The sequence below is a fragment of the Bacilliculturomica massiliensis genome (assembly GCF_900605495.1).
Taxonomy (GTDB): Bacteria; Bacillota; Clostridia; order Peptostreptococcales; family Anaerovoracaceae; genus Bacilliculturomica; species Bacilliculturomica massiliensis.
On sequence record NZ_LR027601.1, the window covers coordinates 172,386 to 229,175 of the forward strand.

Here is a 56,790-nt window from a genome sequence, read left to right on the forward strand (position 1 = left end):
TTATTTAAGTTTCTGCAGCTGCATTTGTGTTTCTATTTTAATAATGCGGCAGCGTCTTATTTTATTGCATCAAAAAAATATTTTTTTCATTTCCAGCGGAAAAGACGCGGAAACACATCAGGAAGCAGGAGAAGGGGAAAAGAAGTTACCAGTGGTCCGGCCGCAGCAGATGTGGAGACAGTCTGGTGCTTCGGTCGCCTTTGGCGGAGGCTAGCTGTTCCGGCGTGAGGAAAAGACTGTCCCGGAGGTCGGCGCCGCGCAGGTCTGCATCCCGGAGATCCGCGCCCAGAAAGCTGACGCCCCGCAGGCTGCAGCCTGACAGATCAGAGGCGATCAGAAGCGCGGCGCTGAAGTCGCGTCCGTCCAGCTTTTTGCCCCGGAAGCGCTTCCCGATCAGATCGCGGTCCCGGGAGGAACCGGAAGCGCCGGAGCCTGCGGAGCCGGGGGATACGAACGCCGCCGTCAGGGCGATGGTCTCTTTCAGGACCCCGTTGACCCTGGCCCTCAATTCATCCGCCGCGCCCTCCTGAAGCCGGGCCAATATCGTCTGCGGCGGCATCATACAGCAAGCGTCTACTTCGCAGATGAGGGCGCCGGTCCGTGGCAGAAGGGAGGCTGCAGGCACGAGTGTGGAAGCCTCGATCAAATACCAGAGCATCTGGTGGAGAAGACGCATCTCGGGAAAGAGCCGGCACATTTCCGCCGCCGTCTCCCTGCTTTCGCTCCACGATCTGCCGCTGTAAAGGCTCCGGGTGATCCGCTGGCCTGCGCCCAGACAGTCAAAATGGATGCAGCCCTTCAGGCCCCGCTCCGCCAGCTCGCTGTGAACAGCGCAGCGGAAATCTGACTGCAGATTCCGGCAGGGCACTCCCGGCGCTTTGTCCTGGGGAAATCCGTCCAGCTTTGAAAAGTACAGTGCAAAGCAGCACAGACCGCAGCAGGATGTACAGTCGCTCTTCAGGTTTTTCATCAGATCCGTATACGGCGAGCTGCCGCGCAGTTGTTTCATCGTGTCCTCCATCATACTGTTGTTCCGCGCAGGGCGTCCGCCGCGCACAGAACCTGGATGCTATCTGTTCTTCAGATAGTATACCACAGCCTGCTTGCCGCGGTCCATCATGGCATTTTTACAGGAGTTTTAACAAAAATGACCGCTTCCGTATGAGTGAAAGGCGGCGGAGGCAAACTAGAGATGGACGTTTTTGCGGCGGAATACAGATCATGCCTGCACAGAATATGGTGCTGGGGCAGGCGTGGAAAAAGAACAGGAGTGAGTGAATGGCTAATTTATACACAAAGACGGGAGACAAGGGAAAGACCAGTCTGTACGGGGGAAGCCGGGTGGCGAAAAACAGTTTGAGGGTAGAGTGCTATGGGACGATAGACGAGGCAAACTCCATGCTGGGGCTGGCTTATGCCCTGTCTGAAAACCAGGCGGTGCGGAAACTGGTAAATCAGATCCAGATACGGCTGTTTTCCGTGGGCGCGGAGCTGGCCAGCGACGCCGGGGGAGCGGAAATGCTGAAAGCAAAGGTCACAGAGGAGGATGTGCGGAACCTGGAAAAAATCGTGGATGGCTGTACGGAGATCAATGGAAGGCAGACGGGATTCGTGGTCCCCGGTGTAAACAGAGCCTCCGCGGCGCTGCACTGTGCCCGGACGATCATCCGGCGGGCAGAGCGGCGGATCGTAGCCCTCGGCGACGAGGAAGGGGTGCGGCCGGAATTGATCCGCTACGTAAACCGTCTGTCGGATACGGTCTACGCGCTGGCCCGGCTGGAAGAGTCCTGTGAGGAGCTCTGCGCCGGCATACGGGCAGAGACGCTGAGCGGGATCAAGGGAGACGTGTTCGCCGCCTCCGAAGCTCTGGCCGCCCTGAAGGAGCGGTAGTCCGAAAAAAACGGCGTTTCGGTATAAAGATCGTACCGAAGCGCCGTTTTTGGATGGTTTTATTGCAGAAGGATCCCCAGGTCCAGCAGGGCATGTTCGATCCGGCGGAAGACGGCCTTGTCCCGGCAGCCGATGTGATGGATATGAATGCCGTCTGTGAGGGCGGAAAGGGGAGTGCCTTCCCCTCCTTTTACGCGGGCTGCAAATTGTTCCGCATCATAACGGGAGCTGATGTCCAGATTCCCGGAGATCTGCCCGTAGATAGGATGCTCGATGATCACGTCGATGAGACAGCCGCCGTAATCCACCACGCAGCAGAGCTCCGCCAGCAGTTTATCCGTTCCGTGCCTGCAGGGGACCATCCCCACATAACCGAAGGGTACTTTTTCCGATTCGTCGCGGTAGACGTAACCCCGGGCGGTGGATGAGATATCGGCTCCTGAAGCGCGGAGCAGAGCCACGTCGCCCACGATGATCTGTCTGCTGACGCCGAATCGTTTGGCGAGGCTGGTGGCGCTCAGCGGCTTCTCTTCCTGTTTCAGTATTTCTAAAATTTTCTCTCTTCGCTCTTTTGTTTCCATTTAAACCTCTCATCCATAGACTATAGATTGTTATATTTTATCACATTGGAATGCAGCGGTCAATTTTTTAGCGTTGACATGTGTCTTGACACATTGCCCGCGGTTTGGTACAATCAGACGGTATGAATGCGCGCCGGGATACACCGCCGGCGTGTACGGAAGGCCTGAGGACGATACGCATATGCGGGCCGGGACAAGAAAGGAAATGTGATGGCAAACGTAAAAGCATTTTTGAAACGGAAGGACATCGAGTTTTCCGCCAGGCGTTATTTTAACGACGCGCTGTCGGCTATGGCTCTGGGGCTGTTCGCCTCCCTTCTGATCGGACTTATTATCAAAACCATTGGAGAACAGACAGCGATCCTGTTTGGAGAAAACCCGTTCTCCGCCTTTTTCTTCGACAGCGGCAGCACGGCTATGGGCCTGATGGGACCGGCCATAGGCGCCGCGGTGGCCTTCGGACTGAAAGCGCCGCCCCTGGTACTGTTCGCCAGCATCATCACAGGCGGCATGGGCGCGGTGGGAGGCCCGGCAGGATCATTTCTCGCGGCGGCGGTGGGCGCTGAATTCGGAAAAGCCGTCTCAAAGGAAACGAAGGTAGACATTATCGTGACTCCGGCAGTCACCATCCTCATGGGCGCGCTGGCGGCCATGCTGTTCGGGCCCATGGTGGACGCGCTGATGACCGGACTGGGAGAGATCATCAAATCCGCCACGGTAATGCGCCCCTTCACCATGGGGATCATTGTTTCCGTCATCGTGGGACTGGTGCTGACCGCGCCCATATCCAGCGCCGCGCTGTGCATCATGCTCTCGCTGGACGGACTGGCCGGAGGCGCGGCCACGGCGGGCTGCTGCGCGCAGATGGTGGGCTTCGCCGTCATGACTTTCAGTGAAAACGGCGTGGGCGGGCTGTTCGCCCAGGGTATCGGCACCTCCATGCTGCAGGTGCCCAACATCATCAAAAATCCATGGATCCTGCTTCCGCCCACTCTGGCGGCGGCGATCACTGGACCCATCGCCACCAGCAGGCTGTTTTATATGGAAAATGTGGCGGCCGGCTCGGGGATGGGCACTTCCGGTCTTGTGGGACAGATCGGGACATTCACGGCCATGGGCTTCAGCGTAACAGTTCTGCTGAAGGTCCTGATCCTTCACTTCATCCTGCCCGCAGTTTTGTCCGTTATTTTCTATAAGCTGCTGGTGATGCGGGGCATGATCAAATCCGGCGACTGCAGGCTGGAGGTGTAAGACAGGGAGGAAGCGTCGTAGGGCTGCAGCGGCGGAGACGCCAAAAGACAACTGGAACGGCAGATCAGAAAAGCGGACAGTTACGTAGGGAAGGAAAAGCTTCCCTCCGGCTGTCCGCTGTTTTTATAAGATAGTACCTTCAGTTGATATTTTCGTATGTTTCAACGAAGCGGATCCTGTTTCTGAGGGAAACTTTTTTACGTTGTTAAGATTCGCCCCTTGTGCGGAACGAAAAGGAAAGTTTGCCTTTCGCCGGGGCGCTGTGTTACACTGGTAGACAGGAATATGGCCCTCGCGAAGACCGATGGGGCGGACGAATGGAAAAAGGCGGCCTGGGCCGGGGACGGCCGGGCTTGGAGAACATAAATGAAGCGATCTGTAGAAAAATTTATTGAAAGCAAAAAAATATTTCGCTGCCCCGTGTGCGGGGGCAAGCTCAGCGTGACGGAAAACGGCAGCTTTCTGTGCAAAAAAAAGCACTGCTTCGATCTGTCGGCAAAAGGCTATGTCAATTTGCTGAGCGGACAGGCGCTGCACAAAAACAAGTACGACAGGGAACTGTTTGAGTGCAGAAATCAGGTGTTTGGAGCGGGATTTTACGATCCGGTGCTGGAAGAGATCCGCCGGTGCATCGCGGAACATTTCGGCCCTGCAGAAGGGCAGGGACGGGAGAAGGCAGGCGCGGATCAGCCGGCGGACGCCGGTCCGCAGAAGGCTGGGATGCAGAAGGCCGGTCAAGATCCCATCCGCATTCTGGATGCCGGCTGCGGAGAAGGATTCTACTCGCTGTGGCTGGACGATCACATGGAACAGGCGGAGATATTTGGGCTGGATATCGTGAAGGAGGCCATCCGGATCGCGTGCAGAAGGCCGTCGGACGTGCGGTGGATGGTGGGAAATCTGGCTGATATCCCATTGTACAACAGCTCGTTTGATGTGGTGCTCAACGTGCTTACTCCGGCAAATTACAGGGAGTTCTGCCGCATATTAAAGCAGGACGGGCTCCTGATCAAGGTGGTGCCGGGAAGCGGCTATCTGAGAGAGGTGCGTCAGTGCGTATCGGAGCAGCTCTTGAACAAGGAGTACCGCAACGACTCCACCGTGGACTATTTTCAGGATAACATGGAGCTGATCCAGAGGCGGGAGGTGCGTTATACCCTGCCGGTGACAGAGGAACAGGCGGGACTGTTTCTGCGCATGACGCCCATGACCTTTCACGTGGACACGGACGGGCTGCCGGCGGAAAAGGTGGCGGGGATCAGGGAGATCACCATCCATCTGGAGCTGCTGGTGGGCAGGAGACCCTCGGGAACGGAAAAGACGAAGACGCCCCAGGGGCCCGCGCATACGGAGAGCCGCCGAAGACGGTGAAAACAATAAAAAACTGTGGTCCATGGGGCGCTGGACCACAGTCTTTTTATTATGCAGGAAATATCGCAAAGCGATATTGACGGAATAACAAAAAAGTTTACCCTGTGAAAATGAACCCGCAGGGCGAATCATATTTCCAGAGGAAACTTTTTTATTTGTCTGCGTTCTATTTCGTTATGATCGCCACGATGTCAGCAACCGATGCGCCTGCCGGGATGCTGAAGGTTCCCGCCTTCAGCTTTGTATCCGCTTTGGCGTTGGCCACCGCAGTGGTGAAATCCGACTTGGAGCTGACCACGCCTGCATCCACGAGGATCTGCGCGATCTTTTCCCCGGAGGATCCCGCAGGTATGGTGACGGTTACCGCGCTGTTGTTCTTCGGCGGATCGACCGCAGCCCCGGATCCGCTGCCGGAACCGCCGTTTGCCTGAGTGTTGGAGCCGTTTGCCGGGGCGCCGGAACCGCCGCTGCCGCCTGTGCCGCTGCCGGCGGGAGCCTGAACGTCTCCGTTCCCCTGGGGAGCGCCGGCGCTCTCCCTCTCCACGCCCGGGCCTTATCCCGACAGCGAGAAAAGCCTGGCCTCCGCCCTGGGCGGCGTGCGGCCTGTCTCTTACCCACATCGGGTTGGGTATAAGAGACGGCCCTGAACGTCTCCGTTCCCCTGGGGAGCGCCGGCGTCATTGCCTCCGCCGCTGTCCGTCCCGGCAGGATCTTCCCCGCCGGTCTGGTCTTCCCCGTCCGCGGTCAGAGCATCGCCCTGGCCTTCCTGCTGCTGCTGTTCCAGCTCGGCGGCCATCGCCTGAGGATAGTCCATGATAATATCCACGCGCCATGCGATGAGAAGTCCCGCCACGGCGATGATGATCAGCGCCACCACCAGATCGTTCTTATCGTAAAAAAAGTCCTTGATTTTTTCCATCGTCTAAAATCCCCCCTGTTTCCCTTCTAATTTATCACAATCGACAGGGAATCTCAAATAAAATGGACGCCAGTATTATTAAATTTCAATTACACAGAGGGATGCTTTGCCAAGCAAAGTGAAATGATGTATAATGTATAGGCGTATCGTCCGGGCAAACGGATGAGACACGGCGCGGCAGCGCGCCGCCAGAGAATGCGGCAGGGCGCGGGCCGCGGAGAAAGGGATGACATGATCAAACTGCAAATAACAGAAAACGACGACAGGCAGCGCCTGGATCGGTTTCTCAGAAAATATTTCAAAAATGCGCCGCTTTCCCGGATCTACAAAATGATCCGCAAGGATGTGAAGCTGAACGGCAAGCGGGCCGGCGAGGACACGATGCTGTGCGCCGGAGATGAGCTGACCGTTTACATCAGCGAGGAGGAGGCGGAGAGCCTGTGCCGGAGCAGGAGACCGGCGGGGGTGAAGAAGCAGTTTCGCATCGCCTACGAGGATGAAAATATTATCGTTGTGGAAAAGCCTTTTGGACTGCTTGTCCATGGGGATGAAAGGGAGAAAAAGAATACCCTGGCCAATCAGGTGGTGGATTATCTGATCGAAAAGGGCGATTACGTGCCGCGGAGGGAGAGGACTTTCGTGCCTTCGCCGGTAAACAGACTGGACAGAAATACCACGGGGCTGGTACTGTTCGGAAAGAACAGCAGAACGCTGCAGAGTCTGAACCGCATGATGCGGGAGAAAGGATATGTGGAGAAATATTATCTGACCATCGTATCCGGCAGGCTGCAGAAGCCGCTGACCCTCTCTGATTATCTGACGAAGGATCACGACAAAAACATTGTGAAGGTATGGCGGGATAAGGATCCGTCCGGTAATGAAGGCAAAGCTATCGAGACCATCGCCCGGCCTGTGGCCTGGGCCAAAGGGTTCACGCTGGTGGAGGTGGAGCTGGTCACGGGGCGCACCCACCAGATCCGCGCGCACATGCAGAAAGCGGGCTATCCGGTCATCGGAGATGAAAAGTACGGAGATCCTGCGGTGAATGCCAGGATCCGCAGAGAGTATGGTCTGAGCACCCAATTTCTGCACGCATACCGTCTGGCCTTCAGCAGCGCGCTTCCGCCGCTGGAATATCTGGCCGGCAAAACAGTTACGGCCCCGCTCACAGATTTTATGGAAACGATCCGGGCAGGGATTTTTCAAGGGGATTTCGACGAGATGATGAATAGGACAGGGATAGACAGGAGATGATGAAATTGAGCGAGAATACGAAAGAGTGGATCAAAGATATTGCCATCGCCGTGGCCGTGGGGCTGTTGATCATACAGTTCATCAAGCCGACGATCGTAAAGGAGCATTCCATGGAAGCCACTCTTCACGAAAATGACTATATTTTTCTGAGCAGGCAGGCGTATCTGTTCGGCGAGCCGGAAAGCGGCGATATCATCGTGTTTCACACCAATTTAAAAACAGCTGAGGGGAGAGAGAAGCTTCTTGTGAAGCGGATCATCGGCGTGCCGGGGGACACGATCAGCGTTTCCGACGGTTCCGTTTTCAGAAACGGCGTGGCTCTTGACGAGCCCTATACGCTGGAGGGGTATACCGGCGGCTATATGGAAGAAGTGACGGTGCCGGAGAATTCGCTGTTCGTCATGGGCGATAACCGGCAGAACAGCATCGACAGCAGAGATCCCAGCGTAGGCTGTATCTCGGAGGATCAGATCGTGGGCAAAGCGTTTTTCCGCCTGTACCCCTTCAACTCCATCGGAACGGTGAAGTAGGAAGAGGGCGGACCGGAAAGAGGGGCCACAGAACAAAAGGGGAGAGGATTTCAGCCGGAAATGGGGATTGCCGGCGGAGAGGAGAGGACAGATGAAAAACATGGGGAAAATGATATGGGATTTTGCAAAGACCATCGTACTGGCGCTGGTCATCGCTTTTTTAGTGACCAGTTTTGTGAAGCCGACGCTGGTCAGCGGCAATTCCATGTATCCGACCATCGAGTCAAACAGCTACATGATCATGAGCACGATCCCTTATGTAAAGGGAATGCCGGAATACGGCGACATTATCGTTTTCAACAGTCATGTGTATATGGAAAACGGCAAGGAAAAGGACTTTATCAAACGGGTGATCGGGCTGCCGGGAGATACCATCTCCATTCATGACGGCTACGTTTTCAGAAACGGCGATAAGCTGGAGGAAGACTACATCAACGGCGGCGTTACGGCGGGCAGCATGGATGAGGTCGTGATCCAGGAGGATCACGTGTTTGTTTTGGGAGACAACCGGGTCCAGGGCGGAAGCCGCGACAGCCGGGACCCAAGCATCGGACAGATCGCAATGGAGGATATTATTGGAAAGGCAGTGCTGCGGCTGTATCCCTTCGATCAGATCGGTCTGATGTAGCCCGCAGACCGCGTAAAAACGGGCGGCAAAGATTTTGATAAACAAATAACAGCAGCAAGTGTGGTGATATTATGGGTGAACGAAGATTACTGGCCAACAACAAAAAGGCGAGACACGATTACTTTATCGAAGAAGTGTACGAGGCGGGGCTGGTCCTCACCGGCACGGAGATCAAATCCATGCGTCAAGGCAAAGTTAATCTGAAGGAAAGCTACGCCAAGATCGATAACGGGGAAGTGATCATTTACAATATGCACGTAAGCCCTTATGAACAGGGCAACCGGTACAATGTGGATCCGCTGCGGCCCAGAAAGCTCCTGCTCCACAAGCAGGAGATCCGAAAGCTCATCGGCTATACGACCCAGAAGGGACTGACTCTTGTGCCCCTGCAGCTCTATCTCAACGGCCGGGGGCTGGTGAAAATAGAGCTGGCGGTAGCCAGAGGAAAGAAGCTCTACGACAAACGGGACGATATGGCGAAGAAGGACGCTGACCGGCGCATTGAAAAAGAAATGAAAAACAAATGGAGATAGCGGCGGCGGACCAATGACAGGAGGCGAGTGAGATGACGGAAGTTGTTCTGGGAAGGACCGGTATCCGGGCCAATAAAAACGGATTCGGAGCGCTGCCGATCCAGAGGGTCTCCTTTGATGAGGCGCGGGTCATCCTGCGGAAAGCGTATGACTGCGGGATCAATTTTTTCGATACGGCCAGGGCTTATTCCGACAGCGAGGAAAAGCTGGGCTTCGCCCTGAGCGACGTGCGGGACCAGATCTACATAGCGACCAAGACCGCCGCGCAGACCGGCGACGATCTGCGAAAGGATCTTGAGACCAGTCTGGGTCATCTGAAAACGGATCGCGTTGATATTCTGCAGTTTCACAATCCGTCCTTCTGCCCACGGCCAGGGGACGGAACCGGTCTTTACGAGGCGGCTGCGGAGGCGAAGACGCAGGGGAAAATAGGCTTTATCGGCATTACGAACCACAGGATCCATGTGGCGGAGGAGGCTGTGGGATCCGGCCTGTACGACACGGTGCAGTTCCCTTTTTCTTATCTGGCTGGAGACAGAGAACGGAGTCTGATCAAGGGGTGTCAGGAGAAAAACGTGGGCTTCATCGCCATGAAAGCCCTGTCCGGCGGTTTGATCTCCAACGGGGCGGCAGCCTGGGCGTTTATGGCGCAGTATGAGAACGTGCTGCCCATCTGGGGCGTTCAGAGCACAGTGGAACTGGATGAGTTTCTGGCCTGCCAGGCCGATCCGCCCAGCCTGACGGAACAGCTCTGCGCTGTCATCGAGAAAGACAGGACCGAACTGACTGGAGAATTCTGCCGGGGCTGCGGTTACTGCCTGCCCTGTCCGGCCGGGATCGACATACCCAACAGCGCCAGAATGTCGCTGATGCTGAGAAGGGCCCGGCCCCAGGATTATCTCACTGAAGACTGGAAAGAAAAGATGGGGCGGATTCCAGACTGCATTCACTGCGGCCACTGCAGGGACCACTGCCCATACGGGCTGGACACACCCCGGCTGCTGGCGGACAATTGGGCGGATTACCAGAAATTTATGAAATAGATCTGGAGAGACCGCCGGAGAAGAGTGTGAAATGGGATGGCAGGAATGAAAATATCGCAGATTTTTAATCAGATTGTAATGGTTAAAAATCTGCGATAGAGGTATAATGATAGTGAGTCCAGACGGCGGCGCGCATTGCGTCGCGGTCGGCGGACAAAATTTAACGAGGGGGCGTAAAGGTTTCGACGGGGGTGTAGAAGCAAGATAAGCGAGCCGCAGTTGTCCAGTCTGCGTTAAAAGGGACCGTTTAAATATAAACGCTAAAGAAAACAACAATTACGCATTCGCTGCATAGTTCAGCGGCCGCATAGCGGCGCGTCGTCGGCCCGGGTTCACCCGTAGGCCCGGTCACCGGCGTCAAACATACGGGAAAACTTCGTATGAGCTCCTGGTAGTACGAGGGACCAACAGGATAGCCAAGACTTCAGCCTGCCGATTGGCGGTTGTCGAGGCGAAACATTAAATAATCGGCTGCGCTCGGAGAAAGTTTTGTGGAAATGCTTTCGGACGTGAGTTCGACTCTCACCGCCTTCACCAAAAAAGTCAGGTCAGAACAGATGCGAAGTGCGTTTGCTTTGGCCTGATTTTTTGTTATATTGAACTTAGGATGAGTGGATCAGAAGCAGGATCGGAATATTGTGAAGGAAGTCTCACCGATTTCTATGGCAAAAAACGCTGAGAATCGCGGAGACCAATGCAGGGAATCGTTTTGATATGCGGAAATATGGGTCGTCTGCTGGACTTGACAGGATTTTTTCTTTTTGCCGGCCGAAAAGGAGCAAAAACGAAAAAAGAATGGTTAAGATATGTTTATAAATACAAAATATGTAAATTATTTTTTTTCTCGTTTAATACAAAAGTGCGTTCAAAAAGAAAAAAGCGACATAAATCGACAAGGCAGACAATAGAAATGCTTGTTACATCCTCTGTTTTTTTCTTTTTTGATGGTGAATACAAGGCAAAAAGAAAAAATGGATTCTCTCAAGTTTTCGATCAACTGCTGATCTGCATTATATTATATAGTATAGATTGGACGTGAACAAAAATCGGAAGTCAGGAATGGAGCGTTTATGAATAACAGGAATCAGTTCGTTACGGTATGTATGTTTGCAGGGATGCTGCTGGGGCTGGCCATCGGCTGCGCGATAGGGATCTTTCAAGGTAAAGTAGGAATATCAATGTGTTTTGGCCTTGTTTTAGGAATGATAGCGGGAATAGGTGCAGGAACTGCAATCAAGAAATTCAGAGATAAGGAATAAAGAAGTTTTCATATTGACATCTATCTATGTATTGTCTATAATAACAAATAGATAATGATCAATGTGAGGTGCGCGATATGAATACGATCGACGTTGCGTTGATCTGCAGGGCGTTGGGAGATTCCAACCGGCTGCAGATCGTACAAATGCTGTCTGACGGCGAGAAATGCGCTTGCAAGCTGTTAGAACGGTTTGAAATTACACAGCCGACCCTTTCCCACCACATGAAGATTCTATGTGAGTGCGGACTGGTGGAGGTGCGGAAAGAGGGCAAATGGAGTCATTACTCTTTAAATTGCGAAACGCTGGCCGCATTTAAAGGATTTATTGACGGCCTTTTCTGCTCCGGAGAGAGCGGAGGGTGCGGTCAATGATCTGGGATTTTATTCAAGACCAAGTTCTCGGTATGAAATGGCTCAATGAGCTGATCGGTATGGGTCTTTCTGCCGCAGGGCTGGATGTGGGCGGCCGCGTAGGCGGCAGCGTCCAATTCTTCCTTTATGACACGGCGAAGATCACGATCCTGCTCTGTTTTCTGATCTTCCTGATCAGTTACATTCAAAGTTACTTCCCTCCGGAGAGGAGCAAGAAGATCCTCGGGCGCTTTCACGGCATTTGGGCAAACTGTATATCCGCTCTGCTGGGTACGGTAACGCCCTTCTGTTCCTGTTCGTCCATTCCGCTGTTTATCGGTTTTAGCAGCGCAGGTCTGCCGCTGGGCGTAACCTTCTCGTTTTTGATCTCATCTCCGATGGTGGATCTGGGAAGCCTTGTACTGCTCATGAGCATTTTTGGGGCAAAGGTCGCGGTCATCTATGTGGCGGTAGGGCTTGTCATTGCGGTGGCGGGCGGCATGATCATCGAAAAGCTGCACATGGAAAAATATGTGGAGAGCTTCATTCTCACGGCGGGCAGCGTGAATATCGAATCCCCTGACCTGACGAGAAAAGACCGGATCCTTTATGCGAGAGAGCAAATGCTTTCCACCTTTAAGAAAGTGTTTCCCTATATTCTGGTGGGCGTCGGCATTGGCGCTCTCATCCACAACTGGATCCCGGAACATTGGATCGAGACTGCGCTGGGCAGCAGCAACCCCTTTGGCGTCGTTCTTGCCACGCTGGTGGGGATCCCAATGTATGCCGACATCTTTGGCACGATCCCCATTGCAGAAGCGCTGCTCTATAAGGGCGCGCAGCTGGGCACGATCCTGTCCTTTATGATGGCCGTTACGACGCTCAGTCTGCCTTCTATGGTCATGCTGAAAAAGGCTGTCAAGCCAAAGCTGTTGGGCCTGTTCATCGGTATTTGTGCCGTCGGCATTATTCTAGTAGGATATTTCTTCAACGCAATTCAGGCGTTTATTATTTAGGAGATATGGCTGGGCGGAAACGATCCGGCATAAGGCCGTGGGCGTTTGCGGCTGCGGCGGGAACTGTCCATGGGGAAAGGAGAATTTTACAATGGGTCTGTTTGGTAGGAAGAAGAAAGAAGCCGTCACCTCCTGTTGCTGCGGGGATGATCGTAAGCCTGAAAACACGGAGAAGACGGAAGCGGCTGAGACCGGCGGTGCGTCTGTAAAAATTCTGGGTTCCGGCTGTGCGAAGTGCGATCAGCTGGAAGCCGCCGCCCGCGAGGCCCTCGCTCAGCTGGGCATGGAGGACACCGTGGAGCATGTGAAGGACTTTGCGCAGATTGCCGCCTATGGCGTGATGAGCACTCCGGCCCTTATGGTGGACGGCAAGGTGGCGTCCTGTGGAAAAGTCCTCAAGACCGGAGAAGTGGTGAAGATCCTGCAGGCGGCGCGGGGATAACCGGGCAGCCGGGAAGCCTTCAGAAGGCCTTCCGACCACTGTGAGACAGTTGTGAGACAGTGGCGCAAAGGAACATCATTTTACAATGCAGCGGCCGCGAACGGGCCTGTGTTTCATCGAGAGATGAAACACAGGCCCTTCTCTATTTTTGAAAAGCCGCGGCCGCGCGTCAGGACGGAAGGGGGCTTGGGGTCAAAACGGACGGGCGGGGGGCGCGATGGGCAGCATGACCTGTTCTTCGAGGAAATCACAGGGGGAAGGAGAGCAGAATAATATGGAGACAGCAGACTTTGAAACCTCCGGCCGTTGTGGTAAAATAGCCACAGGGCGTCTATTTTACAGATTCTGTGCGCGGCAGACGCCACGCGCGGATTTTACCATGATGGCCTGCGGCCAGTCATGGTAAAATAGCCACAGGGCGTCTATTTTACAGATTCTGTGCGCGGCAGACGCCATGCGCGGATTTTACCATAAGACCTCCGGCCGTTATGGTAAAATAGAATGCAAAGGTTTAAGATACAGGAAGGAGGGCGGGCCTGTGATACGATACACGAAAAAGCGGGATGACGGAAAGGGATATCAGCTGGAGAAAAATTTGATACAGGACTGTGGCGGAAGCTATGGGGGACCTGCGGCGGATCGTCTGGCACGATTTGAAAATTTATATGAACAGCTGCTGACCCGCCAGGATGAGATCGCGGTCAGGCTGGAGGAGCTGCGCGCCGCGGATAAGAAAAGCTCTGTGAAATTTAAAGAACTTCTCGGCGAAAAACTCATGAATAACAACACGCTTATACTGTTTAAGACTTTTGTTGAAGATTGACCGCAGGCGGACTGCGGTGAACGGCATATAAACCGGCGGCCGGTCGCAGAGGGCAGCCTGAAGAGGGCCGCCTGAAGAGGGCCGTCTGCAGAGGGAGGGGGAACAGGAGGTAAAATGAAGATCATTGACGCGCATCTTCACTTTGTCAGGGAAGATGAATATTTTGACGGCATCGCCGCTGCGGCAGGGCATATCAACAGCGAGGAACATCTTCGGGAGCAGTTTGACAGTCTTGACGTGGTCTGCGGCATCGTCATGGGAAATCGGGGGCTGGAGTTGGAGGATCACCGGTATCCGGAATTTCTGCGCTACTGCATCGGTCTGGACAGCGGATATCTGGCGGATAAGAGCGTGACGGAATCCCTGGACCTGATCGAAAAACATCTTAGGAAGGATCAATGCGTGGGGATCAAGCTGTACCCCGGATACTGCCCGGCCTTTATCACCGATCCGGCTTATGAGCCGGTCTACGAGCTGGCGGAGCAGTACGGAAAGGCGGTGGCCGTGCACACAGGCGCTACGGCCGGATCCAACGCCCTGCTGAAATACAGCCATCCGCTGACGTTGGATGAGGCGGCGGTCCTGCATCCCCGCGTACAGTTCGTTATGTGTCATTTCGGAAATCCATGGCTTATGGACGCGGCGGCGGTGTTGGAGAAAAATGAAAACGTGGCGGCGGATCTGTCCGGCCTGCTGGAAGGACGCGTGGATGTGGACGCTTTTTTTCTGGAGAAATCCGGTTATACGCAGCAGCTGAGCGCCTGGCTGGGCTATCTGCACGAATACGACAGAGTCATGTTCGGCACCGATTGGCCGCTGGTGAATCTCAGTGAATACCAACGATTCATCCGGCGGATCGTACCGGAAAAATATTACGAGAAAGTATTTTTTGAGAATGCGAAGAAGATATATAAATTGAATGCCTGAGAATCAAACCTGACAGGCATGCTGCGCGCGGTCCGGCGGGATGCGATCACCCGGGCCGGCGCGGGGCATGCGGGGAAGTTGCAGCGGGCAAGATCACATAAGAAGAGGAGGAAACAGGCTGTGAGATCCTATAGAAAAGAACTGCATTTCAATCTGCCGGCCAGACGCGGACTGGTGAATATCACGGAAGATGTGCGGCAGGCGCTGAGGGAGAGCGGGGTAAAAGAAGGACTGGTGCTGGTCAACGCCATGAACATAACCGCCAGCGTTTTCATCAATGACGATGAGAATGGACTGCATCAGGATTATGAACGCTGGCTGGAAGAGCTGGCGCCCGAGAAGCCTTACAGCCAGTATAAGCACAACGGCTATGAGGATAATGCCGACGCCCATCTGAAGCGGACAGTGATGGGCCGCGAGACAGTGGTGGCCGTCACTGACGGACGGCTGGATTTTGGAACCTGGGAGCAGATATTTTACTATGAATTCGATGGCAGGCGGGATAAACGCGTGCTGATCAAAATAATCGGAGAATAGACGGTCCCGCGGGAACCGGATCTGACGGGGGAAGTCCTGCGCCCGAAACTGGGGCGTGGGTCGGAGCGCAGTCAGGCAGAACGCACAGAGACAGGGAACAGAAAACAGGGAACAGAAGGCAAGAAACAGAAAGCGCAGAGCGCAGAGAAGCAGAAAGCGATAGGAGGAGAAAAGAATGGCAGTACGAAATCTCAGATATGACGGCGATGAGATACTCAGAAAAAAGTGCAAGGAAGTGACGGAAGTGGACGACCGGGTGCGGCAGCTTTTGGACGATATGATGGACACGCTGCACGAGACGGAAAACGGGGCGGCGCTGGCCGCCAACCAGGTGGGGATCCTCAGAAGGCTGGTGGTCATAGACTATGAAGACCAGTATCTGAAGCTGGTAAATCCCAGGATCGTGGAGAGCAGCGGTACACAGGACTGCGTGGAGGGCTGCCTGAGTTTCCCTGATCAATTCGGCAGGACGGTGCGGCCGGAGAGGGTCACAGTCAAGGCCCTTGATGAAAATGGAAAGGAATTGACGCTTACAGGAGAGGGCGAGATGGCAAAATGTTTCTGCCATGAGATCGACCATCTGGATGGAAAAGTGTTCATCGATATAGTGACGGAATTCATTGAAGAATAGTCCGTCTGTAATAAAGGTGGTGGATCGCAATGTATCAGCAATCTTTTTTTGACGACAGAGACAGAAATAATCCGCTGGCCAGCCGTCTCCGACCGGAAACGCTGGATGAGTTTGCGGGACAGCGTCATCTGTTGGGGGAGGGGAAGGTACTGCGCCAGCTCATAGATAAGGATCAGGTATCTTCCATGATCTTCTGGGGACCGCCCGGCGTGGGAAAGACGACGCTGGCGCGGATCATCGCTGGAAAGACAAAGTCCAATTTTATCGATTTCAGCGCGGTGACCAGCGGGATCAAGGAGATCAAGGAAGTGATGAACCGGGCGGAGGGAAACCGCATCATGGGAGAAAAGACGATCCTCTTCGTGGATGAGATCCATCGCTTCAACAAGGCGCAGCAGGACGCGTTTCTTCCCTTTGTGGAGAAGGGGAGCATCATTCTGATCGGAGCGACCACGGAGAATCCTTCTTTTGAGATCAATTCCGCGCTTCTCTCAAGGTGCAAAGTGTTTGTGCTGCAGGCGCTGTCCGCCGAGGAGCTGGCCTGGCTGCTGCGCCGGGCGGTGGACAGTCCGAAGGGCTTTGGCGGCCAGAATGTGGAGATCAGCGACGATATGCTCTCTGTGATCGCCAATTTTGCCAACGGAGACGCCCGCACGGCGCTGAACACGCTGGAAATGGTCGTGCTGAACGGGGAAAGCGACGGAAAAAGGATCCGGGTGACCATGGAGACGCTGGAGCAGTGCACCAGCAGGAAGTCGCTGCTGTACGACAAGAAAGGGGAAGAACATTACAACCTTATTTCCGCTCTGCACAAATCGATGAGAAACAGCGACGTGCAGGCGGCCATATATTGGCTGGCCAGGATGCTGGAAGCGGGAGAGGATCCCCTGTACGTGGCGCGCCGGGTGGTGCGCTTTGCCAGCGAGGACGTGGGCATGGCGGACAGCAGGGCGCTGGAGATCGCCGTGGCAGCCTATCAGGCCTGCCATTTTATCGGGATGCCGGAATGCAGCGTGCATTTGACCCACGCGGTGACTTATCTGGCTCTGGCGCCCAAGTCCAACGCTCTCTATATGGCATATGAGTCGGCGAAAGCGGATGCGCAGAAGATGATCGCCGAGCCGGTGCCGCTCCAGATCCGAAATGCGCCCACGAAATTGATGAAGGAGCTGAACTACGGAGCCGGCTATCAGTACGCTCACGATACGGAAGATAAACTGACAAACATGAAATGCCTTCCGGAGTCTCTGGGGGACAGGAAATATTACGTCCCTGGGGTGCAGGGCACGGAGGCAAAGGTGAAGGAACGGATGGAGCAGATCGAGAAGTGGCACCGCAGGAACGACTGAGCCCGCCGGTGTAGAGACGGAAATGGGGACCGGCGGAAATAGGCATAACGGGCCGCCGTTTCCATCAGAGAAAAAAGAAGTGAAGAAAAGGGGTGGCAAGTTGATCGAAGAAATTTTAGAGTATAACAAAGCTTTTGTATCGGGAAAAAAATATGAGCAGTATATAACGAGTAAGTATCCGGATAAGAAGACGGCGATCCTTTCCTGTATGGACACGCGGCTCGTGGAATTGCTGCCGGCTGCCCTGGGCCTGAAAAACGGGGATGTGAAAATCATAAAAAATGCAGGGGGCGTGATCTCTCATCCCTTTGGGAGCGTAGTTCGCAGTCTGCTGATCGCCATATACGAGCTGGGCGTGGAAGAAATTCTCGTGGTGGGACATACGGACTGCGGAGTACAGGGTACCAACAGCGCGGAAATGATCAGCCGTATGAAAGAGCGGGGCGTATCGGAAAAAATGCTGCAGATGATCAGCTACTGCGGCGTGGATTTTGAATCGTGGCTGGCGGGCTTCGACGATGTGTACGCTTCTGTGGAACAGACTGCGGAGCTGCTGCGCAAACATCCGCTGATCCCGGGGGATGTGAAGATCTACGGGTTTGTCATGGATTCTGTAACAGGGGAACTGGATCCGGTATAGAGGATGGTCTGCCAGAGGGTCCGTATTTTGCAGAACAAAAAAGGGGGCGGCTACGCCCTCTTTTTTATGTGATAATATCGCTGGTTTATGTGAGATCGATATTTCTGCTTATATTTCTACCTTTCGGAAGGAGCGTATTCCCAGAAAAAGTTCCATGGCCCACCCTTTGTCTTCCGGCTGTTCATAGGAGGCGGTCAGCAGAGTCACCTGCCTGGCGCAGATGATCTGTGCGATGGACTGATAATAGACCGAATCGTCTTCATCGTCGCAGAGTTTTCCGGCAAAGGCCGCCTTGCCTCTGCCGTCGCCGGCCTTAAACTCCGTGGGATCCTCCGGAAGTCCCTGAAAGAGACGTTCTGAAAATTCCGCTTCCCCCTCGCTGATGCGGAACGCGCTGGCCCGCAGGCTGTGCCACCCTCCCTGGGCGTCGTCGTACCACACGATGTCGCTGTCTTCCTCATCCCGGAGGAAGTGCCCGGGAATGGTAATATCCGTGTTGCCCAGCCGGTGGACCACAGGCCTCCGCCGATAGCCGATGGGATAATCGGACAGATAATCCGGGAATGCGGTGAGATCCATGGGGGTGCGGCCGTCGAGACGGCAGACCAATTCGTACTCCGCCTTCGGCATGGGAAGAGAAACGTCCATGGAAGCGGCACGCTCCAGATAGGAGAGGAAGGTCTGGTTGGCTGTCCTGTCTCGCTCGCTGCGGTCGGAAGGCATAAAACAGCAGTCCTCCCACAGAATGGACATGGCGGTATTCAGGAAAAAGCGTCCGTTCTGTTCCCGCTCGTTCCATATGAAAAATTCTCTGGCGAATACTTCGATCCCTTCGTTCTGGACCTGATCCACCAGCTGGGCGATGTGATAACGGCCGAAGGGGGTCACCACTGTGCCGGGGATATCTTCGGGGACATATTGATCCAGGTCCCAGCAGACGCAGAAGTTGCTGAGAGCAGAGTTTTCGCCCTCCTGTCTGCAGAGGTCTACCAGAGTGGTGAGCCAGGGATAAAAATGTTCCTGTCTCAAGCGCTGAAAATTTCGGTGCTCATAGTATTCGGTCTCATCGTCCATGTCGATCTGGATGCCGGTCTCCCTCACCACCAGATCGGTAAAATCTATGGCGGCCGCGTGGAACCCGGCGCCCGCCAGGCTGGTAACGCATTCGGCTGTCAGGATCAGATCGCCTTCCGGATTATCTTCCTCAGGCTCGAAGGAAAATTCCAGTTCGCCCATGCGGCAGAAATTCACGCGGGCCCAGTCGTCGCCGCGGGTATATGTATAACCGGATTGTCGGGCCAGGTCCTTCAGGGTGTAAAGAAAAGTTTCACAGTCGCTGATGTCGGAAGTAAAAAGAAATCCCACACTCATAAGTCAAGTCCTTTCTGATCTGCGGAGATCCGGGGATAAACCGTGGAGAGATGAAATGATCAAATAAACGGGATCTGTGTGACTCGCATTTACTGGATTCACATATTCAGTATACTCAGCAATATTATATAGCGGCGTTCGCCGCTGTGCAAGAGGGACTGTGTCTCTGAGCGGATCATCTTCGCCCCTCGTCTTCACCGCTTCTGCGGTATGGCGCGCACCATCCCGATTTTTCCGGGAGCCGTCACATAAAAAAACCGACCGACGTCTTTTTTACATCGGCCGGGAAAGCGCCAAAATCTACGTTTCCTTTTTTCATGGGTGACGGCAGCATTCAGGACGGTCGGTCTATGAACGGACGTTCAGTTTTTCAGCAGGACGTTTTCCATCCTCTCCGCGGGATCCCATGGCAAAAAACTGAGACGGCACATCCAGTTCGCTGAAAAAACGGCTCACATCCTGCGGAGTGGTCCCGGTGAAACGCAGGGCCATGCCGCAGCTGGCGCTGATCTCTCTGGGAGTTGGAATAATGTGGACGTTAAAATCCTCCCGCGCCTTTTTTTCCGTCTCGATACAGTGACTGGCAGAGGAAAAGGTAATGAGCAGGAACTCCGGTTCAAAAGGTATTCTGTTTTCTGTTTTGGTCTGCAGCATCGTTTTCACCTCTCGTTGGGATCTTCCAACTATCCAACTGAACACATCTACAGTTTGATCACATTTCCAGAGCTGTTCATGAGCTCTACTACGCTGTACATATTGGTTACCTCGCCCACGGCCAGCTTTGCTTCCAGCCCGTGATAGTTCAGGCAGGCGCCGCAGGTGTAGATCGTTACGCCGGATCCGGCAAGGGCCTGCAGGTGTTCAAGCACCGGAGAATCCTCGACGGTGAGCAGAACGCCGTTATTGATAAAGATCATGGTGTGTGGTTTTACATCCGCCTCCGTCATGGAATACAGATAAGTCTTCATCAGATTTTTTCCCAGTTCCTCTGAGCCGCTTCCAAAGGCGTCGGAACCGACGACCACGACCAGATCGTCCCGGATACCGCGTTCATCTATAATATATTCTGTCATCTTATCCTCCGTTCTCATTCTGAAAATTTCTCTTCTATTTCTATCGTAAATCCTTTTGCACAAAATGTATAATTCATTTCGTCAATAAAAGAACGAGACTCTATCGATGTTTTCTATATCGCGGAAGGGAAGATTCCACAGAGCAGTTGAATTCGACATCATTCTGTGATAAAACGAATATATCCGCATTCGACAAAAAGAGAAGCAGTATACGCGGTCAGAGGTGAGAAATGGGTGTTATCAGCCAGTTTCGGGGGCTGCCCCGGCAGATCTATTTACTGTCATTTGTGAGGACCATCATGGCGATGGGTACCTTCGTGTTTGCGTTCATATCGCTCATGGCCTCCAGTACGCTGGGATTCAATGAATTTCAGATCGGAAACGTCATGTTTTTCGTGGCCGTGGCGGCGGTGATCGGTTCTCTGTCCGGCGGAAAGCTGGCGGACGCCTTTGGACGAAAAAAAATGTTTTTGCTGGCGGACGGCTTGGCGGTGCTCACGATCATACTGGCAGGTTTTTTTTGTAAAACGGCTGTGGCGCTGGTTTTCATGGTCCTGTCGTATGCGTTCAGCAACATGGCCACTCCCATCATCGCGGCGATGATCACGGATTATTCAGATGAGAAGAACCGAGCGGAGTGTTTTTCCATTCTCTATCTATCTCAGAATATTGGGTTTGCTATCGGCCCGTCGATCGGCGGGCTGCTTTTTCACAATTATATGCAGTGGGCGTTTTTCGGACAGGGAATATTGTTTGCTCTGTCGGGTGTGTGGATGTGCCTGTTCGTCAAAGAAAGTTATGTGCCGGCAAAAAGACAGGGAAATGCTGGATCGGAGAGGGAATACGGAAACAGGGCCGCAGGGCAGGAACGTTTGAAGGGGGCCGATGAGAGCCTTCTCCGCTCTCTCTGGCATCGTCCGGTGGTCTTCGCCTTCGTGCTCTGTCTCATTGCCCTGACGGCCTGTTATCAGGAGATCAGTTTCATGCTGCCGCTGCAGTTTGCAGAGCTTTTTGGAATCGAAGCAGGGTCGCGTTATTCCGGATTTATATGGAGCGTCAACGCCCTGGTATGCGTCACTGGTACGCCGCTGATCATCTCGGCGTCAAAGAAGAACAATCAGCTTCTGAACATTGCGCTGGCTTCGCTGCTGTATGCGGCAGGGTTCGCCGTCAACGGTTTTGTAGGCCGCATCGGTCTGTTTTACGCCGCAGTGGTGATCTGGACCACCGGCGAGATTCTGGTCTCAACAGGAGCGGGGGTGTTTATCGCCAATTACGCGCCGGAGACTCATCGTGCGCGCTATCAGTCGCTGTATGAGGTGGCCAGGGGATTTGGGAGAGGGATCGGACCCAATCTGTTCGGCTTTTATCTGCTGACCCACAGCTTCCGCCAGGCATGGACATTGACGTCCTTCGCGTGCGTGGCGGCGGGAGGCTGCGTGCTGGCGCTGTATTTTGCGGAACGCAGGATCAAGGCCCGCGGCAAAGAAACGCCGGACTGCAGTGAGGGATCGGCCCGTAACGCAGGCTGAACAGCAGCCGTGAGGCATGTACGGCCATGTTCGGAAAATTGATTTTAAAGAAAAACGCAGGCTTATTTTAACGGCCAGGCGGGCGTATTTTTATGAGAGACGGCGGGAGGAGAATTGCATGGCGGAGACAAAGAAAAAGAAACTGGCGCTGGAGATCATTGAGCGTCTGAAGAAAGAATATCCTGACGTGGCGTGCAGCCTGGATTATAACCAGGCGTGGAAGCTGCTGGTCAGCGTGCGTCTGGCGGCTCAGTGCACTGACGCCAGAGTAAATGTGGTGGTGCAGGAATTGTATGCAAAATATCCGGACGTCAAATCGCTGGCGGCGGCGGACGTAGCAGATATCGAACAGATCGTCAGGCCCTGCGGTCTGGGGCACAGCAAGGCGAAGGATATCAGCGCCTGTATGAAGATCCTTGACGAACAGTACGGCGGCGAGGTGCCGTCGGACTTTGACGCGTTGATGAAGCTGCCGGGGGTCGGGCGCAAAAGCGCGAACCTGATCGTGGGGGACGTCTTCGGAAAACCGGCCATCGTCACCGATACCCACTGCATACGGCTGGTCAACCGCATGGGGCTGGTGGACGGGGTAAAAGAACCGAAAAAGGTGGAAATGGAACTGTGGAAGCTCATACCGCCCCAGGAAGGAAACGATTTCTGCCACCGTCTTGTGATCCACGGCAGAGACGTCTGCACCGCCAGGACCAAGCCCCGCTGCCATAAGTGCTGTCTGGAACAGGTGTGCGGAAAAATAGGGATATGACCGGCACGAAGGAGACAGGTCCATGAAACTTTTGCCAGATCAGAAGCCATATGTTATAATTGACTGGGATATATAATCGTGTGTGACGTGTGTGCAGGGGAAGTGAAAGATAGTGGAGATAGGGCCGGGTGGGGCGGAGAAGCTCCGTCAGGTAACGTTCGCAAAAGAGAGGAACAAACCATGATTACTTTTAAAAATGTAGACAGAGAAAACTTCACGGCCGTGATCAGCATGGAAGTCAACGACGCCCAGAAAGGCTTCATGGAGGACAACCTCTATTCTCTGGCAGAATGCGCGTTTGAAGAATCTTTCGTCGCCAAGGCGATCTACAGCGACGATCGGCCGGTGGGTTTTATGTTATATTACTTTGTGGAAGACGATCCCGACTATGTCTTTCTTCACAGGCTGATGATCGACAGATCACAGCAGGGAAAAGGGCTCGGACGGGCGGCGCTGCTTGCGGCTATGGATCTCTTTAAAGAAGAATTTCCTTCCATTGCCTGCGTTGAACTGATGCATTATCCAGACAATAAAATCGGGGCGGCCATGTATGACGCTCTGGGTTTTCTGCCTACGGGGGAGCACAGAGAAAGCGAACCGTGCCGCTGTGAAAAAGACACGAAGGATGAAAACCGTTACGTAGAGATCGTGAGAAGAAAGTATTACGGCAGCTGATCGGGAGCCCGCTGTATTCTCTTCGGTCATTCTCATAGGGCCCAGGCAGGCACGATAAAACTTTCACACAGGAAATCAGCCGGATGTAAAGGCGCAAGGGCGGACTCGTTCCGCCCTTTTCTTTTTTTAAGGATAGAGCAGACCGGCCGGGACGATGCTTTGACCCGTCTTCAAGCCAATCAAACTTAGATCGTGATCCTGCAAAGGGGGACGGATAGAAGCCTTGGAGTTGATATTTCTTCAGAAAGGTAGTATGTTGTTATAGAGAATGATTTGATTTTGCAGATGTAATGCGGAACGGAAGAAAACGCGCCTGGGCGGCAGCCAATGCAGTGGGCAAAAGGAGATCGGGCATGAATAAATACTTTGAGAAAAATCTGAGACTTGTAGACTATATCGACGGGCTGATGGTGGTTGATAAGGATTTTATTATAAGACATTTTTACACTGCATATCCGGATATAGTAAAGCTGGGGAGAGAAGAACCGATCAACCGCAGCCTTTTTGAAATATATCCGGGCCTGAAGCAAGAAGACAGCTATATTTGCAGAGCGCTGAAATACGGAGAAAGCTTTATTAATTATGAGCAGACCTATGAGGATTACAAGGGCAATAAAATGGACTCCATATCCAGCGCCGTTCCCATCAAGGAGCAGGGGGAGATCATCGGCGTGATCGATATGGTCATATACAAATGCGCCCATGTGGATGCGAGACGATTGTCCTTCGATACCAGCCTGATCGCCACGCTTAAGAAAAGCTATAACTCTTCCAACGAGTCCCTGGACGACATTATTTCCCAGGATGCTTCCATACAGGGGATAAAGGAAAGGATCGTGGACATGGCGGACAGTGACGCCCATGTGCTGGTATATGGAAAAACCGGGACGGGCAAGGAACTTGTGGTGAATGCGATCCAGAAAATGAGCAGGCGAAAGGATGCGCCCTTTATCAAACAGAACTGTGCGGCTATCCCCAGTTCCCTGCTTGAAAGCATACTCTTCGGGACCACCAGGGGGAGCTATACCGGCGCTCAGGATACCCCCGGGCTGTTTGAGCTGGCCGACGGCGGGACCCTGTTTCTGGACGAGATGAATTCCATGGAGCTGGACGCCCAGGCCAAGCTGCTGCGCGTGCTGGAGGAAAACAAGATCAGACGGATCGGCGGGAAGGAAGAGAAGAAGGTAAATGTCAGGATCATTGCCGCTATGAACGAAGAGCCGGAGATGTGCGTGGAAAAGAAAAAGATCCGGGCGGATATCTTTTACAGGCTGTGCGTCCTTCGATATGACATTCCGGAGCTCCGTGACCGGAGAGGGGATATTCCTTTATTGATGGAATATTTTAGAAAGCAACTCAATAAGAAAATGAACAAACAGATCATCGCTTATACCGAAGAGGTGCAGGATATTTTTTATAGGTATGATTGGCCGGGGAATGTGCGCGAACTGAAAAATGTGATCGAATCCGCTTTCCACAACAACCATGAGGCGATCATCACACGCAACGACATACCGAATTATATCATAGGCAGACTGGAACTGGACAATATATGTAAGGAAGAGGGAAGCCGCATGTCCCTGAGCGACATGCTGAGCAAATATGAGATCCTCTTGATTCGGGAGGCCTATGAGCGAAATGGCTGCAGGCTGACACAGACGGCAAAGGAGCTGCAGATCAGTAAACAGAATCTGGCGTACAAGATGAAAAAGTATGGGATCAAGTGAAGAGTCAAAAATATTTGACGAAAGTACAGAGTATCCTGAAATACCATCTCTGCGGCCAAACCGCAGGGATTGTCGGCGGCAGGTTTATAGAGGGATCATTCTTCATCGTACAGGCAGGATGTCATAATTTTTTTACGATAAATTTGGCGGGGAAGGAGAACTGTCAAATATATTTGACAGAAAAGCATATTTCTCTCGATAAACTTTGAAAAATGCCGTATTTCAACGGCATCTGACATCTGGCATGACCTTTGCAATAAATAATAGACGAAATTTATTACTTGTATTGCGAAGGGAGAGCAAGATGTTTGAAACATTATTAGCAATCGTACCACCGCTGCTAGCCATTCTGCTGGCCATTTTGACACGGCAGGTAGTTCTGTCGCTGTTTATCGCTGTTTACGTAGGCGCAGTGATGCTGACCGGCGGTAATTTATGGGAAGGGCTTTACAGCACATTTTTTGATTTTATTTTGCCGGGCTTTGAGGATACCGACCACCAGAGAATCCTCTGCCTGACCACGCTCTGCGGCGGCCTGTCCCTCCTTCTGGAGAGAAACGGCGGAGCCCAGGCCTTTGCCAACGTGGTAAACAAGGGCGTCGGGAAGACAAAGAGAGGAGCCCAGATCATAACATGGCTGGGAGGCATTTTCGTCTGGTTTTCCGATTCGACAAATCCGGTGCTGGTAGGACCCGTTTGCAGAGGAATTACGGACAAGGTGCAGGTTTCCAGAGAGAAGCTGGCCTACATTGTGGACTCCACCACATCCTCCGTTCCCACCCTGTTTCCGATTTCGGCCTGGGGCGCGTATATCATAGGTCTCCTCGCCACCTTCTACGCGGACTATTCGTACAACGGGAATCCGCAGACTGATTTTATCGCGGGAATCCCGTTCCAGTTCTATACGATCGGCTCCATCGCCATGGTATGCATCATCGCCGTTACCGGTTGGGATTACGGCCCGATGAAAAAGGCGGAGGACAGAGCGGCAACCACCGGACAGCTCGTCAGAGCGGGCGCGGATATCAGGAAAAAAATCGAGACGGAAGAGCTTCCGGAAGGAGCAAGACCCACGGTTTGGAACATGATCATACCGGTCTTCGTACTGCTTTTCTTCATCTTTGCGGGACTGTTCTACACGGGCGACATCAAGGCCAATGGAATTCTGGGCGCCCTGGCCAACGGAAGCTCATTGCGGGCGCTTGATACGGCATTTCTGCTGGCCACTATTTCCGCTATCATAATAGGAATGATCACGAAGGTATTCACTTTTAAAAAGTCCCTCAGAATTTTTATGGACGGCTGCTCAGGCATGATGGAAGTTCTCATGATCCTCATGCTGGCATGGGGCATCGGAAGCGTCTGCGCTGCCTGCGGTACCGCAGACTGGATCGTAAACGCCTGCCAGGGCTTCCTGACGCCCACGACCATGTGCGTGATCGTCTTCCTCGCCGCCTGCCTGACCTCCTTCTCTACAGGAAGCTCGTGGAGCGTATTTGCTATCTTCATCCCCATCGCGTGCTCGCTGGCGGTGTCCATCGACGCTCCGATCGGAATGGCCATAGGCGTCGTTCTTTCCGGCGGTATCTTCGGAGACCACTGTTCGCCTATTTCGGATACGACAGTTATGTCTTCCATGGGATCCTCCTGCGATCACATTGACCACGTCAGCACCCAGCTGCCCTATGCGCTGACCGTTGCAGGCAGTTCCTTAGTCGGTTATATTGTATGCGGACTCCTTCAGGGAGGCGCGTTTGTGGGTCTGGCGATCACCCTCGTTCTGATCTGCGTCGTGTCGTTCCTGCTCAACAAACATGTAGGAAGAGGAAGGGACGCCAAAACCACCGCTTAAAAGAAAATGAAGCGGCTGAGAAAGGAAACCCTTTCTTTGCAGCATGTAACTGTGCGCCGGTTTCGGCGCACAGTTTAATCAATTATCAGGAGTAAATCAATGAACTATTCAAAAATTAAAAACACGGACGAAATCACTTCCCATGGATATGCGGAAGCAAAAAGAAATCTCCTTGCGCTGACAGACGGCGTACTGCAGAAGCTGGACGCCAGAAAGAGACTGCATGAGATGATGCATCGGGAAGGAAATCGACTGATCATAGGGAAGCGTTCTTTTGATCTGGATCAATTCGAAAATATCTATGCTTTTTCATCCGGAAAAGCAGGAAATCACATCGCCCGCGCATTTGAGGATATCCTGGGCGATTATTTGACGTTAGGCATTACCATTATAAAAATAAAAGACGAAGAAGATGTTTATCAAAAAACAGAAATATATGTCGGCGGACATCCGCTTCCCAATGAAGAGGGGATCCGGGGCTGTCAGCGCATGATCGATGTTGCGGAGCAAATGGGTCCCAAGGATCTGCTTCTGCTGGGATTGACAGGGGGCTGTTCTGCACTCATGGGGTATCCGGTCAAGGGTACGACGCTGGACGATCTTCAGGAGGCCACGGACGTTATGCTGAAGGCCGGCATGTGGGTAATGGACATCAATGACATCAGAGGTCACCTTTCCAGAATGAGCAGAGGCCGGCTGGGCCAGCACATCAAGGGGGCCAAGATCCTCTGCTTTGAGATATGGGACGCCGTAGGACTGGATACGATCACAGATTACACTGAGCCCGTTCCCATTATGGGTACCCCTGTGGGATACGATACGATCACCTTCGAGGACATTAAAAAGATCATACATAAATATGGAATTCAAGATAAATTGCCTAAGAATATCGCCAACTATCTGCTGAATTACGATCCGGCGGAGGAAACGCCTCAGGAAATGACTAATGATGTGGATTACTATATTGTAAACACCCTCCCCGATTCAGGCAAGGCGGCTCTTGAAGTTGCCGAAGAGATGGGGATCAACGCCTATGTGCTTACCACCTACACAGAAGGGGAAAGCAAGGATTATGGGACGTTCATGGGATCGCTGGCGAAAGAGATCGTCAAAAATGACAGACCCTTCAAAGCGCCTTGTTTTGTGATCTCCGCAGGCGAGACGACCACGTCGATCGAAGACAATTCTACCATCAAAGGACACGGGGGTCCTTCGCAGGAAATGGCCGTTGCCTTTGCCATCGCGGCGGACGGTTTGAAAAATACCTGTCTTCTGTCCATAGACAGCGAGGGTACCGACGGTACGACGCCCGTGGCCGGAGGCATTACAGACGGAACCAGCATGGAGACGGCCCTGAAGAATGGGATCGATCTGCGGGAGGCTCTGTCGGCTCATGCAGCCTATGAGGCCCTGAGCAGGATGGGAGACACGGTGCTTACGGGAAATACAGGCACGAATCTGTGCGATTTTAACGTTCTGTATGTAGGAAAGCAGGACTGAACAGAAACTATTAGGAGGGATAAAACAAATGAAATCTTTAATTAAAGAGGTCACCGCCCGGGCTCTGATCGACTGCAAAGGGAAGCCGTTGCTGGAAGTGGATGTGATCACGGAGGACGGCGTGATGGGCAGGGGAGCTTCCCCTTCGGGAATATCCGCAGGGGATCACGAGGCCTTTGTCTTAAGAGACGGGGATAAGAACTGGTACGAAGGCAACGGCGTCTTTAAAGCCGTGGAGATGGTAAAGGAGACGGTAGGACCTAAGATCAAGGGCATGGACGCGCTGGATCAGAAGGCCCTGGACGAAGCTCTGATCGACATGGACGGAACGAAAAATAAGTCCCGTCTGGGCGGAAATGTTACATACAGCACTTCGCTGGCGGTCATGCGGGCCGCGTGCAGCACGCTGCACGTATCCCAGTACAGATATTTAAATCCGGGTGAGATCAAAACCATTCCGCTGCCCACGTCGGATATGTTTGCCGGAGGCAGCTATGAGGACGATACCATGCCGGTGCAGGAGACCACCATCGTGCCTTATAAAGCGTCTTCTATCGCTGAGGCCACAGAGATCCTCTGCAGAATTTACAAGGAGCTTCCCAATGTGATCCGGGAGTTTCAGGGCGGGAGAAGGCCTGAGATCGGAGCGATGTCGGAATACATGGCGCCCAGCACCGATTTTATGGACTGCCTGGACATTCTCTATGAGACAGCGACCCGCTGCGGCAGTCAGGACAAAATTGCCTTTCACATGGACTGTGCCTTCAGCGAGATCTATGATCCGAACCGGAAGACATACCGTTACTGCGGCAGAGAGGTAGAGCTGGATGAGATCATCGCGATCCTGAAAGCAGCGACGGAAAAATATGATTTTCTGTATATCGAAGACCCTGTGGACGAGGACGACTGGGAAGGCTGGGCGAAGGCAGCCAGGGAACTGAACAGAACCACGCTCTGCGGAGACGACCTGACAGTGACCAATATCGACTACCTGAAGAAGGCGATGGAGATGAAAGCCTGCGGCGCCTTTGTGTTTAAACCCAACCAGGTGGGCACTGTGACGGAGGCCATGAATGCGCAGAAATATGCTGTGGAGCATGGCATGTTCTCTATTCCGTCCATACGCGCAGGCGGCGTCAGCGACGACCCCGTTGCGGATATGGGCGTCGCCGGCGGAGCGGCCGCCGTCAAACTGGGACCGCCCAAATTCGGCCATGCCATTCATATTATCAATTCGCTTTTGCGGGCAGAGGATGAATTGAAAGGGGCGAAACCCTTTGATTTTACACCGTTCATCAAGTTCAACGATTAGAAAACGGAGGTGAAGGCTGTGCCAATATTGTTGCCAGAGGACAGAAATATAAAGCTTCCCCAAATGCTTAAGGTCAGACAAAATTTTAAGGATGACAGCATTGACGACGTTGCCGCCCGAATCACTGAGATCGTCGCTCAGGAAAAATTTTCATCCCTGATCCGTCCGGGACAGAAAGTGGCCGTGGCCGTAGGCAGCAGAATGATCGACCGAATCCAGATCATGGTAAAGCAGCTGGTGGCCGAACTGAAACGATACGGCGCAGAGCCGTTTATCGTGACGGCTATGGGAAGCCACGGAGGAGGGACTGCCGAAGGCTGCAGGGGGATCCTGGAGGATTTTGGGATCAATGAAAAATCGGTGGACGCCCCGATAAAATCGGACATGGATGTAGTCAAATTGGGCGCTACAGAAGGCGGAATCGATGTTTATATGGATAAGAACGCCTACGAGGCGGATATGACCATTCTGGTCAACCGCATCAAGCCGCATACGGAATTCACAGGAAGGTACGAGAGCGGCATATGCAAATTGTCCACCATCGGCCTTGGAAGGCACGTAGGATGCACCAGCCTGCACAAGGGAGGAACGCTGAACTTTTCGACGATCATCCCCCAGGCTGCAGAGGTGGTATTTGACAAGGGAAATATCGGTTTTGCCATAGGGATCGTGGAGAACGCCTTTGACAAGGTCAAACTTATCGAAGGAATGACAAAAGATGAGATCTTTGACAGGGAACCGGAGCTGCTGAAGATCGCGAAGGCATCCATGCCGTCCATCGGGATACCGGAAATCGATATTCTCGTGATCGAGGAGATCGGAAAGGATATTTCCGGTTTTGGCATGGATCCTAATATTGTAGGACTGATAGGACCGAAGAAAGAGGAGCCGAATGTGCCGAAGATCGGGAAGGTGATCGTTCTTCGGCTCTCCGAAAAGAGCCACGGCAACGCCTGCGGGATAGGGCTGGCCGATCTGACGACCAGAGCGGTGTACGACAATATTGATTTTGAATCCACCTATGCCAACAGCTTTGCCTGCGACGGGAGCTTCGGGTATTGGACAGAATATATTCCCATCGTCATGAGCGATGAGCAGGAGGCCGTGGCGGGAGCAGTCAAAATGCTGCGAATGAAAGAACCGGGAGCATGCAGGATCGTCAAGATCAAAAATACTTTGAATCTCAGGGAAATAGAAATATCAGAAACATTAAAGCCCTATATTGAGAAGGATCCGGAGCGCTTTACACTGCTGTAGGGCTGCCTGGGGATTTGCGATCACGCCATGCCGCACAGAATGGGTACGGACGTAGAAGCAAAGGACGCGTTGCAGAGTAAAACAACGCGTCCTTTTTTATGGAAAATTGAGCTGCTTCCTATGCTGGACAATGCCGCCGAACTGCAATGCGGAATGCGCAAACTCAGGTTATCAATTGGAGATAAGATATTGGATTTTTTCTTTTTGCTCAAAAAAGCAGCTCAAAAACGAAAAGAAAATGATAATCATTGAAAAGTATAAATAAAACGGGTTATATCAAACCGATTTTGACGATAATTTTGCCTATAAAATCAATAATTTATATATAATTACAATATGTTGGGCCCAAATGCCTATAATACAAGCGTTTTTTTCTTTTGCGGGTGATTCAAGATGGCAAAAAGAAAAAATCAAGCGTCTTAGATTTTGATCCATTATGCAATCCGGCCATATAAGACCTTTTTCACCTCATATCGCCCAGACGGGCACGATATAATTCTCACTGTCAAAAGCAGACAGCCGATCGCTGGTACAGAGCACCGCGCCGGTTCCCCGGTTCAGCGTCGCTTTCTCAATCACGCGAAAGACACGGGTGAGACGCTTGTCAGGCGTAAAGTACAGAATGACTAAAAATAGAGCCCCGTGCCGAAGCCTGAACAAAAGAAAAGAACCGTTGAAATCTCAACGGTTCTCATGGCGGAGGGCATGGGACTCGAACCCACGGGGCTGTTACACCTTACTCGCTTTCCAGGCGAGCTCCTTAGCCACTCGGTCAACCCTCCAAATCGCTTTCGCACCGTATATCCCTTAATTATTGGACAAACGCGCTTTATTATATTACCCTATCCGGGGCTGAAAATCAATAGGATTTGTGAAAATTGTTGAAAAATATTTCACAAATTATTCTGCGCCGTTTCAGAGCGTTTTTATCTGTGCTATAATAACGCGTGGTGGAACCGGCGCGGCCGGCGGCGATGACTGCCTGGGACGTCCGCGGGCGGTCCAGCATACGGAGGAGGATGTCTGATGACGGAGAGAAGTACAAGGCAAACGGGGAAAAACAGGGATCCGGAACGGATCGCTCACACCTTTGGCCCGTGCTGCGACAGCCGATGCCGAATTTTGATATTAGGGACCATGCCGTCGCCTAAGTCGAGGGAACAGGGGTTTTATTACGGTCATCCTCAGAATCTGTTCTGGAAGACGCTGTCCGACGTACTGGGACAGGAGGAGCCGGAACCTTCAGTGGAGGCCCGGAGGGCTTTCGCGCTGAAAAATCACGTGGCGCTGTGGGATGTGCTGGAAAGCTGCCAGATACAGGGGGCGGATGACAGCAGCATACGGGAAGCGGTGCCCGTGGATCTGTGGAAGATATTTGAGACGGCGCCGGAAATTCGGGCTGTCTTTACCACCGGGAAAAAAGCGAAGGAATTGTACGATAAATATAAGGAAGAGATGTATCGGAACTGTCCCGGCCGTGAACGGCTGGAGGCTGTCTATCTGCCTTCCACCAGTCCGGCCAACCGGGGGGTGCAGAAGACGGACCGTTACCGGGAATTGTGGGCGCAGGTGGCTGACGCGCTGAAGGACGGCTGACGCGGCGCGGGCAGAGGAAAACGTAATAAAATTCAAAGAGATGGAGAGACGATAAGATGGTAGAACAGAAAGAGAAAGAAGAACAGGGACAGACCGGGCGGAATATAAAAGAAGAAGGAAGCAGCGCGCCGTTGGGCGGCGCCGGAATATTGGATGAGCTTTACGGGAGACTGGCCGACCTGATCCCGGAAGCGCTGGCGGAAGACTTCGTGGGCAGAGGATTTGCAAAAGGAAGGTACTATGACGGCGCGGAGAAACGTATTCTGGTAGTGGAGAAGATCCCGCGGCCGGAGAGAGTTTCCGGCGCGGCCTGCGCGCACGCTGGAGGTCATGTAGGCGGGCACGGGGAGGATGATAAGGATTTCACGCCTGTGATCGCCCGCGTGGCTGCAAACCTTCTGGGCATCAAAAGCACGGAGTGGACAGATTATGTTGCCTGGACGTATCTGTATAAACTGGCGCCGCGGATAGGAAAGCCCGACAGCACAGTTTACAGTAAACAGAAGGCGCTCTGCCAGGAGATCATAAGAGAAGAGATCCGAACGCTGTCGCCCACTCTTGTACTGTTTCTCACGGGCTGGGGCGGCGTTTGGGATTTTGATCTGCCGCTGTCTTCCCTTCTGAAGGGCGAGGCTGTGGAGGGCTGGGGCCGTATGGAGAACGGGACGGATCTCATCGTCACCCGTTATGCGGTGCGCCGGCCGGAGGAGAAATTCGCGTCGGATATTCTGGAAAAAATACAGCAGCTGGAAGAGTTAGAAATGGGAGAAACGGGTATATAAAAAAACAGTATTGTGCAGCCGGGAGGGACCGGCAGGCGGTCTCAACAGAAATATATGAAAAGAGGTTAGAGTAAAATGCAGTATTCGTATCATACGAGGGGAACTTGTTCTACGCAGATCTTTTTTGATCTGGAGGAAGGCAGAGTTCACAACGTACATTTTTTAAATGGATGTGACGGAAATCTTCAGGCCATCGGAAAACTGGTGGAGGGGATGCCGGCTGAAGCGGTCATCGAGCGCTGCGGCGGGATCTCCTGTGGAAATAAACCGACCTCCTGCGGCGATCAGCTGGCCACGGCGCTGAAGCTGGCCATGCAGGAAGAAGAACGGGCCGCCGTTTCCGAAGCGGTGGAAGAGCAGCTGAAAGAAGCGTAGCGTTTCAGATGTACTCATGTACTTAAACGAACGGAGGCGAAGCCTGAGAAAGGCTTCGCCTCCGTTTTGTTCTGCGGACATGGTGCAGGCTAGAGCCAGTTATCGGAAGCGTAGTCCAGCAGATCGGGACAGCCCGGAGCGCTCAGACTGATGCCGGTATATCCGATGGAAGTCACCAGGTGGCGGGTGGAATATCCTTTTCGCAGCTCCGCCAGATCGTTGGCCAGAATATAGTCCATGTTGTTTTTTATACACAGTTTTCTGGCAACGTCGATGAGATGTTCCTTCGTCACATTTTCAAGCAGCTTGCAGCCGATGAGAGTGGCGGAGGGGAACCATCCGCGCAGATTGGAGATCAGCTTTGTAGTCAGCGTCAGCTTTACGGTGAGATTGGGTTCGTAACTGCTGATCTTCGTACTGTCGTTTACTTTGCACCGGGGCGAAGTGAGCACGGAGAGGATGAGCGTTTCCATGTCCGCAGGCCCCAGAGAACCGGGTCCCGCCTGCTGAAGGACGCGGGTAAGTTCGGCGGCAAGATCTTCCATGCGAAAGCTGAATTGGGGCTTGTAATCCCCCACGGCAGAGGCGTGAATGACCGTATCGTAAGGTTTTAGGGTGCGCGTTTCGGCCTGAGATTCCAGAGCGGCGTACATATCTGCGGTGGTCTCGATGGGGATGACCAGAAGATCGTCCGCCTCCGCCATTTTATATCGCTCAAACAGGTTGCTGCGGGTGACGCTTTCCGTCACGATAAGGCAGACAAAGTCGCCGTTCTGCAAAGCTCGCCGGGCCAGATTCAAACTAAGCGATCCGGTGGACATATTGGTGATCTTCATGACTTCGTCGATGGGTTCGTTGGTGGGTCCTCCTGTAATGAGAATACGCTTCATGTGAAATGCTCCTTTCCTGTGGGCTGCGTAACCGCGGCCTCTGAACAGCCCGCGCCTGCCGGCGGCTTTGATCCTGAAATGACGCCAGGGCGAAAATGTGAATCGATACGTGTGTTCCGGGCCTGCTGCAATGGCATAATTATACTCTTTTTATTTTGCCCTGGGAAGCGGGTAGTTTGGGTTTCGCAAAATAAATGAAAGGCATGTCGCACTTCGTCGAATTTCTGCGTTTTTCGCTGAATGACAGTCGTTGAAGATGATAAAAACGCTGTGATAAAATAAATGTCGGAACATATTTTAAAAAAGCGGACGAAGGAGAAACGAATGACTATTTCACTGGGGGAATTTCTGCGGCAGATCATCGAAAATCCAGCGCTGCTTATCACGGTGATCCTCACTCTCGGCGTCGTTCTGGTAAACGGCTGGACGGATGCGCCAAACGCCATCGCCACATGTGTATCCACGCGCAGCATCGAGCCGCGGGCGGCGATCATCATGGCGGCGATTTTTAATTTTCTGGGAGTTCTCGTCATGACCACGGTGAACGCTACGGTAGCTCAGACCATTTACAATATGGTGGACTTTGGAGGAAATGTTCACAGCGCGCTGGTAGCCCTGTGCGCGGCGCTGTTCGCCATCGTGCTCTGGGCGACGGCGGCCTGGTACTTCGGTATTCCTACAAGTGAAAGTCACGCGCTGATCGCCGGACTTTCCGGGGCGGCCATCGCTCTGCAGGGCGGACTTTCCGGCGTTGATCCCACAGAGTGGATCAAGGTGATATACGGGCTCGTGCTCTCCACCTTCCTCGGTTTCGGTATGGGAAATCTGACGGTGAGGATCGTGGAACTTGCATTTCGCAGGACGGAACGGAAAAAAGCCCATGCATTTTTCCAGAAAGCCCAGGTGGCGGGAGGAGCAGCCACGGCTTTTATGCACGGAGCCCAGGATGGACAGAAGTTTATGGGCGTTTTTATGCTGGGACTGTTTCTCGCCGGGGGCAGGGGAGATGTGGACCATTTTGTCATCCCTGTGTGGCTGATGATATTGTGCTCTCTGGTCATGGCGCTGGGAACGTCCATCGGGGGATATCGGATCATCAAGGCGGTGGGCATGGACATGGTGAGGCTGGACAAACATCAGGGGTTTTCCGCAGATGTAGCGGCAGTGGGCTGTCTGTTCCTTTCTTCGCTGACGGGAATTCCAGTGAGCACGACGCATACCAAGACTACGGCCATCATGGGAGTGGGAGCGGCGAAACGGCTGAGTTCAGTGAATTGGGGCGTGGTAAACGAGATGGTGCTCACCTGGGTGCTGACGTTTCCAGGCTGCGGCCTGATCGGCTTTCTCATGGCCCAGCTGTTTATGCGGCTTTTCTGACGGCGGTCTGGGGCTGTACAAAAAAAGGAGAGCGTGCCGGCGCAGTCTGTGGTAGAATAGGTACGGGAATCTGAGCCGGCGGATGCGGACGGCTGACGGGGATTCGCGGAAGAATGGGACCGGCGGATGACAGTGGATCGGCCGGTGAGAAATGTGGAGGATAACAAATGGCCAGAAAAAGGGACATGGATTATTTTGACGGTTTTGTGAGCCTGGTAAACTACTCCTGCGAGGCGGCCGCCTTTTTGGAGAATATCGTGGAGCATTACGATCCGGGCTGCCTGAATGAAAAGATGAAAGAGATACATGCCATCGAACATCAGGCGGATATCGAAAAGCATCTGATGATGCAGAAACTGGCGAAGGAATTTATCACTCCCATCGAGCGGGAGGATATCATGTCCATGGCCCACGAGATCGACAACGTGACAGACGCCATCGAGGATGTGGTCATGCAGATGTACATGTTCAATATCCGCAGCATACGGAAAGAAGCGGAGGCCATGACGCGTATCATCATCAATTGCTGCGATGCGCTGCGGTCTGCGCTGAAAGAATTTCACAACTTCCGTAAATCTGAAAGCATCCACAAGCTGATCATCGAGGTGAACCGGCTGGAGGAAGAGGGCGACAGGACGTACACGGAGGCGGTGCGGCAGCTGTATCAGGAAAAGACGGACGTGCTGGAGATCATGGGCTGGACCAGGATATTTGAGTGTATGGAAAAGTGCTGTGACGTGTGTGAGAACGTATCGGACGTCATAGAAAGCGTCATCATGAAAAATTCGTAGCAGTGCAGGGACAGAAAAGCGGAGGCGGAAATGGACGGAGCAAGAGTGGACGGCAGGGCGGCGGACCAGCTGCGGCCCTTCAAAATAACAAATGATTACCTGATGTATCCGGCGGGTTCGGTGCTGGTGGAAGCTGGAAATACAAAGGTGATCTGTACGGCCTGCGTGGAAGAAAAAACCGCCAAGCATCTCACCGGCACGGGGCAGGGCTGGGTGACGGCAGAGTATGGCATGCTCCCCGGATCCACGGGCAGCAGGAAGGCGCGGGACGCGTCCCGGGGAAAGGTCGACGGCAGGAGCACGGAGATCCAGCGTCTCATTGGCCGCTCGCTGCGCTCTGTGGTCGATATGGATAAGCTGGGAGAGCGTACCATCCGCATCGACTGCGATGTCATTCAGGCGGACGGCGGAACGCGGACGGCGTCCGTCACGGGAGCCTTCGTGGCCATGGTGGAGGCGATGAAAAAGATGAAGGAGCAGGGACTGATCGGAGAGATCCCAGTCCGTTCCTTTGTATCGGCAGTGAGCGTGGGAAAGGCAGGCGGACGTGCGCTGCTGGACCTGTGTTACGAGGAAGACTCTCAGGCTCAGGTGGATATGAATGTTATCATGACCGACAGGGGAGAATATATTGAAGTACAGGGAACGGGGGAGCAAAGCCCGTTTTCCGAGCAGGAGCTCATGGAGCTGCTGGCTCTGGCCAAAAAGGGATGCGGGGAGCTGCACCGGCTGCAGGCAGAGATCATCGGCGATCTGACGCCGGCAGAAGAGAAGCGGGTCACCGTGGTGGCGGCTACTCAAAATAAACATAAGATCGAGGAGATCTCAGCCATCACCGGGGAGTTCGGCATGGACATCGTGTCGCGCAGAGATGCGGGCGTGCCGGATTTTGAGGTGGTGGAAGACGGCGATACCTTTGAATACAATTCGGAAAAAAAGGCCAGAGAGATCATGGAAGTGTGTCAAAAGATCACCATAGCCGACGATTCCGGTCTGATGGTGGACGCGCTGGACGGGGCGCCGGGCGTGTACTCCGCCCGCTTTGCGGGAGACGGCTGCGACGATGAGGCAAACAACGATAAGCTGCTGGAGCTGCTGCGGGATGTTCCCATGGAGAAGCGTACCGCCAAATTCGTCTCTGTTATCACTATGGTGTTTCCCGGCGGAGAGACGCTGACTGCCCGGGGAGAGTGTCCGGGGCATGTTGCGTTTGAACGCCGCGGCGACAACGGATTCGGATACGATCCGCTATTTGTGCCGGAAGGGTACGAACAGAGCTTTGCGGAGCTTTCCGGACCGGAGAAAAATAAGATCAGCCACCGGGCCAGGGCGCTGCAGAAGTTGAGGGAGCTTCTGACAGAACGCAGCGGAAGGTAAGAGTGGATATGGGAGCGGAGAGGGATGGAGCGGCAGTGGATTTGGGGGAATGAGGATGACGAAGAAGCGGACGACGGATATTCTGATGCAGGTGATCAAGTGCCTGCAGGATCCGTATTATCAGGGGAGAGCGGCGGAGCTGGCGTTCTATTTCATTATGTCCATGGTTCCCATCGCGATCCTGCTGGGCGAAGCGCTGAACATCTTTTCCATCTCCATCAACGTGGTGCGGGACCTGATCGGTCAGTATGTATCAGGTGATATGGCGGATGCTCTGCTTGAATATCTGACGTATTCGCCAACGGGCACTTTCAGTCTGGTCTTCATCGTGTTTGCCCTCTGGGGAGCCTCGAAGGTCCAGTTTTCTCTGGTGTGCATCTCCAATTACGCTTATACTGGGGAGACTCTTGTGAAGGGGTATATCAGAGAGCGTCTGCGGGCTATCAAGAACATCGTGCTGACGATCTTCATGCTGGTCTTCAGTCTCATCGTCATGGTCTACGGGGAAGTGATCCTTGATCTGGTGGGACTTTACATGGAAAAATTTCTTCACATTACGTTCAATATCAGCGATATATGGTATCTGCTCCGCTGGCCGGCGGCTATCGCCGTGTACTTTTTGACGGTGAGCTACAACTATTATTCGCTGCCGGCGAGAAAAAAACCTTACAGGAAGTTCCTGCCCGGGAGCGCGGTAGCCGCGGCGGGAATGCTGATCGCTACCTGGGTCTATTCCTATTACGCCAGGGTGTTCGCCAACTTCGATCTGCTGTATGGAGGCCTGGCTTCCATCGTGGCTCTGCTGTTCTGGTTCTATATCCTTGGAATGATCCTTATTGTAGGCATTCTCACCAACGTGGCCTGGGAAGCCTATCCGAATCCGAAGCGCAGGTAAGCCGCTGAAACAAATGCCAATTGAAAACAGCCTGAAACAATAAAGAAGCGTACCGCTGACCGGAACAGATCCGGTGCGGTACGCTTTTCTGGTGAACGTCCTGTTTTTTCGGTATGGTCCCCGCCTTTTCCTCAGCGGTTCTGAATGACGCGTACGCTGATGATGCCTTCCTCGGCGTCCAGGGCTCTGCGCAGCGCGTCCTCATCCACCTGGGAATCCACGTCGATAAGGGTGCAGGCCAGATCGTTTTTGCTGCGGTTGATCAGATCGCTGATATTGATGTTCATGTCAGCGAAGATACCGGTGATCTTGCCCAGCATGGCTGGTACGTTTTTGTTCAGTACGCAGACGCGGCCCATAGTGGTGACAGGTCCCAGACTGCAGGCCGGGAAGTTGACGGAGTTTGTGATATTTCCGTTTTCCAGATAATCCATGAGCTGATCCACTGCCATCATGGCGCAGTTGTCCTCCGCTTCCTGAGAGGAAGCGCCCAGATGAGGAATGCAGACCACGCCGGAGTGATGGAGCACCGTATCGTTGGGGAAATCGGTCACATACTTGCGGAGCAGCCCGTTTTTCAGCGCGTCCAGCAGATCCTTTTCCACCACCAGAGAGTCGCGGGAGAAGTTCAGCAGGCAGGCGCTGTTCTTCATCTGTGCAAAGCGGGTAGCGTCGAACATGCCTTTGGTGCTTTCCATGGCGGGCACGTGGATCGTCACGTAATCGCATTTGGGAAGCATCACGTCAAGACTCTGTGCCACGGGGATCGTATTGGAGAGTGCGTGGGCCGCGTGCAGAGTAATGTAGGGATCGAAGCCTACGACCTTCATGCCCAGCTGTTCGGCGGCGTTTGCCACGAGAACGCCGATGGCGCCCAGGCCCACCACGCCCAGAGTCTTGCCCATGATCTCGCGTCCGGCGAACTGAGATTTCCCTTTCTCGACCGCTTTGGCCGCATCCTCTTTCAGGCCGTTGGCCCAGAGGATCGCTTCGGGGATATTTCTGGCCGACATGAGAATGCCTGCCAGGACCAGTTCTTTTACAGCATTGGCGTTGGCGCCGGGCGTGTTGAAGACCACGATGCCCTTTTCAGAGCAGCGGTCGACGGGAATGTTGTTTACGCCGGCTCCGGCCCGGGCGATGGCCAGCAGACCTTCACCCAGTTCCATCGAGTGCATATCCTGACTGCGCACGAGAACTCCGTTGGACTGGTCGATCTCAGCGCCTACTTCGTAAGCCTCGCTGAACCGGTTCAGTCCTTTCTTGGAAATTTTATTTAAAGTCGCTATCTTGTACATGACACTGTTCTCCTTTTTATAGTTTACGCGTTTTCCTCTTCGAATTTTTTCATGAAGGCGATGAGAGCTTCCACGCCTTCCACGGGCATGGCGTTGTAGATGCTGGCTCTCATGCCGCCGATGCTTCTGTGTCCGCCCAGATTGACCAGCCCCTGCTCTTTTGCCTGGGCCACGAACTTCTTGTCGAGATCCGGATTGCCGGTGACGAACACCACGTTCATGAGAGAACGGTCCTCTTTTGCCACGGGAGCGGTGTACAGCCTGCTGCTGTCAATGTAATCATAGAGCATGGAAGCTTTTTTGATATTGCGTTCTTCCATGGCTTTGACGCCGCCCATCCTCTTCAGATACTGGAAGGTGAGACCCGCCATATAGATCCCGTAGGTAGGCGGAGTGTTGTACATGGAATCGTTGTCCGCGGCCACCTTGTAATCCAGCATGGTGGGAACGCTGTCGTCAGCAAAGCCCAGCAGGTCCTCCCGGATGATGACGATGACCACGCCGGCGGGACCGATGTTCTTCTGCGCGCCCGCCCAGATGATGCCGAATTTGGTGACGTCGATCTCCTGAGAAAGGATGCTGGAAGAGAAGTCGCCTACCAGAGGAATATCTCCTGTATCCGGGAATTCGGGATAACGGCTTCCGTAGATGGTATTGTTGCCCGTGATATATACATAGTCTGCGTCGGATCTGAACTCTTCTTTTTTAACTTTGGGAATATAAGTGAAAGTTTTGTCCTCGGAGGAGGCTACGATCTTGATGTCGCCGAATTTCTGGGCTTCCTTGGCCGCTTTTTTCGCCCAGGTGCCGGTCACGATGTAATCGGCTTTTTTCGATCTGCGCAGCAGGTTCAGAGGGACCATGGCAAACTGCAGCGAACCGCCTCCCTGGAGGAAAAGAACCTTATAATTGTCCGGAATATTCATCAGCTCCCGCAGATCGGCCTCAGCCCGCTGGATGATCGCCTCGAAATCGGCGGAACGATGGCTCATTTCCATGACGGACATGCCGCTGCCTGCGCAGTTGGTCATCTCCGCGGCCGCCTGCTCCAAAACTTCCAGCGGCAGCATGGAAGGTCCTGCGGAAAAGTTGTAAACACGATTTTCATACTTCATAATCTTTCGCCTCCTGGTTACTTTGCTCTGATATCCAATAATATTTATGCGCCTGTTTTGGCGTCGGGGTATCGCCTGTCTGATGGTCCCCACGATGATCGCCTGTCTGATGGTCCCCACGATGATCGCCTGCCTGAAGAACTAATGAAATGATTTTAATACAGATAAAAATCGAAATCAATATCTATGTTAAAAACGGTTATTATTTCTCTGAAAACAAAATCGACCGGATATTATTGCGGGAAAAGTTTCTTGTTTTTTTCGTAAATTAATAAGAAAATAGCGACAAAAAAATAATGTGTGACACGAAAAAATTCAAAGATACAGATTATAAAACATTGAAATATTAATATTTAATATAAAAATCTATAGATTGTATACAAAAATATAACCGTATATAATTTTGAGTGTTATTTGATTTTTTTATCGCCTTAAAAGTGTATGACCGTGAGAAAAATAATGTGAATAAATAAGGAGAAATATTCGAGATAAAATAGAGCGACAGCTGGTTTTTGCATCAAAAAAAATCTGATCTGTGGTCTGCACGAGAAAAAAGCGGATCAATTTGCGGCAAGATGGTTTTATAAATATTTCAAATGTGTTACAATAAACCAGTGTATGTCTGATCTTATCAAAAAAAGAAGGGGACGTTTTTTTATGGTCATCATTTAAAAGCGTCCGTTATAAAGTTATAAAAAAGTTTCCTTAGGAGACACGATTCGCCCTGCGGGCTCACTTTCACAGGGTAAACTTTTTTGTTATTCCGTCAATATCGCTTTGCGATATTTCCTGCATAATAAAAAAGTTTCCTTAGGAAACATGATTCGCCCTGCGGGCTCACTTTTACAGGGTAAACTTTTTTGTTATTCCGTCAATATCGCTTTGCGATATTTCCTGCATAATAAAAAAGTTTCCTTAGGAAACACGATTCGCCCTGCGGGCTTACGTTACAAGAATAATAGAAGATGAACGAAAAAGGAATGACTCCGCGGCGAAGGCGGCAGCCTGCCGGCAGGGTATGGATGAGAGCCGCCGTCCGCAGGCGGGCCGGGAATGAAAAAACGGAAAGGGGAACGTATAATGAAGTATTTGATATTAGTCGCCGACGGGGCGGCAGACGAAAAGATCGAGGCGCTGGGCGGAAAGACTCCGCTGGAGACCGCCTGTATGCCGAATATAAACGGGCTTGCAAAGAAGGGACTCGTAGGCATGGTGAGCACGGTGCCCGAGGGGATCGCGCCTGGAAGCGACGCGGCCAATCTGTCGGTCATGGGGTATGATCCGCGCGTATATCTGACGGGACGTTCTCCGCTGGAGGCTGCAAGCATCGGCATCGACATGTCGGACACGGATGTGGCGTTTCGCTGCAATATCGTCACGCTGGCCGGCGACGGACCGTATGAAGATAAAATCGTACTGGATCACAGTTCCGGGGACATTACCACAGAGGAAGCGGATGAACTGATCAGGGCGGTCAACGAGAAGTTCGGGAACGAGACGGTTCAGTTTTACACCGGCGTCAGCTACCGCCACTGCATGATCGTAAAGAACGGAGAGACGAATTACGATCTGACGCCTCCCCATGACATACTGACAAAACGCGCGGGAGATCACATGCCGAAAGGAGAAGGTTCACAGTTCATCGCCGATATGATGCGGGAGAGCTACGAGCTGCTCTCCGGGCATCCTGTCAACCTCAGGCGGATGGAGAAGGGGCTGAACCCTGCAAACTCGCTGTGGATCTGGGGCCAGGGAAAGAAACCGGCGCTGTCTTCCTTCTATGATAAATACAAGATCAGCGGAGCTACGATCTCCGCGGTGGATCTGATCAAGGGCATCGGCATCTGCGCCGGTCTGAAGTCCGTGGATGTGCCGGGAGCCACAGGCACGATCCATACGAATTTCGACGGCAAGGGAAAAGCGGCCATACAGCAGTTTAAAGAGGGCATGGATTTTGTCTATCTCCACCTGGAGGCGCCGGACGAGTGCTCTCATCAGGGCGATATGGAAGGTAAGATCAGATCTCTGGAACTGATCGACGAGAAGGTCATGGGACAGGTGATCGATTATCTGGATCACTGCGGAGAGGATTACAAGGTTCTGGTCCTGCCTGATCATCAGACGCCGCTGTCCATCCGGACTCACGCGGGGCGGCCTGTGCCTTTCGTTCTCTACAACAGCGCGAGACCGGAAGCGGAGGATGAGAGCAAGGTCTTCGGCGAAACATCCGGAGCCGCGTCAGACCTGTTCTTTGCGAACGGCTATGAGCTGACCGATTTCTTCTTTTGCGGATAATCGGGGGCAGTTGACAGCATGAAAAAATTATTGTCCATACTTCTGATAATAGCTGTGATGCTTTCTGTGCCGGTCTTTTCCTATGGAACCACGGAGACGCCGGCGCTCATCGGAGAGACGGCGATCCTGATGGATATGACCACGGGAAAGATCCTGTACGAGAAAAACGCCAATGACACCCGATATCCGGCCAGCTGCACAAAGATCATGACGGCCCTTCTGGCTCTGGAGAATCTGGACGTGAACAAGACCGTAACCGTCGACGATAAGACGCCATATGAGGTGGAGGGGAGCCACATCGCGCTGGTCCCCGGCGAACAGCTGACTGTGGATCAGCTGCTTCACGCCATGATGACGGAATCGGCAAATGACTGCGCGCTGGTTCTGGGAAAAGAAATATCGGGCACCACAGAGGATTTTGCCGCGCTGATGAATCAGCGGGCCAAGGAACTGGGAGCGAAGAATACCAATTTCGTCAATCCCAACGGGCTCCACAACGACGCCCATGTCAGCACGGCTTACGATCTGGCCATGATCGCCAGATACGCCATGACCAATCCCGAGACCAGCCAGGCCTTTCGGGAGCTGGTCACAACATATAAATATTATATCGCGCCCACTAACAAACAGCCGGAGCGTTTTCTTTACAATACCAATCGCCTGCTCTACGACACGGTGAACAAGGTGGTGGTCAACGGGGAAAAACGCGTGTTCAAGTATGACGGAGTGACCGGCGTCAAGACAGGATACACCAGTCACGCAGGCGGCTGTCTGGTAGCCAGCGCGGAGCGGAACGGGACAGAGCTTCTGGCCGTTGTCATGAAATCTACGGACCCGGGAAGATTCGCAGACTGCATGGCGCTGATGGACTGGGGCTTTGCAAACTTTAAGACCGTGCCGGCCCTGACTGCGGGAAAAGATCTGGGAGAGACCAAGGTAAAAAAGGGGTCGGTCAATCAGGTGCAGGCTGTGCTGGCGGAAGACGTTTCGGTGACACTGCCGGCGGAGGCGTCTGAGAATGTGATCTCCACAAAGGTGCTGCTGGACGAGACCGTGAACGCTCCGGTGGAAAAGGGGCAGAACATCGGCACCGTCGAGATCTACGAGGGAGATAATCTGGTGACCACGGTGGGAGCCGTGGCGGCAAAGACCGTCACGGAGGGGGGGCTGCTTTCCTACGTGGGAATTCCGGACAAGACTGCCAAAAAGATCGGGCTCACGGTATTAGCTGTATTTCTGGTTCTGATAGCCTGGCTGGTGATCTACATCATGATCAAGCGCAGACAGGTCCGTCTTCGCAGGGAGCGCAGGCGGCTGCGGGCGGAACGGCGGCGCCGGGAAGAGATCGAAAGGCGCGCGGCCTGGGAAGCGGAGTACGAACGGCAGCGCAGGGATACCTGGCAGCAGCGATGAAGGAAACGCCGTAAGTTCATGCGAAAGAAAAAAGACGATAGGCCGTTCCGCTGAGGAATGAGGCATATCGTCTTTTGTTTCGTTGGGAAGAGAAGGATCCTCTGTGGGTTCCGGGTCGTTACAGCTCCGGAATGCTGGGGATGCCACCCCGGCGTGAAAGGGACAGCGCCGCTTTCTCATTAGCGAAATGGAGGATGTCCACCATTTCCTCGTGGGCCAGCTCCGTCAGCGGCCGGTCGATCTTCAGCAGCCGGTACAGGACCGAGCCGAAAAAGATGTCGCCTGCGCCGGTGGTATCAACGACCTCCGGCTGCCGCATCCCCTGTACATATCCCTCGCCGTCGCGTCCCACATACATACAGCCTTCGCCGCCCATGGTAATGAAGAGGAAGTGGGAACTGTAGGTGTGCAGCAGATCGGTGGGCTGCACGCCGAGAAAGGCCAGATCTTCGTGGCTGAGCTTGGCGATATCCGCTTCTTTTATGCCGTTGAGGATCTGCTCTCTCGCCGCCGTCTGGTCTTTCCACACATCAGGCCTGTAGTTGGCGTCGAAGGTGATGATAGCCCCGGCGTTTCTGGCGGCGCGCACCGCCGACAGCGCGGCGGAACGGGAAGGTTCGTCGGTGAGAGAAAGGCTTCCGAAATGAAGGAGCCGCGTGTCTTCCAGTATGGATAAAGGAAGTTCTTCCTGCCGAAGCATAGTATCTGCGCCGGGTTTTCGGGAAAAGGTAAAGGAAGGACATCCGTTTTCGTCTAATTCAATAAAACTGAGGGTGGTAAACACGTCGGGATCGGCGATCAGGCCGGAAGTGTCCACGCCCTGCTGGTTCAGAACGGCGATGAGACGCCTGCCGAAGAGATCGGCGCCTACCTTGCCGATGAAGGCGGTCTTCATACCGTATTTGGCGGGAACGCAGATGAGATTGGCGGGAGCTCCGCCGGGGTTGGCCTCATACAGAGGGCCGTCTTCGTTTTCTGCTGTGCCGGGTACAGGTGAAGCGGGAACAAAGTCGATCAGAACTTCACCCAGAGCCGTGATATCATATTTTTTCATTGATTTGTTTCTCCTCATAAAATAACATTCACACAGACGCTCCGCTCTGTGGTAAAATCTATTACGCGATCGAACCTGAGAGACGGGGCCATGGGCCGGCAGCGCGATAGAATTCATAGAATAGACGCTCTGCGGCTATTCTGACATGACTGGCCGCAGGCCATCATGGAAGAATCCGCGCATGGCGTCCCGCTATGCGGCTATTATACCACAGACACAGCGCCAGGGAAAAGAAGCCGCAAAAAAATTTTTACAAAGAGTTGACCAGACAGGCAGGAGTACAGAGAAATGTTTGACATACAGGAAAACCTGAAGAAGTTGCCGGACAAGCCGGGAGTCTATCTTCACAAGGACAGGATGGGACAGGTCATTTACGTGGGAAAGGCCGTGTCTCTGAAAAACCGGGTGCGGCAGTATTTCCAGTCGCCGGCCCGCCTTTTGCCGAAGGTGCGCGCTATGGTGTCGCACATCGCGGAGTTTGAATACATCACCACCAGCACAGAGATGGAAGCTTTGATCCTTGAGTGCAATCTCATCAAGAAATACATGCCAAAGTACAATGTGCTGCTGAGAGATGACAAGACGTACCCCTACATCAAGGTGACGATGAACGAGGAATACCCGAGGATCGTAAAGACCCGCAGAGTAGAGCACGACGGGGCGAAGTACTTCGGACCTTACGCAGACGTAGGAGCGGTCAATCAGATCATTGATCTGCTGAACAGGATCTACACGCTGAAGCGCTGTTCTGCCAGAAAGTTTTCCGCTAATTTTCAGCCCTGTCTCAATTATCATATCCAGCAGTGCAGAGGCATCTGTACGGGAAAGGTGGACCGGGAGGAATACCTTGCGGCGGTCCGACAGGTGGTGGAGTTCCTTCAGGGGAGGGACAAGAACCTGCTGGCACATCTGAAGGAGGAGATGGATAAAAGTGCGGAAGAGCTGAACTTCGAGCGGGCCGCGGAATACAGGGATTATATCCAGGCGGTGTCGGCCATCACGGAAAAACAGAGAGTGACCCTCCAGGGGGCGGCGGACATGGACCTGATCCTCACCGCCCGCGGCAACGAGAGCGCGCACGTGATTCTTTTTTTCGTGCGTCAGGGAAAACTTTCCGGGAGGGAGAGCTTTCACCTCAACGAGGAGGCGTCGGAAGACAGAAAAGAGATATTGGAATCCTTCATTAAACAGTATTATTCAGCCAATGCGGCTATCCCCAGAGAGATACTGTTGGAGGAGGAACCGGCGGAAGGGGAGCTTCTGGAACAGTGGCTGTCAGATCTGCGGGGCGCGGGAGTCAGGCTGATCGTGCCGCAGAAAGGCGAGAAGCGGGCTCTCATGGAGCTGGCCCGCCGGGATGTGGTGGAGATGATGAAGGTGCTGGACGAACGGGCGCAGAACCAGAAGGAACGGCAGGCGGCCGCCTCCAAAGCGCTTTCCGCGCTGGTGGGCCTGCAAAAGAACGGCTGGAGGCTGGAAGCTTACGATATCTCCAACACCAACGGAATGGATTCTGTGGGAGCGATGGTGGTCTTTGAAAACGGCAGGCCGGTGCGAAAGGATTACCGGAGATTTAAAATCAAAACAGTGGAGGGAGCCGACGACTACGCCAGCCTTCAGGAGGTCATCTACCGCCGCATGAAGCGGGGACTTTCGGGGGACGGCGGGTTTTCCAGAATGCCGGATCTCCTGCTCATGGACGGCGGCGACAAGCAGGTGGCCGCTGTGAGCCAGGTGCTCTCCGCCATGCAGGTGGATATTCCCGTGGCCGGTATGGTGAAAGATGATCACCACCGCACCAGGGGGCTGGTCTATCAGGGAAGGGAACTGGATCTGAAAAAAGAACCGGAGCTTTACCGCTACATTGGCACCATTCAGGAGGAAGTGCACCGTTTCGCCATCGAATACCACAGGGGACTGCGGGGAAAGGCTCTGCAGAAATCCCGGCTGGACGACATACCGGGAGTGGGGGAGAAGCGGAAGCTGGCCCTGCTGTCGCATTTCGGAAGCATCGACGCGATCCGGGAAGCTGATGTGGAAAAGATCATGGAGGTGCCCGGAATGACGCGCCCGGTGGCGGAAAACATACAAAAACATTTGAATAATTCAATTGTGAAATAAGCAATATAGTGTTATAGTGTAATATATATTGTCATCCGCTGCTGTCTTCATGACAAGGCGCGCTGCGAAAGCGCGGCAGACGGCGGGCCGGGGAAGACTGCAGAAAAGAAACAGGAGGATCATAACAATGACCGAACAAGAAAAAAACCATGGCGCTGACTGCGGCTGCGGCTGCAACGAGGAGTCCGATTACATCACGCTGGAATTTGACGACGGCGTGGAAGTGGAATGCGAGATCATGGGCATCTTCGAATTCGACGGAAAGGAATACATCGCGCTGCTTCCCGACGACGGAACTGATGATGTATATATTTACGGTTACAAGGAAGTCAGCGAAGAAGAGTTCGAACTGATCGACATCGAGGACGATGCGGAATTCGAAAAGGTAGTCGCTGAGTTTGACAAGCTGACTGCGGAGGAGTAGGAAACCGGCGCCCGGCAGGCGGCGACCGATGTTTCGCACCATGAGACCATACCGCCGGCCAATAAGCTGAATTCATATGAAAAGATAAAGACCGGAGACCGTGCCGTCTCGTTTACTGAGCACAGGTCTCCGGTTTTTTACATGATAGGAACTATCGCCAAGCATCATTGGCGAATGGCTCCCGGAGTGAGAAGGGGGCGTCTATTCAGAGAAGCGGTCCTTTTCACGGATGGTATTTTCATTATACATAAATCCGTGTCGAAAGCGAATAAACAGAGAAATGACTTCGAAAAAATTACAGAAAAAGGGTAGCACGTCAGAAAATTTTATTGGAAATTGACCAGTTTATAAAAAAATGTGTGGAATTGTCAAAATATTGTGAATAGAGATAGAAAAATCTAGATAGTTTCCTCCGAAAATGCTATAATCAGATTGTGGTTATATGAAAATGCCCTGCAGGGCAAGAGAGGAGTGACATAATGGAATTCGCAGACAAAATTGTAACAGCAATCAACGGTGTGTTATGGGGATGGCCTATGATCATCCTTCTGTTCGGAACTCATATTTTCATGACGTTCAGAACCGGATTTATTCAGAAAAATATTTTTCGCGCGATCAAGATGTCTGTCGAAAAAGATCCGGATGCGGAAGGCGACGTTACGCAGTTCGGCGCGCTGACCACGGCTTTGGCTTCCACCATCGGAACCGGAAACATCGTGGGCGTAGGCACGGCCATCGCCTCCGGCGGTCCCGGCGCTGTGCTCTGGTGCTGGCTGTCCGGAGTATTCGGTATCGCCACCAAGTACAGTGAATGCCTGATCGCCGTCAAGTACCGTGTAAAGAGCGAAGACGGCTCCATGATCGGCGGCGCCATGTACGCTCTGGAGCGGGGGCTGAAGATGAAGTGGCTGGGCGTGATATTCGCTATCTGCACTGCGCTGGCATCCTTTGGTATCGGCTGTACCGTACAGGCCAACGCAGTGTCCACCAATGTGCAGACCAACTTCGGTGTGCCGCTGTGGGTGACGGGACTGATCGTTGCGGCCCTCACCGGCCTGGTGATCATCGGCGGGATCCAGTCCATCACAAGAGTGGCGGAAAAGCTGGTGCCCCTGATGGCGGTGTTCTACTTCCTGGGCTGTCTGATCATCCTGATCATGAACAGAGACGTGCTGGGTCAGGCCGTAGCGACGATCTGCAAGGCGGCCTTTACGCCGAGAGCGATGGGCGGCGGCTTCATCGGCAGCACCATCATGCTGGCGGCCCGCTACGGAATCGCCAGAGGATTGTTCTCCAATGAATCCGGACTGGGCTCCGCTCCGCTGGTAGCGGCTGCGGCGCAGACGAGAAATCCGGTGAGACAGGCGCTGGTATCCATGACGGGAACGTTCTGGGATACGGTAGTCATCTGCCTGATGACCGGTCTGGTCCTGGTAAGCTGCATCATCAAGTACCCCAACATCGACGGACTGTCCGGAAACGGCGGCGAGCTGACCAGCATGGCCTTTGCGCAGATCCCCACGGTGGGGACCTTCGTACTGGTGATCGGTCTGATCACCTTCGCATTTTCCACCATACTGGGCTGGTACTATTACGGTGAGCGGTGCATGATCTATCTGTTCGGCGAAAAGGTGAAGATGTTCTACAAGATCATCTGGGTCATCGTTATCTTCATCGGAGCTGTGGGCAACCTTCCCTTTGTCTGGAATTTGGCCGACATGCTCAACGGTATGATGGCGATCCCCAATCTGATCGCGGTCCTGCTGTTATCTGGTATCATCGCCAAGGAAGGCAAGCGTTATCTGTCTCCGGATCACATCATGGATAAAGATGATCAGGTGATCCCGGTGGTGGGCAATCAGAAGAAAGGCGTACTTTTCTAAAATTTAATACATAAGATAATCCAGTTATAATCCAAATCCAAGTTATCCAAACGTTCTTTCGGTCTCGCGGCCGGGAGGGCAAAACTCTTTCATAAAACCACTGACGATAAAGCCGCGGCGCCGAATTTTCGACGCCGCGGCTTTTTTCATGGTGTCTGCCGCCGGGCTGCAGGCCGGGATCGTGAGATCAGGCAGGCGCAGGCAGGTCATAACTGTGATTTTTATACCGTATGGTGGGAGCCGGGTTCTTCGCGGAGCATCCAGCGAAGATGGCGGCGGACGATTTTCTGCGCCTGTTCCTCATCTTTCTGTCGCAGGGCTTCTATGAGCTGAATATGATCTTCCAGCACCTGTCCCGTATCGGGCTGGGCATTTGAAAGTCCGATGATCGCCCTGCTTCTGGTTAGAGTTCTTTTGACCAGATCGTAAAACGACGGGCGTTCCGCCAGTTCGGCTATGGCAAGATGAAACATAAAGTCCAGCCGGCTTTCCTGATAATTGAGTTCTGTGTCGTTCAGCGCCAAACTGGTCTGGAGATTTTTCATATCCCTCACGATGCTTTCAAGCCTTTCCAAAGCCCTGTCGTTTATCCTGTTTTCCTCGATCAAGACCTTCATAATATGCAGCTCGACCAATAATCTCATCTCCGCTATCTCATGTACGTCGGCTTCCGTAAAGTCGAAAACAAAAACGCCTTTCCGCTTCACGATCTTTACGAGGCCCGTGTTCTCCAGCTGAATAAAGGCCTCACGGATGGGAGAACGGCTTATATTCAGTTCTGTGGCCAACTGGACCTCAGATAAATGCTGTCCTCTTTTATAAAAGCCGGACAAAATTCTATAGTGCAGGAGACGAAAAATCTCATCGCTGACTGTCGCACACTGTAAAACACCATTATCTGAAGAGCCTGTCCGCATAGGAGTATCCATATTTTTCACAACCTTTCTAAACATAATGTAATCATAAAACATTCCGCTGCAAGTTTCAAGTAAATCGTGGATGCACACGCCGGCGGGGAGGGGGCGCTCAGCCATAGGGCCCCTTCGCAGTGTGCGGAAAATTAAAAAAATTCTAATAATTACTACTGTCGACAGTTGACAATCGTCAATGATGCAATTATACTATACTCAAAGTCTGAGGTAAACAGTATTTTCGTCGGCGTTTCAGGAGGTGCGCATATGACTGTAACGGTATTGAAGGAAAGATGCAAGGGCTGTAATTATTGTCTGAAGGTATGTCCAAAAGAAGCAATATCCCCGGCCCAAAGCCTGAACAACCAGGGGTATGAATGCGTAACAGTGGATGAGGAGCGATGTATAAGCTGCGGCATGTGTTATATTATGTGTCCTGAGAGCGTGTTTGAAATTAGTTGAGGGAGGGCTGAAAGTGGCAAAAGTAATGATGAAGGGCAATGAAGCGCTGGCCGAAGCCGCGGTCAGAGCGGGATGCCGTCTGTATTGTGGTTACCCCATCACACCGCAGACGGAGATAATGGAGTATTTGTCTGCACGGCTTCCGGAGGTGGGCGGACATTTTATCCAGTCGGAGTCTGAGGTAGCCGGTATCTCTATGATCTTAGGCGGCGCCTGCACAGGATACAGAGTCATGACAGGTTCCTCGGGAACAGGCTTCAGCCTGAAGCAGGAAGGGATCTCCTGGATGGCGGCTGACGAGCTGCCCGGGGTCATTGTCAATGTCTGCCGTTACGGAAGCGGTCTGGGACTGATCAGCCCGGGACAGGACGCGTATATTCAGGCGACTAAGGGCGGCGGCCACGGTTCCTATCACGCGATCGTATACGGACCGTCCACGATCCAGGAGATGGTGGATCTCACCGGCTTAGCTTTCGATAAGGCGGATGAATATCGAAATCCGGTCATCATGCTTTCAGACGGCGCGCTGGGACAGATGATGGAACCGGTAGAGTTTCCGGACTTTCAGGAAGTCCATCCGAATAAAGACTGGACGATAACGGGAAAGGGAAAGGGCCGGGGCCACAAGATCACCACCGCTATCTACACGGATCCCAAGTATGACCAGCATGTGCGGGAAAAATACGCCAGGATCGCGGCGGAGGAGCAGCGCTGGGAAAGCCTGTGCACGGAAGACGCGGCGATCGTACTGGTGGCGTACGGCACTTCCGGAAGAGTGTGCAGGCAAGCCGTTCAGATGGCCAGAAAAAAAGGGATGAAGCTTGGACTGATCAGACCGGTGACACTCTGGCCTTTCCCCGTGAAAGCTTTCGAGCAGCCGGTACATACAGCGAAAGCGTTTGTGACTGTAGAGATGAGCGCACTGGGCCAGATGGTCGAGGATGTGAGATTGACGGTAAACGGAAGAAAGCCTGTCTTTCTGTATTCCTCCGGCATGGCGCCGCCCAGAGAAGCCGTCATCCTGCAGATGGCTGAAGATATTTTGGACGGCAGAATGAAGGAGGTGCTTTAGATGACTAAGATGATGAAGACGTCGCGCCTGTATTCGGCGCCCGACGCGCCTACCGGAATCTGTCCAGGCTGCGGGTACGGGATCATCAAGCACATATTGGCCAACGTAATGGAAGAACTCCAGATCGACGACAGGGCCATAGGCGTTTTAGGGATCGGCTGCAGCGGATTTGTTTCAAGAAATTTCGACATCGACTGGCTGCAGGCGCAGCATGGGAGGGCGCCGGCCTCCGCCACGGGGATCAAGCGGCTTCTGCCGGATAAAGTAGTCTTTACCTTTCAAGGCGACGGCGATCTGGCGGCGATCGGAACCGCAGAGATCATTCATGCGGCGGCAAGAAATGAAAAGATGACCGTTCTCTTTGTAAACAACGGGATCTACGGAATGACGGGAGGACAGATGGCGCCGACGACTCTGGAAAATCAGGTGACGGTGACATCGCCTTTTGGAAGAGATCCAAATACCGCAGGCATGCCGATCAAGATCACGGAGATGATCTCGGTGCTGCCCATCGCTTATGCCGCCCGCGGGGCTATCTTTAACCCGAAGGAGATACGGATCACGGAAGGTTATGTAAAAAAAGCATTTGAAAAACAGCTGAACGGGGAGGGATTCTCCATGGTAGAGATATTGTCCCCCTGTCCAACGAACTGGCATATGACGCCGGTGAGCTCCATGGAGAGGATCGAAAACGAGGTCGTGTCCTATTATCCGCTGGGTGAGATGGTCACGGGAAAGGAGGGCGTGTGATGTGTGAGATAATCGTTGCCGGTTTTGGCGGTCAGGGAGTGTTAGCCGCCGGGATCATATTGGCCAACGCAGGGATGAAAGCGGATCTGAATACGACCTGGCTTCCGGCTTACGGCGGCGAGCAGAGGGGCGGAACGGCCAACTGTTCGGTGAAACTGTCGAAAGATGAAGTGGGCAGTCCCTTCGTGGAAGATCCCGATGTTCTGTTGGCCTTCAATCAACCGTCCTTCGATAAATTTGAAAAGGCAGTGAGACCTGGAGGATTTGTCTTCGTCAACAGTTCTCTGATCACGCGGGAGACAGTCAGATCAGATGTGAACGTGATCAGAATCGACGCCACGCAGATGGCCGCGGAGCTGGGGAATGCCCGCGCGGCTAACTCCATTATGCTGGGAGCTTTGATCGGCAGGCTCTCCCTCGTACCGGCGGACAAAGCGGAAGAGGCTCTGAATGAATACTTTGCTCAGAAAAGTGAGAAAGCTGCGGAACTGAATCGGAGGGCTTTTAAACTGGGTATGGATCATACTGCGGCAGAGGAGGCTGATATAAATGGAACCCGTATTGTACCATAAAATAGATAAGATATTCAACCCGAAGAGCATAGCCGTGATCGGCGCGTCTTCCAGGCGGGGACAGTTCAGCAATACCAGCGTCCGGAGACTTGCCCGATGGTCCAGAAAAGAACACGTCTATCCCATCAATCCGTCCCTTGAGGAACTGTACGGATTAAAATGCTACAAGAGCATAGGAGAGATCGGGGAGAAGCTGGATCTGGCGTACATATGCGTAGGGGCGGCGCAGGTTCCGGCGGCGTTGGAGGAATGCATTGAAGCCGGGGTGGAAAGCTGCCTCATCCACAGCTCCGGATTTTCCGAAGCGGGAGAGGAGGGGCGCCGGCTGGAAAAAGAGATCACCCGTCTTGCCGGCGCCAGCGGAGTACGGTTTCTGGGACCCAATTGCCTTGGGATTTATAACCACAGAACCGGAATGCTGGTGGACAACGCAGATCCAAAAGGCGGGACGGCCATCGTCTCAAGCAGCGGCGCGCTGACCGTACTGATCACGAAAAGAGGTATGGAAAGAGGGATCCATTTCTCCAAAACGGCCAGCTGCGGCAATCAGTCTGATCTATCGGCCATCGATCTGATCGAGTACCTGGGAGAAGATCCGGAAACGACCTGCATCATGATCTATATGGAGGGTGTGGGCGACGGCCGGCGCTTCCTTCAGGTCCTCAGAAAGGTGACCCCAGTCAAGCCTGTACTGATCTGGAAGGGCGGCCGCACCTCCGCGGGGTCCAGAGCGGCGGCTTCTCATTCGGCGGCTCTTGCAGGCGACACTCAGATATTCGAGGCTGCGGTCCGCCAGTCCGGCGCCGTCTTGTGCAGCGATCTGGACGAACTGATAGACGCCGGTCTGGCGTTTCAGTACATGGCGCTGCCCCGGGGCAAAAATGTAGCTGTGGTGACGGGACCGGGAGGACCGGGCGTGGCGGCTGCGGACGCGTGCGATGATTTTCTGCTGGCCTGTCCCCCCATCGGCAAAGCGTCAAAAGACTGTCTGCTGGAATTTATTCCGGACTTTGCAAGCGCGGCAAATCCCGTGGATCTCACTACGGTCAGCGCCGCCGAGCCCCAGCTGTTCTCGAAGACCATGGACGTACTGGTGAAGGACTCCCAGCTCCATATGTTTCTGCTGATCAGTTCGGAGGCTCAAAATCTTGTGGACGTCATTCTGGAGAACAAGAATAAGTGGGAAGGAAGACCATTTGCGGTAAATATCCTGAACCTGATGGCCAGCCCGCAGGAGTGCGCCGCGGTATCGAAAGGGCTGACAGAAAAGGGGGTGGCTGTATTTTCATCTCCCCGTCAGGCGATAAAGGCTTTTTCCCATCTGTCGGAATACGCCGTTTATCTGCAAAAAACTGCTGATATTGAAGCAGAGTGCGGCGAGACCGGAGAACCTGATCTTCGGCCCGTGGAAGAGGCTGGGAAGATCGTGGCGCAGGCAAAGGCCGACGGACGAATTATGCTTACAGAGCAGCAGTCCATGGAGCTGTTTGCGGCTTACGGTATTCCCGTGATACCTCACGGTCTGGCCGGCACATATGAGGAGGGCCTGCAGATCGCGGAGAAGATCGGTTATCCCCTGGCAGTAAAGGTGAGTTCTCCTGACATCGTACATAAGACAGATGTGGGAGGCGTCTGCCTGAACGTCAGGGATGCGCAGGAACTGAAGAGCGCCTTTGCGCAGGTGACGGGCAGGCCTCTGGAGTTTGTGCCGGATGCCCGTATCGAAGGCGTCCACCTGGAGAGTATGGCGAAGACACAGTTCGAGCTATCCGCCGGCATGGTGCGGGATCCTCAGTTTGGGCCCATCGTCATGTTTGGACTTGGCGGTATACTGATCGAAGCGCTGCGCGATGTGACCATGCGGACCGCGCCGCTGTCGAAGGGCGAAGCTTTGGAGATGATCGGTTCCATCCGTGCCAGTTCTCTTCTGGAGGGAGTGCGCGGCATGGCGCCGGTGGATAAAGAACAGCTGGCACAGATCGTTTTGGGGCTGGCGGCTATGGCTCTGGATCACAGAGAGATCTCCGAGGTTGACATCAATCCGCTGGCTGTAACCGAACAGGGAGTGTGGGCTGTTGACGCCCGTATTAAAATAGGAGAATAAGGAGGAAGGACAATGTGGCTCAATCGGGATATGGAAAAATTGAACGCTTCGGCTATCAGAAGCATGGCCGCAGTTCAGTCCCTCTGCAGTGATGTGGTCAATCTGGGCATCGGTGAGCCGGAGTATACCACGCCGCAGAATATTATCGCTGCCGGAAAACAGGCGCTGGATGACGGCTTTACAAAGTATACCCA

58 protein-coding genes, 1 tRNA gene and 1 other RNA gene (1 of these 60 cut by a window edge) are annotated in these 56,790 nt (G+C 53.3%); 47 read left to right on the forward strand and 13 right to left on the reverse strand.

Features of this window, described 5'->3' with window-relative positions; genetic code table 11:
* Positions 1-145: 145 nt before the first annotated feature.
* On the reverse strand, positions 146-1,009 hold the full coding sequence (locus tag E0E37_RS05815; protein WP_165445224.1) for a pentapeptide repeat-containing protein: 864 nt from the start codon (positions 1,007-1,009) through the stop codon (positions 146-148).
* A 269-nt stretch (positions 1,010-1,278) separates the two neighbouring features.
* Between E0E37_RS05815 and E0E37_RS05820 the strand changes: the two genes are divergently transcribed.
* Entirely contained in the window at positions 1,279-1,890 is a 612-nt protein-coding gene (locus tag E0E37_RS05820; protein ID WP_130862049.1) for a cob(I)yrinic acid a,c-diamide adenosyltransferase, read from the forward strand.
* 59 nt (positions 1,891-1,949) lie between these two features.
* Here the strand turns inward: E0E37_RS05820 and E0E37_RS05825 are convergent, their stop codons facing one another.
* The gene (locus E0E37_RS05825; protein WP_130862050.1) at positions 1,950-2,471 is read right to left on the reverse strand and encodes a transcription repressor NadR; all 522 of its coding nucleotides are present in this window, start codon (positions 2,469-2,471) and stop codon (positions 1,950-1,952) included.
* A 210-nt stretch (positions 2,472-2,681) separates the two neighbouring features.
* Here E0E37_RS05825 and E0E37_RS05830 point away from each other — a divergent pair, with 210 nt between their 5' ends.
* Together E0E37_RS05830 and E0E37_RS05835 are read left to right on the forward strand one after the other, a co-directional pair.
* A complete protein-coding gene (locus E0E37_RS05830; RefSeq protein WP_130862051.1) occupies positions 2,682-3,722 on the forward strand; it encodes a PTS transporter subunit IIC in 1,041 nt (346 codons plus the stop codon).
* A gap of 366 nt (positions 3,723-4,088) precedes the next feature.
* Positions 4,089-5,093 carry a methyltransferase domain-containing protein gene (locus E0E37_RS05835; RefSeq protein ID WP_130862052.1) on the forward strand — a complete coding sequence of 335 codons (1,005 nt, stop codon included), beginning with the start codon at positions 4,089-4,091 and terminating at the stop codon, positions 5,091-5,093.
* A 166-nt stretch (positions 5,094-5,259) separates the two neighbouring features.
* Here the strand turns inward: E0E37_RS05835 and E0E37_RS05840 are convergent, their stop codons facing one another.
* Both E0E37_RS05840 and E0E37_RS05845 read right to left on the reverse strand, forming a co-directional pair.
* Positions 5,260-5,637: an endolytic transglycosylase MltG gene (locus tag E0E37_RS05840; protein ID WP_130862053.1), complete on the reverse strand. Its 378-nt coding sequence runs from the start codon at positions 5,635-5,637 to the stop codon at positions 5,260-5,262.
* A 66-nt stretch (positions 5,638-5,703) separates the two neighbouring features.
* Positions 5,704-6,012, reverse strand: a complete 309-nt coding sequence (locus tag E0E37_RS05845) for a hypothetical protein (protein WP_130862054.1) — start codon at positions 6,010-6,012, stop codon at positions 5,704-5,706.
* A gap of 231 nt (positions 6,013-6,243) precedes the next feature.
* Between E0E37_RS05845 and E0E37_RS05850 the strand changes: the two genes are divergently transcribed.
* The 17 genes from E0E37_RS05850 (at position 6,244) to E0E37_RS05930 (ending at position 17,977) form a co-directional block, all read left to right on the forward strand.
* Positions 6,244-7,266: an RluA family pseudouridine synthase gene (locus E0E37_RS05850; protein ID WP_165445225.1), complete on the forward strand. Its 1,023-nt coding sequence runs from the start codon at positions 6,244-6,246 to the stop codon at positions 7,264-7,266.
* 5 nt (positions 7,267-7,271) lie between these two features.
* The gene (gene lepB, locus E0E37_RS05855; protein ID WP_246019642.1) at positions 7,272-7,796 is read left to right on the forward strand and encodes a signal peptidase I; all 525 of its coding nucleotides are present in this window, start codon (positions 7,272-7,274) and stop codon (positions 7,794-7,796) included.
* 91 nt (positions 7,797-7,887) lie between these two features.
* Complete coding sequence (gene lepB / locus E0E37_RS05860; RefSeq protein ID WP_130862056.1) at positions 7,888-8,424, forward strand: signal peptidase I; 537 nt, start codon at positions 7,888-7,890, stop codon at positions 8,422-8,424.
* A gap of 71 nt (positions 8,425-8,495) precedes the next feature.
* On the forward strand, positions 8,496-8,957 hold the full coding sequence (gene smpB, locus E0E37_RS05865) for an SsrA-binding protein SmpB (protein ID WP_130862057.1): 462 nt from the start codon (positions 8,496-8,498) through the stop codon (positions 8,955-8,957).
* Between the two features lie 32 nt (positions 8,958-8,989).
* A complete protein-coding gene (locus E0E37_RS05870; RefSeq protein ID WP_130862058.1) occupies positions 8,990-10,000 on the forward strand; it encodes an aldo/keto reductase in 1,011 nt (336 codons plus the stop codon).
* A 167-nt stretch (positions 10,001-10,167) separates the two neighbouring features.
* Positions 10,168-10,537: a transfer-messenger RNA gene (gene ssrA, locus E0E37_RS05875) on the forward strand.
* 157 nt (positions 10,538-10,694) lie between these two features.
* Positions 10,695-11,039, forward strand: coding sequence for a hypothetical protein (locus E0E37_RS05880; RefSeq protein ID WP_130862059.1), 345 nt, complete (start codon positions 10,695-10,697; stop codon positions 11,037-11,039).
* Between the two features lie 31 nt (positions 11,040-11,070).
* On the forward strand, positions 11,071-11,259 hold the full coding sequence (locus E0E37_RS05885; protein ID WP_130862060.1) for a hypothetical protein: 189 nt from the start codon (positions 11,071-11,073) through the stop codon (positions 11,257-11,259).
* A gap of 77 nt (positions 11,260-11,336) precedes the next feature.
* Positions 11,337-11,633 (forward strand): ArsR/SmtB family transcription factor, encoded by a 297-nt coding sequence (locus tag E0E37_RS05890; protein ID WP_130862061.1) that lies wholly within the window; start codon positions 11,337-11,339, stop codon positions 11,631-11,633.
* Positions 11,630-12,628 carry a permease gene (locus E0E37_RS05895; RefSeq protein ID WP_130862062.1) on the forward strand — a complete coding sequence of 333 codons (999 nt, stop codon included), beginning with the start codon at positions 11,630-11,632 and terminating at the stop codon, positions 12,626-12,628. The genes E0E37_RS05890 and E0E37_RS05895 overlap by 4 nt, the downstream gene beginning before the upstream one ends.
* 91 nt (positions 12,629-12,719) lie before the next feature.
* On the forward strand, positions 12,720-13,070 hold the full coding sequence (locus tag E0E37_RS05900; protein WP_130862063.1) for a thioredoxin family protein: 351 nt from the start codon (positions 12,720-12,722) through the stop codon (positions 13,068-13,070).
* Between the two features lie 538 nt (positions 13,071-13,608).
* The gene (locus E0E37_RS05905; RefSeq protein WP_130862064.1) at positions 13,609-13,893 is read left to right on the forward strand and encodes a hypothetical protein; all 285 of its coding nucleotides are present in this window, start codon (positions 13,609-13,611) and stop codon (positions 13,891-13,893) included.
* A 114-nt stretch (positions 13,894-14,007) separates the two neighbouring features.
* On the forward strand, positions 14,008-14,820 hold the full coding sequence (locus E0E37_RS05910; RefSeq protein WP_130862065.1) for an amidohydrolase family protein: 813 nt from the start codon (positions 14,008-14,010) through the stop codon (positions 14,818-14,820).
* Positions 14,821-14,940: 120 nt separating this feature from the next.
* Positions 14,941-15,357, forward strand: a complete 417-nt coding sequence (locus E0E37_RS05915; RefSeq protein WP_130862066.1) for a secondary thiamine-phosphate synthase enzyme YjbQ — start codon at positions 14,941-14,943, stop codon at positions 15,355-15,357.
* A gap of 175 nt (positions 15,358-15,532) precedes the next feature.
* Positions 15,533-15,988, forward strand: a complete 456-nt coding sequence (def, locus tag E0E37_RS05920) for a peptide deformylase (RefSeq protein WP_130862067.1) — start codon at positions 15,533-15,535, stop codon at positions 15,986-15,988.
* A gap of 29 nt (positions 15,989-16,017) precedes the next feature.
* Positions 16,018-17,337 carry a replication-associated recombination protein A gene (locus tag E0E37_RS05925; protein WP_130862068.1) on the forward strand — a complete coding sequence of 440 codons (1,320 nt, stop codon included), beginning with the start codon at positions 16,018-16,020 and terminating at the stop codon, positions 17,335-17,337.
* Between the two features lie 79 nt (positions 17,338-17,416).
* The gene (locus tag E0E37_RS05930; RefSeq protein WP_330548546.1) at positions 17,417-17,977 is read left to right on the forward strand and encodes a beta-class carbonic anhydrase; all 561 of its coding nucleotides are present in this window, start codon (positions 17,417-17,419) and stop codon (positions 17,975-17,977) included.
* Positions 17,978-18,085: 108 nt separating this feature from the next.
* Here E0E37_RS05930 and E0E37_RS05935 read toward each other — a convergent pair whose 3' ends face one another.
* The 3 genes from E0E37_RS05935 to yedF form a co-directional block, all read right to left on the reverse strand.
* Complete coding sequence (locus E0E37_RS05935) at positions 18,086-19,348, reverse strand: hypothetical protein (RefSeq protein ID WP_130862069.1); 1,263 nt, start codon at positions 19,346-19,348, stop codon at positions 18,086-18,088.
* A 348-nt stretch (positions 19,349-19,696) separates the two neighbouring features.
* Complete coding sequence (locus E0E37_RS05940; RefSeq protein WP_130862070.1) at positions 19,697-20,002, reverse strand: DUF3343 domain-containing protein; 306 nt, start codon at positions 20,000-20,002, stop codon at positions 19,697-19,699.
* Positions 20,003-20,049: 47 nt separating this feature from the next.
* A complete protein-coding gene (gene yedF / locus E0E37_RS05945; RefSeq protein ID WP_130862071.1) occupies positions 20,050-20,439 on the reverse strand; it encodes a sulfurtransferase-like selenium metabolism protein YedF in 390 nt (129 codons plus the stop codon).
* A gap of 212 nt (positions 20,440-20,651) precedes the next feature.
* On the opposite strand from yedF, the gene E0E37_RS05950 reads away from it, so the two are divergent.
* The 9 genes from E0E37_RS05950 (at position 20,652) to E0E37_RS05990 (ending at position 31,291) form a co-directional block, all read left to right on the forward strand.
* Complete coding sequence (locus E0E37_RS05950) at positions 20,652-21,953, forward strand: MFS transporter (RefSeq protein ID WP_130862072.1); 1,302 nt, start codon at positions 20,652-20,654, stop codon at positions 21,951-21,953.
* A 118-nt stretch (positions 21,954-22,071) separates the two neighbouring features.
* Positions 22,072-22,716 carry an endonuclease III domain-containing protein gene (locus tag E0E37_RS05955; protein ID WP_130862073.1) on the forward strand — a complete coding sequence of 215 codons (645 nt, stop codon included), beginning with the start codon at positions 22,072-22,074 and terminating at the stop codon, positions 22,714-22,716.
* Between the two features lie 180 nt (positions 22,717-22,896).
* Positions 22,897-23,391, forward strand: coding sequence for a GNAT family N-acetyltransferase (locus E0E37_RS05960; RefSeq protein ID WP_130862074.1), 495 nt, complete (start codon positions 22,897-22,899; stop codon positions 23,389-23,391).
* Between the two features lie 353 nt (positions 23,392-23,744).
* Positions 23,745-25,118, forward strand: coding sequence for a sigma-54 interaction domain-containing protein (locus tag E0E37_RS05965; protein WP_165445228.1), 1,374 nt, complete (start codon positions 23,745-23,747; stop codon positions 25,116-25,118).
* A 304-nt stretch (positions 25,119-25,422) separates the two neighbouring features.
* Positions 25,423-26,970 (forward strand): Na+/H+ antiporter NhaC family protein, encoded by a 1,548-nt coding sequence (locus tag E0E37_RS05970; RefSeq protein WP_165445229.1) that lies wholly within the window; start codon positions 25,423-25,425, stop codon positions 26,968-26,970.
* 99 nt (positions 26,971-27,069) lie between these two features.
* Positions 27,070-28,470, forward strand: coding sequence for a glycerate kinase (locus E0E37_RS05975; protein ID WP_130862077.1), 1,401 nt, complete (start codon positions 27,070-27,072; stop codon positions 28,468-28,470).
* Between the two features lie 28 nt (positions 28,471-28,498).
* Positions 28,499-29,782, forward strand: a complete 1,284-nt coding sequence (eno, locus tag E0E37_RS05980; protein ID WP_130862078.1) for a phosphopyruvate hydratase — start codon at positions 28,499-28,501, stop codon at positions 29,780-29,782.
* Between the two features lie 18 nt (positions 29,783-29,800).
* Positions 29,801-31,039 (forward strand): nickel pincer cofactor-dependent isomerase, group 22, encoded by a 1,239-nt coding sequence (locus E0E37_RS05985; RefSeq protein ID WP_130862079.1) that lies wholly within the window; start codon positions 29,801-29,803, stop codon positions 31,037-31,039.
* A gap of 27 nt (positions 31,040-31,066) precedes the next feature.
* Positions 31,067-31,291: a hypothetical protein gene (locus E0E37_RS05990; RefSeq protein WP_130862080.1), complete on the forward strand. Its 225-nt coding sequence runs from the start codon at positions 31,067-31,069 to the stop codon at positions 31,289-31,291.
* A 442-nt stretch (positions 31,292-31,733) separates the two neighbouring features.
* On the opposite strand, the gene E0E37_RS06000 is transcribed toward E0E37_RS05990, so the two are convergent.
* Positions 31,734-31,821 (reverse strand) — tRNA-Ser (locus E0E37_RS06000).
* A 244-nt stretch (positions 31,822-32,065) separates the two neighbouring features.
* Between E0E37_RS06000 and E0E37_RS06005 the strand changes: the two genes are divergently transcribed.
* The 3 genes from E0E37_RS06005 to E0E37_RS06015 all read left to right on the forward strand — a co-directional run bounded on the left by E0E37_RS06005 (position 32,066) and on the right by E0E37_RS06015 (position 33,792).
* Positions 32,066-32,635, forward strand: a complete 570-nt coding sequence (locus E0E37_RS06005; protein ID WP_130862081.1) for a DNA-deoxyinosine glycosylase — start codon at positions 32,066-32,068, stop codon at positions 32,633-32,635.
* A gap of 56 nt (positions 32,636-32,691) precedes the next feature.
* On the forward strand, positions 32,692-33,417 hold the full coding sequence (locus E0E37_RS06010; protein WP_130862082.1) for a hypothetical protein: 726 nt from the start codon (positions 32,692-32,694) through the stop codon (positions 33,415-33,417).
* 75 nt (positions 33,418-33,492) lie between these two features.
* On the forward strand, positions 33,493-33,792 hold the full coding sequence (locus E0E37_RS06015) for a TIGR03905 family TSCPD domain-containing protein (RefSeq protein WP_130862083.1): 300 nt from the start codon (positions 33,493-33,495) through the stop codon (positions 33,790-33,792).
* Between the two features lie 89 nt (positions 33,793-33,881).
* On the opposite strand, the gene E0E37_RS06020 is transcribed toward E0E37_RS06015, so the two are convergent.
* Positions 33,882-34,682 (reverse strand): phosphopantothenoylcysteine decarboxylase domain-containing protein, encoded by an 801-nt coding sequence (locus E0E37_RS06020; protein ID WP_130862084.1) that lies wholly within the window; start codon positions 34,680-34,682, stop codon positions 33,882-33,884.
* Positions 34,683-35,006: 324 nt separating this feature from the next.
* Between E0E37_RS06020 and E0E37_RS06025 the strand changes: the two genes are divergently transcribed.
* The 4 genes from E0E37_RS06025 (at position 35,007) to E0E37_RS06040 (ending at position 39,122) form a co-directional block, all read left to right on the forward strand.
* Positions 35,007-36,059, forward strand: a complete 1,053-nt coding sequence (locus tag E0E37_RS06025) for an inorganic phosphate transporter (RefSeq protein WP_130862085.1) — start codon at positions 35,007-35,009, stop codon at positions 36,057-36,059.
* Positions 36,060-36,226: 167 nt separating this feature from the next.
* Positions 36,227-36,850, forward strand: coding sequence for a DUF47 domain-containing protein (locus tag E0E37_RS06030; protein ID WP_130862086.1), 624 nt, complete (start codon positions 36,227-36,229; stop codon positions 36,848-36,850).
* Positions 36,851-36,880: 30 nt separating this feature from the next.
* Complete coding sequence (rph, locus tag E0E37_RS06035) at positions 36,881-38,227, forward strand: ribonuclease PH (RefSeq protein WP_130862087.1); 1,347 nt, start codon at positions 36,881-36,883, stop codon at positions 38,225-38,227.
* Between the two features lie 55 nt (positions 38,228-38,282).
* Complete coding sequence (locus tag E0E37_RS06040; protein ID WP_165445231.1) at positions 38,283-39,122, forward strand: YihY/virulence factor BrkB family protein; 840 nt, start codon at positions 38,283-38,285, stop codon at positions 39,120-39,122.
* Positions 39,123-39,253: 131 nt separating this feature from the next.
* On the opposite strand, the gene E0E37_RS06045 is transcribed toward E0E37_RS06040, so the two are convergent.
* The gene (locus E0E37_RS06045; RefSeq protein ID WP_130862089.1) at positions 39,254-40,420 is read right to left on the reverse strand and encodes a 3-phosphoglycerate dehydrogenase family protein; all 1,167 of its coding nucleotides are present in this window, start codon (positions 40,418-40,420) and stop codon (positions 39,254-39,256) included.
* A gap of 23 nt (positions 40,421-40,443) precedes the next feature.
* Positions 40,444-41,535, reverse strand: coding sequence for a 3-phosphoserine/phosphohydroxythreonine transaminase (gene serC / locus E0E37_RS06050; RefSeq protein ID WP_130862090.1), 1,092 nt, complete (start codon positions 41,533-41,535; stop codon positions 40,444-40,446).
* Positions 41,536-42,615: 1,080 nt separating this feature from the next.
* On the opposite strand from serC, the gene E0E37_RS06055 reads away from it, so the two are divergent.
* On the forward strand, positions 42,616-43,830 hold the full coding sequence (locus tag E0E37_RS06055) for a cofactor-independent phosphoglycerate mutase (protein WP_130862091.1): 1,215 nt from the start codon (positions 42,616-42,618) through the stop codon (positions 43,828-43,830).
* A gap of 18 nt (positions 43,831-43,848) precedes the next feature.
* Positions 43,849-45,243, forward strand: coding sequence for a D-alanyl-D-alanine carboxypeptidase family protein (locus tag E0E37_RS06060; protein ID WP_130862092.1), 1,395 nt, complete (start codon positions 43,849-43,851; stop codon positions 45,241-45,243).
* 118 nt (positions 45,244-45,361) lie between these two features.
* Here the strand turns inward: E0E37_RS06060 and E0E37_RS06065 are convergent, their stop codons facing one another.
* Positions 45,362-46,297, reverse strand: coding sequence for a carbohydrate kinase family protein (locus E0E37_RS06065; RefSeq protein WP_165445232.1), 936 nt, complete (start codon positions 46,295-46,297; stop codon positions 45,362-45,364).
* Between the two features lie 288 nt (positions 46,298-46,585).
* Between E0E37_RS06065 and uvrC the strand changes: the two genes are divergently transcribed.
* The 3 genes from uvrC to E0E37_RS06080 all read left to right on the forward strand — a co-directional run bounded on the left by uvrC (position 46,586) and on the right by E0E37_RS06080 (position 50,725).
* Positions 46,586-48,418: an excinuclease ABC subunit UvrC gene (uvrC, locus tag E0E37_RS06070; RefSeq protein ID WP_130862094.1), complete on the forward strand. Its 1,833-nt coding sequence runs from the start codon at positions 46,586-46,588 to the stop codon at positions 48,416-48,418.
* A 127-nt stretch (positions 48,419-48,545) separates the two neighbouring features.
* A complete protein-coding gene (locus E0E37_RS06075) occupies positions 48,546-48,842 on the forward strand; it encodes a DUF1292 domain-containing protein (RefSeq protein WP_130862095.1) in 297 nt (98 codons plus the stop codon).
* 479 nt (positions 48,843-49,321) lie between these two features.
* Positions 49,322-50,725: an alanine/glycine:cation symporter family protein gene (locus tag E0E37_RS06080; protein WP_130862096.1), complete on the forward strand. Its 1,404-nt coding sequence runs from the start codon at positions 49,322-49,324 to the stop codon at positions 50,723-50,725.
* 221 nt (positions 50,726-50,946) lie between these two features.
* Here E0E37_RS06080 and E0E37_RS06085 read toward each other — a convergent pair whose 3' ends face one another.
* Positions 50,947-51,759, reverse strand: a complete 813-nt coding sequence (locus tag E0E37_RS06085) for a GntR family transcriptional regulator (RefSeq protein WP_130862097.1) — start codon at positions 51,757-51,759, stop codon at positions 50,947-50,949.
* Between the two features lie 144 nt (positions 51,760-51,903).
* On the opposite strand from E0E37_RS06085, the gene E0E37_RS06090 reads away from it, so the two are divergent.
* The 6 genes in view from E0E37_RS06090 to E0E37_RS06115 are tightly spaced (at most 13 nt apart) and all read left to right on the forward strand, a layout consistent with a single transcriptional unit that may run on beyond the window.
* Complete coding sequence (locus tag E0E37_RS06090; protein WP_130862098.1) at positions 51,904-52,098, forward strand: 4Fe-4S binding protein; 195 nt, start codon at positions 51,904-51,906, stop codon at positions 52,096-52,098.
* A gap of 13 nt (positions 52,099-52,111) precedes the next feature.
* Entirely contained in the window at positions 52,112-53,170 is a 1,059-nt protein-coding gene (gene vorB, locus E0E37_RS06095) for a 3-methyl-2-oxobutanoate dehydrogenase subunit VorB (protein WP_246019643.1), read from the forward strand.
* A complete protein-coding gene (locus E0E37_RS06100) occupies positions 53,171-53,920 on the forward strand; it encodes a thiamine pyrophosphate-dependent enzyme (protein ID WP_207302928.1) in 750 nt (249 codons plus the stop codon).
* A complete protein-coding gene (locus E0E37_RS06105; RefSeq protein WP_130862099.1) occupies positions 53,920-54,492 on the forward strand; it encodes a 2-oxoacid:acceptor oxidoreductase family protein in 573 nt (190 codons plus the stop codon). The genes E0E37_RS06100 and E0E37_RS06105 overlap by 1 nt, the downstream gene beginning before the upstream one ends.
* Positions 54,470-56,596, forward strand: a complete 2,127-nt coding sequence (locus E0E37_RS06110) for an acetate--CoA ligase family protein (protein ID WP_130862100.1) — start codon at positions 54,470-54,472, stop codon at positions 56,594-56,596. The genes E0E37_RS06105 and E0E37_RS06110 overlap by 23 nt, the downstream gene beginning before the upstream one ends.
* A 12-nt stretch (positions 56,597-56,608) precedes the next feature.
* On the forward strand, positions 56,609-56,790 hold the start of the coding sequence (locus E0E37_RS06115; protein ID WP_130862101.1) for a pyridoxal phosphate-dependent aminotransferase. Its footprint extends 985 nt past the window's final position; the window shows 182 of its 1,167 coding nt (coding positions 1-182); it begins with the start codon at positions 56,609-56,611; its stop codon lies beyond the right edge, outside the window.

Bases quoted from the DNA above. Each gene is read 5' to 3' on its own strand.
- E0E37_RS05815 (WP_165445224.1), bottom strand. From the start codon at position 1,009: ATGAAACAACTGCGCGGCAGCTCGCCGTATACGGATCTGATGAAAAAC.
- E0E37_RS05820 (WP_130862049.1), top strand. From the start codon at position 1,279: ATGGCTAATTTATACACAAAGACGGGAGACAAGGGAAAGACCAGTCTG.
- E0E37_RS05825 (WP_130862050.1), bottom strand. From the start codon at position 2,471: ATGGAAACAAAAGAGCGAAGAGAGAAAATTTTAGAAATACTGAAACAG.
- E0E37_RS05830 (WP_130862051.1), top strand. From the start codon at position 2,682: ATGGCAAACGTAAAAGCATTTTTGAAACGGAAGGACATCGAGTTTTCC.
- E0E37_RS05835 (WP_130862052.1), top strand. From the start codon at position 4,089: ATGAAGCGATCTGTAGAAAAATTTATTGAAAGCAAAAAAATATTTCGC.
- E0E37_RS05845 (WP_130862054.1), bottom strand. From the start codon at position 6,012: ATGGAAAAAATCAAGGACTTTTTTTACGATAAGAACGATCTGGTGGTG.
- E0E37_RS05850 (WP_165445225.1), top strand. From the start codon at position 6,244: ATGATCAAACTGCAAATAACAGAAAACGACGACAGGCAGCGCCTGGAT.
- lepB (WP_130862056.1), top strand. From the start codon at position 7,888: ATGAAAAACATGGGGAAAATGATATGGGATTTTGCAAAGACCATCGTA.
- smpB (WP_130862057.1), top strand. From the start codon at position 8,496: ATGGGTGAACGAAGATTACTGGCCAACAACAAAAAGGCGAGACACGAT.
- E0E37_RS05870 (WP_130862058.1), top strand. From the start codon at position 8,990: ATGACGGAAGTTGTTCTGGGAAGGACCGGTATCCGGGCCAATAAAAAC.
- E0E37_RS05880 (WP_130862059.1), top strand. From the start codon at position 10,695: ATGCAGGGAATCGTTTTGATATGCGGAAATATGGGTCGTCTGCTGGAC.
- E0E37_RS05885 (WP_130862060.1), top strand. From the start codon at position 11,071: ATGAATAACAGGAATCAGTTCGTTACGGTATGTATGTTTGCAGGGATG.
- E0E37_RS05890 (WP_130862061.1), top strand. From the start codon at position 11,337: ATGAATACGATCGACGTTGCGTTGATCTGCAGGGCGTTGGGAGATTCC.
- E0E37_RS05895 (WP_130862062.1), top strand. From the start codon at position 11,630: ATGATCTGGGATTTTATTCAAGACCAAGTTCTCGGTATGAAATGGCTC.
- E0E37_RS05900 (WP_130862063.1), top strand. From the start codon at position 12,720: ATGGGTCTGTTTGGTAGGAAGAAGAAAGAAGCCGTCACCTCCTGTTGC.
- E0E37_RS05910 (WP_130862065.1), top strand. From the start codon at position 14,008: ATGAAGATCATTGACGCGCATCTTCACTTTGTCAGGGAAGATGAATAT.
- def (WP_130862067.1), top strand. From the start codon at position 15,533: ATGGCAGTACGAAATCTCAGATATGACGGCGATGAGATACTCAGAAAA.
- E0E37_RS05925 (WP_130862068.1), top strand. From the start codon at position 16,018: ATGTATCAGCAATCTTTTTTTGACGACAGAGACAGAAATAATCCGCTG.
- E0E37_RS05935 (WP_130862069.1), bottom strand. From the start codon at position 19,348: ATGAGTGTGGGATTTCTTTTTACTTCCGACATCAGCGACTGTGAAACT.
- E0E37_RS05940 (WP_130862070.1), bottom strand. From the start codon at position 20,002: ATGCTGCAGACCAAAACAGAAAACAGAATACCTTTTGAACCGGAGTTC.
- yedF (WP_130862071.1), bottom strand. From the start codon at position 20,439: ATGAGAACGGAGGATAAGATGACAGAATATATTATAGATGAACGCGGT.
- E0E37_RS05950 (WP_130862072.1), top strand. From the start codon at position 20,652: ATGGGTGTTATCAGCCAGTTTCGGGGGCTGCCCCGGCAGATCTATTTA.
- E0E37_RS05955 (WP_130862073.1), top strand. From the start codon at position 22,072: ATGGCGGAGACAAAGAAAAAGAAACTGGCGCTGGAGATCATTGAGCGT.
- E0E37_RS05960 (WP_130862074.1), top strand. From the start codon at position 22,897: ATGATTACTTTTAAAAATGTAGACAGAGAAAACTTCACGGCCGTGATC.
- E0E37_RS05965 (WP_165445228.1), top strand. From the start codon at position 23,745: ATGAATAAATACTTTGAGAAAAATCTGAGACTTGTAGACTATATCGAC.
- E0E37_RS05970 (WP_165445229.1), top strand. From the start codon at position 25,423: ATGTTTGAAACATTATTAGCAATCGTACCACCGCTGCTAGCCATTCTG.
- E0E37_RS05975 (WP_130862077.1), top strand. From the start codon at position 27,070: ATGAACTATTCAAAAATTAAAAACACGGACGAAATCACTTCCCATGGA.
- eno (WP_130862078.1), top strand. From the start codon at position 28,499: ATGAAATCTTTAATTAAAGAGGTCACCGCCCGGGCTCTGATCGACTGC.
- E0E37_RS05990 (WP_130862080.1), top strand. From the start codon at position 31,067: ATGCCGCACAGAATGGGTACGGACGTAGAAGCAAAGGACGCGTTGCAG.
- E0E37_RS06005 (WP_130862081.1), top strand. From the start codon at position 32,066: ATGACGGAGAGAAGTACAAGGCAAACGGGGAAAAACAGGGATCCGGAA.
- E0E37_RS06010 (WP_130862082.1), top strand. From the start codon at position 32,692: ATGGTAGAACAGAAAGAGAAAGAAGAACAGGGACAGACCGGGCGGAAT.
- E0E37_RS06015 (WP_130862083.1), top strand. From the start codon at position 33,493: ATGCAGTATTCGTATCATACGAGGGGAACTTGTTCTACGCAGATCTTT.
- E0E37_RS06020 (WP_130862084.1), bottom strand. From the start codon at position 34,682: ATGAAGCGTATTCTCATTACAGGAGGACCCACCAACGAACCCATCGAC.
- E0E37_RS06025 (WP_130862085.1), top strand. From the start codon at position 35,007: ATGACTATTTCACTGGGGGAATTTCTGCGGCAGATCATCGAAAATCCA.
- E0E37_RS06030 (WP_130862086.1), top strand. From the start codon at position 36,227: ATGGCCAGAAAAAGGGACATGGATTATTTTGACGGTTTTGTGAGCCTG.
- rph (WP_130862087.1), top strand. From the start codon at position 36,881: ATGGACGGAGCAAGAGTGGACGGCAGGGCGGCGGACCAGCTGCGGCCC.
- E0E37_RS06040 (WP_165445231.1), top strand. From the start codon at position 38,283: ATGACGAAGAAGCGGACGACGGATATTCTGATGCAGGTGATCAAGTGC.
- E0E37_RS06045 (WP_130862089.1), bottom strand. From the start codon at position 40,420: ATGTACAAGATAGCGACTTTAAATAAAATTTCCAAGAAAGGACTGAAC.
- serC (WP_130862090.1), bottom strand. From the start codon at position 41,535: ATGAAGTATGAAAATCGTGTTTACAACTTTTCCGCAGGACCTTCCATG.
- E0E37_RS06055 (WP_130862091.1), top strand. From the start codon at position 42,616: ATGAAGTATTTGATATTAGTCGCCGACGGGGCGGCAGACGAAAAGATC.
- E0E37_RS06060 (WP_130862092.1), top strand. From the start codon at position 43,849: ATGAAAAAATTATTGTCCATACTTCTGATAATAGCTGTGATGCTTTCT.
- E0E37_RS06065 (WP_165445232.1), bottom strand. From the start codon at position 46,297: ATGAAAAAATATGATATCACGGCTCTGGGTGAAGTTCTGATCGACTTT.
- uvrC (WP_130862094.1), top strand. From the start codon at position 46,586: ATGTTTGACATACAGGAAAACCTGAAGAAGTTGCCGGACAAGCCGGGA.
- E0E37_RS06075 (WP_130862095.1), top strand. From the start codon at position 48,546: ATGACCGAACAAGAAAAAAACCATGGCGCTGACTGCGGCTGCGGCTGC.
- E0E37_RS06080 (WP_130862096.1), top strand. From the start codon at position 49,322: ATGGAATTCGCAGACAAAATTGTAACAGCAATCAACGGTGTGTTATGG.
- E0E37_RS06085 (WP_130862097.1), bottom strand. From the start codon at position 51,759: ATGGCTGAGCGCCCCCTCCCCGCCGGCGTGTGCATCCACGATTTACTT.
- E0E37_RS06090 (WP_130862098.1), top strand. From the start codon at position 51,904: ATGACTGTAACGGTATTGAAGGAAAGATGCAAGGGCTGTAATTATTGT.
- E0E37_RS06100 (WP_207302928.1), top strand. From the start codon at position 53,171: ATGACTAAGATGATGAAGACGTCGCGCCTGTATTCGGCGCCCGACGCG.
- E0E37_RS06105 (WP_130862099.1), top strand. From the start codon at position 53,920: ATGTGTGAGATAATCGTTGCCGGTTTTGGCGGTCAGGGAGTGTTAGCC.
- E0E37_RS06110 (WP_130862100.1), top strand. From the start codon at position 54,470: ATGGAACCCGTATTGTACCATAAAATAGATAAGATATTCAACCCGAAG.